Origin of the sequence: Streptomyces sp. NPDC127190, from assembly GCF_042672505.1 — a bacterium.
Classification (GTDB): Bacteria; Actinomycetota; Actinomycetes; order Streptomycetales; family Streptomycetaceae; genus Streptomyces.
Genome location: NZ_JBHXVE010000012.1, coordinates 168,957 through 226,627, shown reverse-complemented (window position 1 = coordinate 226,627; position 57,671 = coordinate 168,957). Strand labels below are relative to the sequence as shown.

The 57,671-nt window shown below is 71.9% G+C and carries 49 protein-coding genes and 1 pseudogene (1 of these 50 only partly in view); 26 read left to right on the top strand and 24 right to left on the bottom strand.

The annotated features are described in order from the left end of the window. Positions 1-322, bottom strand: the 5' portion of a protein-coding gene (locus tag ACFVIU_RS20530) for an NAD(P)/FAD-dependent oxidoreductase (RefSeq protein ID WP_385844097.1). It extends 1,040 nt beyond the left edge of the window; 322 of the gene's 1,362 nt are visible here — the first part of the coding sequence; it begins with the start codon at positions 320-322; its stop codon lies beyond the left edge, outside the window. Between the two features lie 265 nt (positions 323-587). On the opposite strand from ACFVIU_RS20530, the gene ACFVIU_RS20525 reads away from it, so the two are divergent. Next, on the top strand, positions 588-1,076 hold the full coding sequence (locus ACFVIU_RS20525; protein ID WP_385844096.1) for a GNAT family N-acetyltransferase: 489 nt from the start codon (positions 588-590) through the stop codon (positions 1,074-1,076). Positions 1,077-1,107: 31 nt separating this feature from the next. Here the strand turns inward: ACFVIU_RS20525 and ACFVIU_RS20520 are convergent, their stop codons facing one another. After that, positions 1,108-2,298, bottom strand: a complete 1,191-nt coding sequence (locus tag ACFVIU_RS20520; RefSeq protein WP_385844095.1) for a MarP family serine protease — start codon at positions 2,296-2,298, stop codon at positions 1,108-1,110. Positions 2,299-2,355: 57 nt separating this feature from the next. Here ACFVIU_RS20520 and ACFVIU_RS20515 point away from each other — a divergent pair. Continuing rightward, positions 2,356-3,210 (top strand): annotated as a pseudogene (locus ACFVIU_RS20515) (peptidoglycan recognition protein); the annotation flags it as partial. A gap of 446 nt (positions 3,211-3,656) precedes the next feature. After that, a complete protein-coding gene (locus tag ACFVIU_RS20510; protein ID WP_385844094.1) occupies positions 3,657-3,884 on the top strand; it encodes a DUF397 domain-containing protein in 228 nt (75 codons plus the stop codon). A 362-nt stretch (positions 3,885-4,246) separates the two neighbouring features. On the opposite strand, the gene ACFVIU_RS20505 is transcribed toward ACFVIU_RS20510, so the two are convergent. The 8 genes from ACFVIU_RS20505 to ACFVIU_RS20470 all read right to left on the bottom strand — a co-directional run bounded on the left by ACFVIU_RS20505 (position 4,247) and on the right by ACFVIU_RS20470 (position 15,537). Further along, a complete protein-coding gene (locus tag ACFVIU_RS20505; RefSeq protein WP_385844092.1) occupies positions 4,247-4,825 on the bottom strand; it encodes a hypothetical protein in 579 nt (192 codons plus the stop codon). Positions 4,826-4,874: 49 nt separating this feature from the next. Then, positions 4,875-5,729, bottom strand: coding sequence for a helix-turn-helix domain-containing protein (locus tag ACFVIU_RS20500; protein WP_385844091.1), 855 nt, complete (start codon positions 5,727-5,729; stop codon positions 4,875-4,877). 304 nt (positions 5,730-6,033) lie between these two features. After that, the gene (locus ACFVIU_RS20495) at positions 6,034-6,552 is read right to left on the bottom strand and encodes a DUF4240 domain-containing protein (RefSeq protein ID WP_385844110.1); all 519 of its coding nucleotides are present in this window, start codon (positions 6,550-6,552) and stop codon (positions 6,034-6,036) included. Between the two features lie 115 nt (positions 6,553-6,667). Continuing rightward, positions 6,668-9,370, bottom strand: a complete 2,703-nt coding sequence (gene aceE, locus ACFVIU_RS20490) for a pyruvate dehydrogenase (acetyl-transferring), homodimeric type (RefSeq protein WP_385844089.1) — start codon at positions 9,368-9,370, stop codon at positions 6,668-6,670. Between the two features lie 250 nt (positions 9,371-9,620). After that, positions 9,621-10,244: a GntR family transcriptional regulator gene (locus ACFVIU_RS20485; protein ID WP_385844088.1), complete on the bottom strand. Its 624-nt coding sequence runs from the start codon at positions 10,242-10,244 to the stop codon at positions 9,621-9,623. A gap of 182 nt (positions 10,245-10,426) precedes the next feature. Then, positions 10,427-12,229 (bottom strand): 2-oxoglutarate dehydrogenase, E2 component, dihydrolipoamide succinyltransferase, encoded by a 1,803-nt coding sequence (sucB, locus tag ACFVIU_RS20480; RefSeq protein ID WP_385844087.1) that lies wholly within the window; start codon positions 12,227-12,229, stop codon positions 10,427-10,429. Between the two features lie 62 nt (positions 12,230-12,291). Next, positions 12,292-13,680 (bottom strand): dihydrolipoyl dehydrogenase, encoded by a 1,389-nt coding sequence (gene lpdA, locus ACFVIU_RS20475; RefSeq protein ID WP_385844085.1) that lies wholly within the window; start codon positions 13,678-13,680, stop codon positions 12,292-12,294. A gap of 294 nt (positions 13,681-13,974) precedes the next feature. Then, complete coding sequence (locus tag ACFVIU_RS20470; RefSeq protein WP_385844084.1) at positions 13,975-15,537, bottom strand: leucyl aminopeptidase; 1,563 nt, start codon at positions 15,535-15,537, stop codon at positions 13,975-13,977. A gap of 351 nt (positions 15,538-15,888) precedes the next feature. On the opposite strand from ACFVIU_RS20470, the gene ACFVIU_RS20465 reads away from it, so the two are divergent. The 4 genes from ACFVIU_RS20465 (at position 15,889) to ACFVIU_RS20450 (ending at position 21,516) form a co-directional block, all read left to right on the top strand. After that, positions 15,889-17,934: a hypothetical protein gene (locus ACFVIU_RS20465; RefSeq protein WP_385844082.1), complete on the top strand. Its 2,046-nt coding sequence runs from the start codon at positions 15,889-15,891 to the stop codon at positions 17,932-17,934. A gap of 80 nt (positions 17,935-18,014) precedes the next feature. Next, positions 18,015-19,508 (top strand): GT4 family glycosyltransferase PelF, encoded by a 1,494-nt coding sequence (gene pelF, locus ACFVIU_RS20460; protein ID WP_385844081.1) that lies wholly within the window; start codon positions 18,015-18,017, stop codon positions 19,506-19,508. Further along, positions 19,505-20,869 carry a hypothetical protein gene (locus ACFVIU_RS20455; protein WP_385844080.1) on the top strand — a complete coding sequence of 455 codons (1,365 nt, stop codon included), beginning with the start codon at positions 19,505-19,507 and terminating at the stop codon, positions 20,867-20,869. The genes pelF and ACFVIU_RS20455 overlap by 4 nt, the downstream gene beginning before the upstream one ends. Beyond that, positions 20,866-21,516, top strand: a complete 651-nt coding sequence (locus ACFVIU_RS20450; protein WP_385844078.1) for a spherulation-specific family 4 protein — start codon at positions 20,866-20,868, stop codon at positions 21,514-21,516. Before ACFVIU_RS20455 ends, ACFVIU_RS20450 begins: the two co-directional genes overlap by 4 nt. On the opposite strand, the gene ACFVIU_RS20445 is transcribed toward ACFVIU_RS20450, so the two are convergent. Together ACFVIU_RS20445 and ACFVIU_RS20440 are read right to left on the bottom strand one after the other, a co-directional pair. Next, entirely contained in the window at positions 21,471-22,079 is a 609-nt protein-coding gene (locus tag ACFVIU_RS20445) for an RDD family protein (RefSeq protein ID WP_385844077.1), read from the bottom strand. The genes ACFVIU_RS20450 and ACFVIU_RS20445 overlap by 46 nt on opposite strands. Before the next feature lie 46 nt (positions 22,080-22,125). After that, positions 22,126-22,911 (bottom strand): adenosylcobinamide-GDP ribazoletransferase, encoded by a 786-nt coding sequence (locus ACFVIU_RS20440; RefSeq protein WP_385844076.1) that lies wholly within the window; start codon positions 22,909-22,911, stop codon positions 22,126-22,128. Positions 22,912-22,971: 60 nt separating this feature from the next. Here ACFVIU_RS20440 and ACFVIU_RS20435 point away from each other — a divergent pair, with 60 nt between their 5' ends. Then, entirely contained in the window at positions 22,972-23,736 is a 765-nt protein-coding gene (locus ACFVIU_RS20435; protein WP_385844075.1) for a hypothetical protein, read from the top strand. Here the strand turns inward: ACFVIU_RS20435 and ACFVIU_RS20430 are convergent. The 3 genes from ACFVIU_RS20430 to cobT form a co-directional block, all read right to left on the bottom strand. Then, positions 23,676-24,488: a hypothetical protein gene (locus ACFVIU_RS20430; RefSeq protein WP_385844073.1), complete on the bottom strand. Its 813-nt coding sequence runs from the start codon at positions 24,486-24,488 to the stop codon at positions 23,676-23,678. The two genes, ACFVIU_RS20435 and ACFVIU_RS20430, sit on opposite strands and share 61 nt — an antisense overlap. A 24-nt stretch (positions 24,489-24,512) precedes the next feature. After that, positions 24,513-26,309, bottom strand: coding sequence for a phosphatidylglycerol lysyltransferase domain-containing protein (locus ACFVIU_RS20425; RefSeq protein WP_385844071.1), 1,797 nt, complete (start codon positions 26,307-26,309; stop codon positions 24,513-24,515). A 110-nt stretch (positions 26,310-26,419) separates the two neighbouring features. Continuing rightward, on the bottom strand, positions 26,420-27,523 hold the full coding sequence (gene cobT, locus ACFVIU_RS20420) for a nicotinate-nucleotide--dimethylbenzimidazole phosphoribosyltransferase (RefSeq protein WP_385844070.1): 1,104 nt from the start codon (positions 27,521-27,523) through the stop codon (positions 26,420-26,422). 133 nt (positions 27,524-27,656) lie between these two features. On the opposite strand from cobT, the gene ACFVIU_RS20415 reads away from it, so the two are divergent. Beyond that, positions 27,657-28,664 (top strand): class I SAM-dependent methyltransferase, encoded by a 1,008-nt coding sequence (locus ACFVIU_RS20415; protein ID WP_385844069.1) that lies wholly within the window; start codon positions 27,657-27,659, stop codon positions 28,662-28,664. A gap of 26 nt (positions 28,665-28,690) precedes the next feature. On the opposite strand, the gene ACFVIU_RS20410 is transcribed toward ACFVIU_RS20415, so the two are convergent. Next, positions 28,691-29,893: a bifunctional adenosylcobinamide kinase/adenosylcobinamide-phosphate guanylyltransferase gene (locus tag ACFVIU_RS20410; RefSeq protein WP_385844067.1), complete on the bottom strand. Its 1,203-nt coding sequence runs from the start codon at positions 29,891-29,893 to the stop codon at positions 28,691-28,693. 77 nt (positions 29,894-29,970) lie between these two features. On the opposite strand from ACFVIU_RS20410, the gene ACFVIU_RS20405 reads away from it, so the two are divergent. Next, positions 29,971-30,180: a hypothetical protein gene (locus tag ACFVIU_RS20405; protein ID WP_385844065.1), complete on the top strand. Its 210-nt coding sequence runs from the start codon at positions 29,971-29,973 to the stop codon at positions 30,178-30,180. A gap of 56 nt (positions 30,181-30,236) precedes the next feature. Here ACFVIU_RS20405 and ACFVIU_RS20400 read toward each other — a convergent pair whose 3' ends face one another. The 3 genes from ACFVIU_RS20400 to ACFVIU_RS20390 form a co-directional block, all read right to left on the bottom strand. Continuing rightward, positions 30,237-31,301 (bottom strand): S1C family serine protease, encoded by a 1,065-nt coding sequence (locus ACFVIU_RS20400; protein ID WP_385844064.1) that lies wholly within the window; start codon positions 31,299-31,301, stop codon positions 30,237-30,239. 56 nt (positions 31,302-31,357) lie between these two features. Further along, entirely contained in the window at positions 31,358-32,059 is a 702-nt protein-coding gene (locus ACFVIU_RS20395) for a class I SAM-dependent methyltransferase (RefSeq protein ID WP_385844063.1), read from the bottom strand. An 83-nt stretch (positions 32,060-32,142) separates the two neighbouring features. After that, positions 32,143-32,769, bottom strand: coding sequence for a DUF3043 domain-containing protein (locus tag ACFVIU_RS20390; RefSeq protein ID WP_385844062.1), 627 nt, complete (start codon positions 32,767-32,769; stop codon positions 32,143-32,145). A gap of 303 nt (positions 32,770-33,072) precedes the next feature. Between ACFVIU_RS20390 and ACFVIU_RS20385 the strand changes: the two genes are divergently transcribed. The 6 genes from ACFVIU_RS20385 (at position 33,073) to ACFVIU_RS20360 (ending at position 41,717) form a co-directional block, all read left to right on the top strand. After that, complete coding sequence (locus tag ACFVIU_RS20385; protein WP_385844060.1) at positions 33,073-33,864, top strand: PspA/IM30 family protein; 792 nt, start codon at positions 33,073-33,075, stop codon at positions 33,862-33,864. 22 nt (positions 33,865-33,886) lie between these two features. Beyond that, positions 33,887-34,165: a hypothetical protein gene (locus ACFVIU_RS20380; protein WP_385844059.1), complete on the top strand. Its 279-nt coding sequence runs from the start codon at positions 33,887-33,889 to the stop codon at positions 34,163-34,165. A gap of 64 nt (positions 34,166-34,229) precedes the next feature. Continuing rightward, entirely contained in the window at positions 34,230-35,471 is a 1,242-nt protein-coding gene (locus ACFVIU_RS20375) for a sensor histidine kinase (RefSeq protein ID WP_385844058.1), read from the top strand. Continuing rightward, positions 35,468-36,142, top strand: a complete 675-nt coding sequence (locus tag ACFVIU_RS20370; RefSeq protein ID WP_385844057.1) for a response regulator — start codon at positions 35,468-35,470, stop codon at positions 36,140-36,142. The genes ACFVIU_RS20375 and ACFVIU_RS20370 overlap by 4 nt, the downstream gene beginning before the upstream one ends. 158 nt (positions 36,143-36,300) lie before the next feature. Further along, positions 36,301-39,417, top strand: a complete 3,117-nt coding sequence (locus ACFVIU_RS20365; protein ID WP_385844056.1) for an efflux RND transporter permease subunit — start codon at positions 36,301-36,303, stop codon at positions 39,415-39,417. 86 nt (positions 39,418-39,503) lie between these two features. Then, positions 39,504-41,717 carry a protein kinase gene (locus tag ACFVIU_RS20360; RefSeq protein ID WP_385844054.1) on the top strand — a complete coding sequence of 738 codons (2,214 nt, stop codon included), beginning with the start codon at positions 39,504-39,506 and terminating at the stop codon, positions 41,715-41,717. A gap of 36 nt (positions 41,718-41,753) precedes the next feature. Here the strand turns inward: ACFVIU_RS20360 and nadA are convergent, their stop codons facing one another. After that, positions 41,754-42,938: a quinolinate synthase NadA gene (gene nadA, locus ACFVIU_RS20355; protein ID WP_385844053.1), complete on the bottom strand. Its 1,185-nt coding sequence runs from the start codon at positions 42,936-42,938 to the stop codon at positions 41,754-41,756. Positions 42,939-43,202: 264 nt separating this feature from the next. On the opposite strand from nadA, the gene ACFVIU_RS20350 reads away from it, so the two are divergent. Further along, complete coding sequence (locus ACFVIU_RS20350; protein WP_385844052.1) at positions 43,203-43,559, top strand: iron-sulfur cluster assembly accessory protein; 357 nt, start codon at positions 43,203-43,205, stop codon at positions 43,557-43,559. A 74-nt stretch (positions 43,560-43,633) separates the two neighbouring features. On the opposite strand, the gene ACFVIU_RS20345 is transcribed toward ACFVIU_RS20350, so the two are convergent. Both ACFVIU_RS20345 and ACFVIU_RS20340 read right to left on the bottom strand, forming a co-directional pair. After that, entirely contained in the window at positions 43,634-45,127 is a 1,494-nt protein-coding gene (locus ACFVIU_RS20345) for a hypothetical protein (RefSeq protein ID WP_385844050.1), read from the bottom strand. 100 nt (positions 45,128-45,227) lie between these two features. Continuing rightward, positions 45,228-45,440, bottom strand: coding sequence for a hypothetical protein (locus tag ACFVIU_RS20340; protein WP_385844048.1), 213 nt, complete (start codon positions 45,438-45,440; stop codon positions 45,228-45,230). Positions 45,441-45,569: 129 nt separating this feature from the next. On the opposite strand from ACFVIU_RS20340, the gene ACFVIU_RS20335 reads away from it, so the two are divergent. Next, positions 45,570-46,544, top strand: a complete 975-nt coding sequence (locus ACFVIU_RS20335) for a carbohydrate kinase family protein (protein WP_385844047.1) — start codon at positions 45,570-45,572, stop codon at positions 46,542-46,544. A gap of 19 nt (positions 46,545-46,563) precedes the next feature. On the opposite strand, the gene ACFVIU_RS20330 is transcribed toward ACFVIU_RS20335, so the two are convergent. Continuing rightward, positions 46,564-47,946: a cysteine desulfurase/sulfurtransferase TusA family protein gene (locus ACFVIU_RS20330; RefSeq protein ID WP_385844046.1), complete on the bottom strand. Its 1,383-nt coding sequence runs from the start codon at positions 47,944-47,946 to the stop codon at positions 46,564-46,566. Between the two features lie 258 nt (positions 47,947-48,204). Here ACFVIU_RS20330 and coxB point away from each other — a divergent pair, with 258 nt between their 5' ends. The 4 genes from coxB (at position 48,205) to ACFVIU_RS20310 (ending at position 52,702) form a co-directional block, all read left to right on the top strand. Next, positions 48,205-49,164 (top strand): cytochrome c oxidase subunit II, encoded by a 960-nt coding sequence (coxB, locus tag ACFVIU_RS20325; protein ID WP_385844044.1) that lies wholly within the window; start codon positions 48,205-48,207, stop codon positions 49,162-49,164. Beyond that, positions 49,161-50,897 carry a cytochrome c oxidase subunit I gene (gene ctaD / locus ACFVIU_RS20320; protein WP_385844043.1) on the top strand — a complete coding sequence of 579 codons (1,737 nt, stop codon included), beginning with the start codon at positions 49,161-49,163 and terminating at the stop codon, positions 50,895-50,897. Before coxB ends, ctaD begins: the two co-directional genes overlap by 4 nt. Next, entirely contained in the window at positions 50,894-51,292 is a 399-nt protein-coding gene (locus ACFVIU_RS20315) for a cytochrome c oxidase subunit 4 (RefSeq protein ID WP_385844042.1), read from the top strand. The genes ctaD and ACFVIU_RS20315 overlap by 4 nt, the downstream gene beginning before the upstream one ends. 147 nt (positions 51,293-51,439) lie before the next feature. Continuing rightward, positions 51,440-52,702, top strand: a complete 1,263-nt coding sequence (locus ACFVIU_RS20310; protein ID WP_385844041.1) for an Ig-like domain-containing protein — start codon at positions 51,440-51,442, stop codon at positions 52,700-52,702. Positions 52,703-52,785: 83 nt separating this feature from the next. On the opposite strand, the gene ACFVIU_RS20305 is transcribed toward ACFVIU_RS20310, so the two are convergent. Then, positions 52,786-53,187, bottom strand: a complete 402-nt coding sequence (locus tag ACFVIU_RS20305; protein WP_385844039.1) for a hypothetical protein — start codon at positions 53,185-53,187, stop codon at positions 52,786-52,788. Positions 53,188-53,353: 166 nt separating this feature from the next. Here ACFVIU_RS20305 and ACFVIU_RS20300 point away from each other — a divergent pair, with 166 nt between their 5' ends. From ACFVIU_RS20300 to ACFVIU_RS20285, 4 genes are all read left to right on the top strand, one after another. After that, positions 53,354-53,974 carry a heme-copper oxidase subunit III gene (locus ACFVIU_RS20300; RefSeq protein WP_385844038.1) on the top strand — a complete coding sequence of 207 codons (621 nt, stop codon included), beginning with the start codon at positions 53,354-53,356 and terminating at the stop codon, positions 53,972-53,974. A gap of 61 nt (positions 53,975-54,035) precedes the next feature. After that, on the top strand, positions 54,036-54,851 hold the full coding sequence (locus tag ACFVIU_RS20295) for a c-type cytochrome (protein ID WP_385844036.1): 816 nt from the start codon (positions 54,036-54,038) through the stop codon (positions 54,849-54,851). Next, positions 54,848-55,906: a Rieske 2Fe-2S domain-containing protein gene (locus ACFVIU_RS20290; RefSeq protein ID WP_385844035.1), complete on the top strand. Its 1,059-nt coding sequence runs from the start codon at positions 54,848-54,850 to the stop codon at positions 55,904-55,906. The genes ACFVIU_RS20295 and ACFVIU_RS20290 overlap by 4 nt, the downstream gene beginning before the upstream one ends. Beyond that, positions 55,903-57,540: a cytochrome bc complex cytochrome b subunit gene (locus tag ACFVIU_RS20285; protein ID WP_385844034.1), complete on the top strand. Its 1,638-nt coding sequence runs from the start codon at positions 55,903-55,905 to the stop codon at positions 57,538-57,540. Before ACFVIU_RS20290 ends, ACFVIU_RS20285 begins: the two co-directional genes overlap by 4 nt. Positions 57,541-57,671: the final 131 nt, after the last annotated feature.

Here is a 57,671-nt window from a genome sequence, read left to right as displayed (position 1 = left end):
CGCTCCCCGTGCTCGCCGGCGCGCCCGCGCGGTGCCGGCGGCCGTCGCGGTGCAGCAGGACGCCCGGCGCGAAGCGGCGCAGGGTGAGGGCGTCGAGGCCGGGGGTGAGGCGGAGTTCGGGGTAGGACGTGGACAGCAGCTGTCCCATGCGGTCCAGCCGGAAGCCGTCGACCTTCTCGGTCGACATACGGCCGCCGACGTACGGGGCGGCCTCCAGGACCGCGGTGGTGACTCCTGCACTGGTCAGCCGGTGAGCCGCCGAGAGTCCGGCGATTCCGGCTCCGACGATGACGACGTCCACCTGGTACGCGGGCTCAAGCACGAGGCCCCTCCTGTGGTTGCGCGGCCGGTGGAGACGTCATGCCCCCAACAGGCTCCGGGGATACCCGAGTTCGGGTCGAGGTTAGGGTGCCGACCGGTCAACGGCAGTCGCGCATCGACAGGGCACGGTCGCATAGAGGTCGCATGTGGTCACGCCGGTTCTCCGCTGCCGCGCTGGCCTCGCCAGGTCGCATCCGGTCGACCGCCTTTTTCCGGGCCCGGAAACCCCTTGGGGGCCCCGCGCGGCGCGCCGTAGGGTGAGCGCCATGCCCCGACCCTCCCTCCGGCCCGCCGTGCTCGCCGACGAGGAGCAGCTGGCGCTCCTCGACCGGATCACCTGGTCCCCCCTGCACGCGGTCTCCCCCGAGCCGAAGCCGCCGTACCAGCCCTTCTTCGACGAGCGGCACGACCCGCGCGACCATCTGGTCGCCGAGCTGGAGGGGCGCGTCGCCGGCTACATCCGGCTCGGCCGGCCGACCCCGCTCGCCGTCAACGCGCACGTCCTCCAGATCCAGGGCCTGGCCGTCGCCCCGGAGGCGCGCGGGCTGGGGCTCGCCCGCGCACTCCTGCGGGCCGCCGCCGAGGAAGCGCGCAGGCGCGGCGCACGCCGGCTGACCCTGCGCGTGCTCGGGCACAACACCCCGGCGCGACGGCTCTACGCGTCCGAGGGGTTCGCCGTGGAGGGCGTACTGCCGGAGGAGTTCCTCATAGACGGGACGTACGTGGACGACGTGTTCATGGGCCGCAGCCTGTGAGCCGTGCCGTATGAGCCGTACGGCGTGAGTGCTAGGAGTCGACCAGGGCGCCCGTGTCCACCGGGGCCGTCGCCGTCGCCGCGCGGGCGGCGTCGCCCGCCACCTCGGCCGCCGTCAGCGCGTACCCCGTCTCGGCGTCCGAGGTGGAGCGCGCGAAGACCACCCCGAAGACCTTGCCGCCGGTGGTGAGCAGCGGGCCGCCGGAGTTGCCCGGCCGGACCGTCGAGCGGACCTGGTAGATCTCCCGGGTGACCACGCGGTCGTTGTAGATGTTCTGGCCGTTCGCCCGCAGCCGGCCCGCCACCGTCGCCGCCTGGAGGTTCAGCCCGCCGTCCTGCGGATAGCCGGCCACCACCGCCGAGTCCCCGCGCCCCGCGCCGCCGTCGAAGCGCAGCACCGGGGCGCGCAGCCGGGGCACGTACAGCACCGCCACGTCCCGGTCGGGGTCGAAGAGCACCACCCGGGCCGGATACGAGGGCCCCACCCCGCCGATCCGCACGCTCGGCCGGTCGATGCCCGCCACCACGTGCGCGTTGGTCATCACATGCCGCGCCGCGTACACGAAACCGCTGCCCTCCCGGCCCTCGTTGCCCGCGGCGCCCTCGATCTTCACCGTGCTCGCCTTGGCGGCGTTCGCCGCGGCCGGGGTGACGCTGTCCCCGGTGGGCCGGGGCACCTGGGCCGTCGACTCGTTCTCGAACGGGTTGAAGACCTGCGGGAAGCCCGCCTCCGTCAGCGCGGAGGTGGCCCGGGAGAACCACGCGGGGGTGGTGTCCGGCATCGTCCGCTGCACCGCGCCGAGCAGCGTCGAGTTCCGGATCTGCGTCGTCAGGGTCTGCGAGGGGGCCGCGGCCAGCACGCTCGCCGCCACCCAGGCCACGATCAGCACCGCCGCCGAGTTGGCCGCCGCGCCCCCGACGCCGTCCGCCACCCGCAGCGCCCCCGGTCCCCGGTCCAGCTCCCCGCGCAGCCGCAGCGCCAGCCGGCCCGCCAGCTCGTGCCCCAGCACCGCCGGCCCCAGCACCGTCAGCACCGCGACCACCGTCGCCTGCGGCGTCCCCCGCGCCACCAGGCCGGTCACCCAGGGCAGCAGCCACACGCCGACGGCCGCGCCGCCGACGAACCCGGCCAGCGAGACACAGCCGGCCACCAGTCCGCGCCGGTAACCGGAGGCCGCGTAGAGCAGGACCACCAGCACGAGCAGCAGATCGAGCAGGTCCACGGAGCCGCCTTTCTCTGTCCCTGTGCCTGTATCACCAAAACGTCCTGTACAGGGACGATGGTTCCACCAGGTGGCACAGCGCACATCGCGGGCGCGGCGCTCCGGCCCGAGAGTGGGACCATGCGTGTCCCGAGAAGATCGCCGCGAGCCGGCCGGATACCCGGTGCCGTCCTGGTGCTGCTGGGCTGTCTGCCCGGAGTGCTCGCCGTGCTGGCACTGGTGCTGTGCGCGCGCGGCGCCGACCGCCCCGTCGCCGTCCGCCTGGACCCGCCCGCCGCGGGCCGGCCGCAGAACCTGCGGCGGGTCGCCCGGCCGGCCATCGTGCCCCGCTCCGTCTGGCTGACCGGCCCCACCGCGGCGCACCGACAGCCGCCGCCGCGCTACGACGACCAGGTGATCGCCGTCTTCGTGCACCACACCGACTCGCCGAACGGCTACCGCTGCGCCGACGCGCCCCGCATCATCCGGCATCTCTACGCCGGCCAGACCGGAGCCCGGCGCTGGGACGACATCGGCTACAACTTCCTCGTCGACCGCTGCGGCACCATCTACGAAGGGCGCGCCGGCGGCGTCGACCGGCCCGTCACCGGCGCCCACACCCAGGGCTTCAACCACCGCACCGCCGGCATCGCCGCCCTCGGCACCTTCACCGCCGGGGTCCCCGTGCCCCGGGCCATGACCGAGGCGATCGCCGCCCTCGCCGCCTGGAAGCTGGGCCCGGCCGGGGTCGACCCGCGCGAGCACGTCCGGCTCGTCTCCAGCAACGGCGGCAGCCGCTATCCGGCCGGCACCGTCGCCACCCTGCCCGCCCTGGCCGGTCACGACGCCGGCTATATGACCAGCTGTCCCGGCGCCGCCCTGACCGCCCGCCTGCCCGAGATCAGGGAGCGCGCCGCCCGGCTCCAGGGCCGCCCGCCCGCACCCGTGCCGCCCGCCACCACGCCGTCCACCGGCCCGCCACAGGCCGCGCGCAGCCCGCTGCCCACTGTGCACCCCACCGTCGTGCCGCACAGCAGCCGACCGGCGGGTCAACACCCGGCCCAGGCTGCCCACTTGGGGGCACGCAACCGTGAAGTCCCTTACGGCACAAGGAAATAGGGCCTGATTGCAACTTGGCGCAGCGGGTTCGGAGAGCCTACCCTTTCAGGGTAAAAGTGGGGCAGGAGTGTGTGACCGGCGGTCGGGTCGTGCCGCGCACCGGCCACTCCCGCCGTCCTCCTGCGGGCGTCCACGCGCGTGCGATACGGTGCGTGCGGACCGTCGCACGTGGGAAACACGGGGGGTTTCCGGCACGGGGGTGTCCAGCGCGGGGCCTCGCCCGATCGGTCTTCCGACCGCGGGGTGAGAGGTAGTCAGGGGTGAGCGAGGGTGGTCTGCTCGGGCTCGACTGGCACCGAAGCAGTGCGTGCGACCCGTATGAATGCGTGGAGGTCGCGGTGACGGACGGGGGAGTCCGAGTGCGTGAATCCCATCGTCCGCGTACCCATGTCGTCGCCTTCGGGGGGCCGGCCTGGCAGGCATTTCTGGCCGCGTTATGCGGTACAACCACTGAAGAGCCCCAATGGACCGGAATGGAACCCGTATGAGGGGTGACTTCCGGCCAGGGGACGGGGTGGACACGAGGGACGGGGGGTGGCTGTGATTCGATTGGGCCCAGCAGTGAGAGGGCATCCGCATCACCGCCAGAGTCCAATTCAGCTGTCTGGGGGCGAGATGGGGGAATCCGCTGAGACGCGGCTTGCCGTCGGTGACGCCGAACGGCAGCGCGGCAGACCCCTGTTACCGCTGATCGTCCTGCTCGTCCTCGGCTTCGTGCTCGCGGGCAGCACCGGGACACTGGCGGGCGTCCTCCTCTCCCTGCCGGTGACACCGGAACTGCGGCCCTGGGTGTGGGGGGTGGTGGGCACGGTCACGGCGGCCGCCACCGGAGTCCTGCTGGACCGGGGGGCTACGGCTGCCGTACGTCGCTTTCCGCAGCTGGCGGGTCGGGCTGCGGAGGTACGGCGGTTCCGGGCGCCGGACTAGGCGCGGTGCCGCCGGACGGTTCCTGGGCACGGCCCGCGCGCCGGGCGCGTATTCGGCGGTAGCCGACGGTGAGCGCGCCGACGCCGCCGAGCCATAGCCAGCTCGCCCGGACGGCGTGCAGGGCCGGACCGGAGACCGGGGCGAGCAGATGGCTCAGCGCGTGGATGTCGGCCGGCATGTTCCGCCATGCCAGCACCGCGCCGATGACCACGAGCACCGCGAGAAACCTGAACAGGGCGCGGGTCGAGCCGAGGATCGAGTGCAGCAGGAACAGCGCCAGGTCGTTCAGGGTCGGCGGCCGGTCCGGGAGCACGTCCCGGGGCGAGGCCAGCTCGAAGGAGGCCGGCGCCGGGGCCGGCTCCGCAGCCGGGGCCGGAGGGTCCGACGGGCCGGCGGAGCCGCCCTGGCCCTCCGGTGAAGCGGGTTCCGGCACAGCGGTGCCGGGGCGGGAGGCGCCGTCGCCTGTCCACCACCGCCGTATCCAGGTGAGCACACCCGCCACGGGCCCTCTCCGATCTCTGCCCGACTGTCTCCAGTCCGGTGGGAACCTGCTAGGACGGGTACTGGGCCAGCACCTCGTCGATGAACGCGATCGCCTCGGCGCCGCACAGAGCCTGCTCGCGGGATTCCTCGAACCTCGCCAGGTACTCCGCGACCGCCTGCTGGTCGTCCCGCGTCGTCAGCGCGCCGTTCGGGCCCTCCACGAACAGGACGTCGTCGTCGTTGCGGAAGACCAGCGCGATCGACCCCTGGCGCAGCACCGGGTGCGCCCCCCGGGTGAAGGGCACCACGCCCAGGTCCACATGGGCCGCGGCGGCGTCCGCCGTCAGCCGGGCCAGCTGCTCGCGCATCGTGTCCGCACCGCCGACCCAGCGGCGCAGCGCCGCCTCGTCCACCAGGAACCGCAGCCGTGGCCCCATCGCCTCGCGCAGCAGCCGCCGCTGCCGCTCGGCCCGCAGCCGGACGATCGCGTCGATCCGCTGGGGCGGCAGCTCGCTGTGGGCCAGCAGGGCGCGCGTGTAGCCCTCGGTCTGGAGCAGGCCGGGGACGAGGGTCGGGTCGTAGGCGGAGAGTTCGTCCGCCGCGCTCTCCAGGCCGAGGTACGCCTTGAACGGCGGGCTCACCACATCCCGGAACGCGTGCCACCACGGCGGCCGCCGGCTCTCCCGGGTGGCCTGCTCCAGGTCGCGGCGGATCGTGTCGTCCGTGACGCCGTACAGATCGAGGAGCGCGCGCAGGTCCGTCACGGAGACCCCCACCGAGCCGCCCTCGATCCGGATGACCTTGGAGGGCGACCACGCGAGGCGTTCGGCCACCTCGGGCTGGCTGATGTGCGCGTCATTGCGGAAGCTGCGCAGCGCCAGACGCACCCTGCGCTTTTCCAGAGCCGGATCTTTCGATGTCATCTCCTCGCGGTCCCGATTCTTTGTCGAGGGTGACTTCGAGCCGCCACCTGGCAGTCGGGCTGGTGGCAGACTGCCAGGTGGCAACCTGCTTCCGGGCCGCCTGCTACCTGGCTGCCCTGCGGATTGCGCTCAGCCTACCTCCGGCGCACGCCGAACCCGGAACACACCCGCTGCGCATACTTTCTGATGGTGTGTCCAGTGGGGCGAGAGATGCCGAGGAAACGGTTGAAGCCCCAGCTCAGGGGGGCTGGAGGGCACTCGACGGGCCCCGATGGAACGTTTTCGGTCGAATTCCGCGAGGGAATCAGCCCTTGAAACGACCCCAAAGTTTGGGATAAAGGTCTGCGAGGACCGCCTCGTTCTCGAAGTCGATCGGGGTGCCCTCGGGCTCCGCCGGTGCCGGGGCGATCCCCAGCTCCGGGGCCACGGTGCCGGTGAGCTGCTCGTACGCCTCGTCCGCCGCGTACCCCAGCTCCTCGCCGTCCCCGTCGACCTCCTCGTCGAAGTCCTCCAGCAGCTCGGCCAGCTCGTCCGGTGCGTGCAGCGCCCCCTCGAACACTTCTCGCCCCTGGCCGATGAGCCAGCACCGGAAGAAGTCGAACGCGTCGTCGCTGCACCCGTCCAGCAGCACCCAGGCGGCGCCCCACAGATCCCAGCGGTAGGCGCGGTTGTACCGGGCCTCGAAGTGCCGGGCGAAGTCCAGGACCTGATCGGGATCCCGCTGGAGCAGCCGCTCCACGAGCAGGTCGGCCTGCTCCTCGGGGTCGCCCTCGGCGGCCGCACGGCTGCTGTCGACCAGCTCCCAGAACTCCGTCTCGTCCATCACGGCACCAGCATCCAGCCTCGGCCGCCCAGCCGCACGCGGAAAAAGCACAGCGGCGGGCAGCGGGGCGTGTGCCCTGCTGCCCGCCGCGGCGGTACCCGGTGTGTGCCGGGGCCTACAGACCGTACTTCTCGCGCGCTTCCTTCACGGCCGTCGCCTTGACCTCGCCGCGCCGGGCGAGCTGGGCCAGGGCCGCGGCGACGATCGACTCCGCGTCGACGCCGAAGTGGCGGCGGGCGGCCTCACGGGTGTCGGAGAGGCCGAAGCCGTCCGCACCGAGCGAGGAGTAGTCCTGCTCCACCCACTGCGCGATCTGGTCGGGCACCTGGCGCATGTAGTCGGACACGGCCAGCACCGGACCCTCGGCGCCCTGGAGGGCCTGCCGGATGTACGGGACGCGCTCCTCGCCGCGCAGCAGCGCCGCGTCCGCCTCCAGCGCGTCCCGGCGCAGCTCGCCCCAGGAGGTCGCGGACCACACGTCGGCGGCCACACCCCACTCCTCGGCCAGCAGCTGCTGCGCCTTGAGGGCCCAGTGGATCGCCGTACCGGAACCCAGCAGCTGGATGCGCGGCGCGTTGGCCGGCACGGTCACGCCCGCCGACTCCGCCGTGTTGAAGCGGTACAGACCCTTGACGATGCCCTCGTCGATGCCGAGGCCCTGCGGCTTCGCGGGCTGCGGCAGCGGCTCGTTGTAGACCGTCAGGTAGTAGAAGACGTTCTGGTCCTCGCCCGGCTTGGCCTCGCCGTACATCCGGCGCAGACCCTCACGGACGATCACCGCGATCTCGTAGGCGAACGCGGGGTCGTAGGAGAGCGCGGCCGGGTTGGTGGCGGCGATGACCGGGGAGTGGCCGTCGGCGTGCTGGAGGCCCTCACCGGTCAGGGTGGTACGGCCCGCCGTGGCACCGATGAGGAAGCCGCGGCCGAGCTGGTCGCCGAGCTGCCACATCTGGTCGGCGGTGCGCTGCCAGCCGAACATCGAGTAGAAGATGTAGAACGGGATCATCGCCTCGCCGTGCGTCGCGTACGACGTCGAAGCGGCGATGAAGTCGGCCATCGAACCGGCCTCGGTGATCCCCTCGTTGAGGATCTGGCCGTTCGTGGCCTCCTTGTAGTACATCAGCTGGTCCCGGTCGACCGGCTCGTACGTCTGGCCCTTCGGGGAGTAGATGCCGAGGGACGGGAAGAGCGACTCCATGCCGAAGGTGCGCGCCTCGTCGGGGACGATCGGCACCCAGCGCCTGCCCGTCTCCTTGTCGCGGACCAGGTCCTTGATCAGGCGGACGAAGGCCATGGTGGTGGCCACGTTCTGCGAGCCGGAGCCCTTGTCGAAGGAGGCGAAGGCCTTCTCCGCCGGGGCCGGCAGCGGGGCCAGCGCGTGCGTCCGGCGGGCCGGGGCGGGACCGCCCAGGGCCGCGCGGCGCTCCTGGAGGTAGCGGACCTCGGGGGAGTCGGCACCCGGGTGGCCGTAGGGCACCACGCCGTCCACGAAGTCGCTGTCCTTGATCGGCAGCTCGAGCAGGTCGCGCATCGCCTTGAACTCGTCCACCGTCAGCTTCTTCATCTGGTGGTTGGCGTTCTTCGACGCGAAGCCCTCGCCCAGGGTGTGGCCCTTGACCGTCTGGGCCAGGATCACCGTCGGCGCGCCCTTGTGCTCGACGGCGGCCTTGTACGCGGCGTACACCTTGCGGGCCTCGTGACCACCGCGCGAGAGGTGGAAGCACTCGAGGATCTTGTCGTCGCTCAGCAGCTTCGCCATCTCCACCAGCGCCGGGTCGGCACCGAAGAAGCCCTGGCGGATGTAGGCCGCGTCACGGGTCTGGTACGTCTGGATCTGCGCGTCCGGTACCTGGCGCAGCCGGCGTACCAGCGCGCCCGTGGTGTCCAGCGCGAACAGCTCGTCCCAGGCGGAGCCCCACAGCGTCTTGACGACGTTCCAGCCGGCGCCGCGGAACTGGGCCTCCAGCTCCTGCACGATCTTGAAGTTGGCGCGGACCGGGCCGTCCAGGCGCTGGAGGTTGCAGTTGATGACGAAGGTGAGGTTGTCCAGCTCCTCACGGGCGGCGAGCGCGAGGGCCGCCGTCGACTCCGGCTCGTCCATCTCGCCGTCGCCGAGGAACGCCCACACGTGCGAGGACGAGACGTCCTTGATGCCGCGGTTGGTGAGGTAGCGGTTGAAGCGCGCCTGGTAGATGGCGGAGAGCGGGCCGAGGCCCATCGACACCGTCGGGAACTCCCACAGCCAGGGCAGCCGGCGCGGGTGCGGGTAGGACGGCAGGCCGTTGCCGCCGGCCTCCTGGCGGAAGTTGTCCAGGTGGGCCTCGGTCAGCCGGCCGTCCAGGAAGGCGCGGGCGTAGATGCCGGGGGAGGCGTGGCCCTGGATGTACAGCTGGTCGCCGGAGCCGTCGCCCTCCTTGCCCTTGAAGAAGTGGTTGAAGCCGGTCTCGTACAGCCAGGCGGCCGAGGCGAAGGTGGCGATGTGGCCGCCGACGCCGTACTTGCTGCCCCGGGTCACCATCGCGGCCGCGTTCCAGCGGTTCCAGGCGGTGATCCGGGCCTCCATCTCCGGGTCACCGGGCTGGGCCGGCTCCGCGGAGGTGGGGATGGTGTTGACGTAGTCCGTCTCCAGCAGCTTCGGCAGCGCGATGCCGCCCGCCTCGGCGCGCTCCAGCGTGCGGCGCATCAGGTACGCGGCGCGGTGCGGCCCGGCCTCCCTGGCGACGGCGTCGAGGGAGGCCTGCCATTCGGCGGTCTCCTCCGGGTCGCGGTCCGGGAGCTGGTCGAGCGCGCTCGGCTGGATGGCGTTGGGGTCGGTCATGTCGCCGCCTTCCTCAGTCGAAGGGGGTTCCCTCACAGGCAAGGGTTCGGGGGTGCCCTAGGTCTTTGGCAGGACAGGGCAGCGGACTTCGGTGGAAGTCCGTCGGCGACTGTAACTCCCTGATCGATGATCGATCAAAGGGTTGAGCCGGAAAACCTCTCGATTTGGAGAAAGTCGGCACCCGGTGCCTTCGGTACTGGCACCGGGTGACGCGAAAATGCCTTGTTTTCGCAGGTGAGCGACGGTGTGCTCAGGCTCGCGGGGCGCAGCCGAGGACGTGCGCCTTCACCAGTTCGGCGATCCGCGGGTCGCGCCTGCGGAAGGCCTGCACCAGCTCCTCGTGCTCCTCCGCGTACGACTGCTGCACCGTGCCCAGCCAGCGGATGGACAGCGCCGTGAACACCTCGATGCCGAGCCCCTCCCACGTGTGCAGCAGCACCGAGTTGTCCGCCGCGCGGACCAGCTCGCGGTGGAAGCCGACGGTGTGCCGGACCTGGGCCGTGCCGTCGGCGTTGCGGTCGGCCTCGTACAGGGCCGCGACATGCGGCTCCAGGGCCGAGCAGTCCTCGGCGAGGCGGTCGGCCGCCAGCTCCGCGGCGATGGCCTCCAGGCCGGCCCGGACCGGGTAGCTCTCCTCCAGATCGGCCGCCGTCAGGTTCCGGACGCGGACGCCCTTGTTCGGCGCGGACTCGATCAGGCGCAGCGACTCCAGCTCGCGCAGGGCCTCGCGCACCGGGGTCTGGCTGACCTCCAGCTCGGTGGCGATCCGGCGCTCCACGATCCGCTCACCCGGCTGCCAGCGCCCGCTGACGATCCCTTCCACGATGTGCTCGCGGATCTGTTCGCGCAGCGAGTGGACGACGGGCGCGGTCATGAGGGCTCCTTCGGGAGGGCTGACGATTAGACAATACGGCGCGTTCGCTCCGCGGGTAGGAGGGGTGGGGCCGCTTTCGCGCAGGTGAGACGAGCCTTACACGCACCGTGTGCCGGCAAACACGAAACGCCCCGCCCGGAGAAGCTCCGGACGGGGCGTCGTACAGGCACAGGGCCCGGGGACTACAGACCGAGTTCGACCTCGAACTCGCCCGCCTCCAGGATGGCCTTGACCGCCGTCAGGTAGCGGGCCGCGTCGGCGCCGTCGACCAGACGGTGGTCGTAGGAGAGGGTCAGGTAGGTCATGTCGCGGACACCGATGACCGTGCCCTCCTCGGTCTCGATGACCGCCGGGCGCTTGACCGTGGCACCGATGCCGAGGATCGCGACCTGGCCCGGCGGCACGATGATCGTGTCGAACAGCGCGCCGCGCGAACCGGTGTTGGAGATGGTGAAGGTCGCGCCGGACAGCTCGTCCGGGGTGATCTTGTTGGCGCGGACCTTGCCGGCCAGCTCCGCCGTGGCCTTGGCGATGCCCGCGATGTTGAGGTCGCCGGCGTGCTTGATGACCGGGGTCATCAGGCCCTTCTCGGAGTCCACCGCGATACCGACGTGCTCGGTGTCGAAGTAGGTGATCGTGCCCTCGGCCTCGTTGATCTTGGCGTTGATGACCGGGTGGGCCTTCAGCGCCTGCGCGGCGGCCTTGACGAAGAACGGCATCGGGGAGAGCTTGACGCCCTCACGGGCCGCGAAGGAGTCCTTCGCCTTGGCGCGCAGCTTCATCAGGCGCGTGACGTCGACCTCGACGACCGAGGACAGCTGCGCCTGCTCGTGCAGCGCCTTGACCATGTTGTCGCCGATGACCTTGCGGATGCGCGGCATCTTGACGGTCTGGCCACGGAGCGGGGAGGCCTCCAGGGTGGGGGCCTTCTTGGCGGCGGCCGGGGCGGCAGCGGCGGGAGCCGGAGCAGCGGCGGCGGCCTTCGCGGCCTCGGCGGCGGCGAGGACGTCCTGCTTGCGGATACGGCCGCCGACGCCGGTGCCCTTGACGGCGCCCAGGTCGACGCCGTTCTCGGCGGCGAGCTTGCGCACCAGCGGGGTCACGTACGCGCCCTCGTCGGTCGCCTGGGCGGCCGGAGCGGGGGCGGCGGGCGCCGGGGTGACCGGAGCCGGCGCGGGCGCCGGAGCCGGGGCCGGGGCCGGGGCGGCGGGCTGGACCGGCGCCGGAGCGGCGGCGGCCGGAGCCGGAGCCGGGGCGGCGGGCGCGGGAGCCTGGGCGGCCGGAGCCGGAGCGGCGGCCGGGGCAGCAGCGGCCGGAGCCGGGGCGGCCGGGGCCGGAGCGGCGGCCGGGGCGGCACCCGCGGCACCGATGACGGCGAGCTTGGCGCCGACCTCGGCGGTCTCGTCCTCGCCGACCACGATCTCCAGCAGCACGCCGGAGGCGGGCGCCGGGATCTCGGTGTCGACCTTGTCCGTGGAGACCTCGAGCAGCGGCTCGTCGGCCTCGACGGAGTCGCCGACCTGCTTCAGCCAGCGGGTGACGGTGCCCTCGGTGACGGACTCACCGAGCGCGGGCAGGACCACGTCCGTGCCCTGGGCGCCACCGGCCGGGGCGGCCGGAGCGGCCGGGGCCTCGGGGGCCGGAGCGGCGGCGGGGGCCTCGGCCACCGGGGCGGCCGGAGCCTCGGCCGGAGCCGGAGCCGGAGCGGCCTCGGCGGCGGGGGCCGGGGCGGCGGCGGGGGCACCGGTGCCGTCGTCGATGATCGCCAGCTCGGCGCCCACCTCGACCGTCTCGTCCTCGGCGACCTTGATGGAGGCCAGGATGCCGGCGGCCGGGGCCGGGATCTCGGTGTCGACCTTGTCGGTCGAGACCTCGAGCAGCGGCTCGTCGGCCTCGACGCGCTCGCCCTCGGCCTTCAGCCAGCGGGTGACAGTGCCCTCGGTGACGCTCTCGCCGAGCGCCGGAAGGGTTACGGAAACCGCCATGGTTTCGGTTGCTCCTAACGAATTGCGGAAGTCTGTGTCGTCGCGCCCGATGTCGGAAGGCGTCAGTCGTGCATGTGCAGCGGCTTGCCGGCCAGCGCCAGGTGAGCCTCGCCGAGCGCCTCGTTCTGCGTCGGGTGGGCGTGGATGAGCTGGGCCACCTCGGCCGGCAGCGCCTCCCAGTTGTAGATCAGCTGCGCCTCGCCGACCTGCTCGCCCATGCGGTCGCCGACCATGTGGACGCCGACCACGGCACCGTCCTTGACCTGGACCAGCTTGATCTCGCCGGCCGTCTTCAGGATCCGGCTCTTGCCGTTGCCGCCGAGCGGGAACTTGATCGAGACGACCTTGTCCGCGCCGTAGACCTCCTTGGCCTTGGCCTCGGTGAGACCGACCGAGGCGACCTCCGGCTGGCAGTACGTGACCCGCGGGACACCGTCGTAGTCGATCGGGACGACCTTCAGGCCGGCCAGCCGCTCCGCCACCAGGATGCCCTCGGCGAAGCCGACGTGCGCGAGCTGGAGCGTGGGCACGAGGTCACCGACGGCGGAGATGGTCGGCACGTTGGTGCGCATGTACTCGTCGACGAGGACGTAGCCGCGGTCCATCGCGACGCCCTGCTCCTCGTAGCCGATACCGGCGGAGACCGGGCCGCGGCCGACGGCGACGAGCAGCAGCTCCGCCTCGAACTCCTTGCCGTCCGCCAGGGTGACCTTGACACCGTCCTGGGTGTACTCGGCCTTCTGGAAGAAGGTGCCCAGGTTGAACTTGATGCCGCGCTTGCGGAAGGCGCGCTCGAGAAGCTTCGAGGAGTTCTCGTCCTCGACCGGGACGAGGTGCTTCAGGCCCTCGATCACGGTGACGTCGGCACCGAAGGACTTCCACGCCGAGGCGAACTCGACACCGATGACACCGCCGCCCAGGATGATCGCGGACTTCGGCACGCGGTCCAGGACGAGGGCGTGGTCGGAGGAGATGATGCGGTTGCCGTCGATCTCCAGGCCCGGCAGCGACTTCGGCACGGAGCCGGTCGCCAGCAGGATGTGGCGGCCCTGGATGCGCTGGCCGTTCACGTCCACGGAGGTGGGGGAGGACAGGCGGCCCTCACCTTCGATGTACGTCACCTTGCGGGAGGCGATGAGACCCTGGAGGCCCTTGTACAGGCCGGCGATCACATCGTCCTTGTACTTGTGGACGGCCGCCATGTCGATGCCCTCGAAGGTGGCCCGTACGCCGAACTGCTCGCTCTCGCGGGCCTGGTCGGCGATCTCGCCCGCGTGCAGCAGGGCCTTCGTGGGGATGCAACCGTTGTGCAGGCAGGTACCGCCGACCTTGCCCTTCTCGATCAGGGCGACGTCCAGGCCCAGCTGGGCCCCGCGCAGGGCCGCGGCGTAACCACCGCTACCACCGCCGAGGATCACTAGGTCGAAAACGGTGCTGGCGTCGTTCGCCACGTCACGTCCTCCATGCATGTGCGCCGTGCGCCGGTCTCCGATGACCGGCAGGCGGCTGGTGTCCGGCCGCTTGATGCTTCGGCCCTTCGGTGGGGGCCCTGTCCTGCCGGGCTCCATCTTTGCACTTGTCGGAGGGGACCGAGACGCCGGGCCGGTGTGTGAGACGGGCCACTAGAGCGGCTCCGCGGGGGCGCGGGGGGCTGTGCGAGAGTCCCTGGCGCCCCTGCGGAGGCCGTACGAACCGTACGAACCGGGCGAACGGTATGGATCGTACGGCTCGCGGCGTACGGCGGCTCAGCCGAGCTCGCCCGCGGCGGTCAGTTCCGCCAGCCGGACCAGCGTGCGCACCGCCGTGCCCGTACCGCCCTTCGGGGTGTACCCGAACGGGCCGCCCTCGTTGAACGCCGGACCGGCGATGTCGAGGTGCGCCCACGGGATGCCCTCGCCCACGAACTCGCGCAGGAAGAGACCGGCGACCAGGCCGCCGCCCATCCGCTCGCCCATGTTCGACATGTCGGCCACCTGGGACTCCATGCCCTTGCGCAGGTGCTCCGGCAGCGGCATCGGCCAGGCCGGCTCGCCGACCTCCTCGGCGACCTCGTGCACCGTGGTGCGGAACGCCTCGTCGTTGGCCATGACACCGAACGTCCGGCTGCCCAGCGCCAGCATCATCGCGCCGGTCAGCGTCGCGACGTCCACGATCGCGTCCGGGCTCTCCTGCGAGGCGGCCCACAGCGCGTCGGCCAGCACCAGACGCCCCTCGGCGTCGGTGTTGAGGACCTCGACCGTCTTGCCGCTGTACATGCGCAGCACGTCACCCGGGCGCAGGGCGGCACCGGACGGCATGTTCTCGGCCAGCGCCAGCCAGCCGGTGACCTTGACCTCCAGGCCGAGCCGCGCGGCGGCGACGACCGCGGCGAACACGGCGGCGGCACCGCTCATGTCGCACTTCATCGTCTCGTTGTGCCCGGCCGGCTTCAGCGAGATGCCGCCCGAGTCGTAGGTGATGCCCTTGCCGACGAAGGCCAGGTGCTTCTCCGCCCCGGCGGGCGCGTACGTCAGCTTCACCAGGCGCGGAGCCGCCGCCGAGCCGCCGCCCACGCCGAGGATGCCGCCGTAGCCGCCCTTGGCCAGCGCCTTCTCGTCGAGCACCTGCACCTTGATGCCGTGCTCCTTGGCCGCGGTCTGAGCGAGCCCGGCGAAGATCGCGGGGTTCAGCTCGTTCGGCGGCATGTTGATCAGGTCGCGGGCGCGGTTCAGCTCCTCGCAGACCGCGACGGCGCGGGCGACGGCGCCCTTGTGGGCGGCGTCCCGCGGCTTGCCGCCGAGCAGCGCGGCCTCGGCCAGCGGCGCCTTGCCGTTCTTGCCGTTCCTGCCGGCCTTGGCGTCCTTGCCGTTCTCCTTGTAGAGGTCGAAGGAGTACGCGCCGAGCAGCACGCCCTCGCCGATCGCCTCGATGGCGTCGGGGCCGTCCACGGGCAGCGCGAAGGCGGCCTTCCTGGTGCCGGTGAGCGCCCGGGCGGCCACGGCGGCGGCCTTGCGCAGCGCCTCGGGGTCGTAGCCGGCCGCGCCGTCCTCGCCGTCCTCGGCCTCGGTGCCGGGCTCGGCGCCCAGGCCCACCGCCACCACGAGCGGTGCCTTGAAACCGGCCGGGGCGGGCAGCTTCGTCAGCTCGCCCTCGGCACCCGAGGCACCCAGGGTCTCCAGGACGCCGGCCAGCTTGCCGTCGTACGCCTTGTCCACTGCCTCGGCGCCGGGGGCGACGACGGGGCCCTGGGCGCCCTTGGCGACACCGATCACGATCGCGTCGGCCCGCAGGCCGGGCGCCGCTGCGGTGCTGAGAGTCAGAGCAGTCACGGTGGTGAATTCTCGCTTCCGATGTGAAGTTGCTGTGGCCGAAACGGGGTGGGTCGACCGGGCCCGAGAGCCGACCCTAGGCCCAGGCCTGGGGACTGTCGGCACCGGGGCCTTCACCCTGTCGGCGAACACTTGGGACGAGACTACGCGCGTGGGGGCGTTCGATCATGCCTGCGGACGTTCACCCGGACGTGGCGTCATGGCCGCTTCCGCCCCCTCCGCACCCGTGGCGTGAGCCACACTCATCGGGTTCCGACGGGTCCGTGACCCGCGGTTTCACCTGAATTCCACCGATCCCGCGCCGTACCGTCACGGCCCACGGACGGGGATCCTCCGGGGGGAGAACCAGTCATGACTCAGCGTGCGCGCCGCTGGCAGGCGGCGACCGTCACCGCGACGGCCGCGGGAATGCTCGCGCTCGGCACCGCCGTGCCGGGCGCGGCGGCCGCGCCCGAGCCGCGCATCGACCTCAGGGTGCTGGTGGTCGACGACGGCGCCGGCCCGGTCGGTGCCATCACCGCACAGCTGCGGAGCGAGGGCGTGCCGTACACCCGGGTCGATCTGAACGACTCCGCGCGGCCGGCCCTCACCGGCACCTTCCTCGGCGACACCGTCGACGGCCGGCCGCGCGCGAAGTTCCAGGGCGTCGTCCTGCCGAACGAGGCACCCTTCGGCGCGGGCTCGGCCGAGCAGACGGCCCTGGAGGCGTACGAGAGGACGTACGGCATCCCGCAGCTGGACGCCTCCACCTGGGCCCACCCCGAGGTCGGCCTCGACTACACGGACGCCGGCGGCTACGCCGGGCCGCTGGACGGCCGTACCGCCACCGTCACCGCGGCCGGCCGGCTGAGCCCCTTCGGCTATCTGCGGGGCTCCTTCTCCTTCGAGGACAACTCGCCCACCGTGGACGAGAGCTACGGCTTCGTCGCGCGGCCCCGCACCGGCTTCACCAGCTATGTCGACATCCCGGTGCCCGGCGGCACCGGCACCGGCAGCCTGCTCGGCGAGTACGCCCACGACGGCCGCCGCGAGCTGGTCGTGACCTTCGTCTACAACCAGTACCAGCAGCAGTTCCGGGTGCTGGTCCGCGGCATGGTCGAGTGGCTGACCCAAGGGGTGCACCTCGGGCAGGCCCGCAACTACTTCGCCGTCCACGTGGACGACGTCTTCGCCCCGGACGCCCGCTGGGACACCGGGCGCAACTGCACCCCCGGCGACTTCGACTGCGGCGACGGCAGCACAGACACCACCGCACCGATCCGGATGACGGCCGACGACGCCCGGTACGCCGCCTCCTGGGAGCAGGCGCACGGCTTCACCCTGGACCTGGCGTTCAACGCGGGCGCCGGCGAGGAGTGGAAGAGCGAGCACGGCGGCACGGACCCGCTGACCGACCAGCTCCTCGCGGACCGGGCCAGGTACCGCTGGATCAACCACACCTACACCCATCTGTTCCTCGGCTGTGTGCAGGACACCTCGACCGTGCCCTGGAGCTGCGCGAAGAACACCGACGGCTCCACCCAGTGGGTGAGCCGCTCCGCCATCTCCGCCCAGATCTCCGACAACCGCGGCTGGGCGGTGCGGCACGGCCTGTCCGTCGACCGCACCGAACTGGTCACCGGCGAGCACTCGGGCCTGCGGACCCTGCCGCAGCAGCCGCAGGACAACCCCAACCTCGCGCCCGCCCTCGCCGACAACGGCGTGCAGTGGACCGGCTCGGACGACTCCCGCGAGCCCGAGCAGCGCACCGTGACCGGCGGCACCACCCTCACCGTGCCGCGCTACCCGATGAACGTGTACTACAACGTCGGCACCCGGGCCGAGATGGCCGACGAGTACAACTGGATCTACACGTCCAAGGCGGACGGCGGCAGCGGCCTGTGCGAGAACAACCCGACCTCCACCTGCCTGCCCGCGCCGCTGGACACCGCCACCGGCTACACCGACCGCATCGTGCCCGCCGAGGCGCACACCGACCTCGGCCATGTGCTGGCCAACGACCCGCGCCCGCACTACGCCCACCAGTCCAACCTCGCCGAGGACCGCATCCTCTACCCGGTCCTGGACCGCGTCCTCGCCGACTACCAGGCCCTGTTCGCCGACAACACCCCGGTCGTGAACCTCCGCGAGAGCGCGATCGGCACCGAACTGCACGACCGGGCCACCTGGCAGGCCGCCCTGGACTCCGGCCGGGTCACCGCCTACCGCATCGGCACCACCGTCACCGTCACCGCCCCGTCCGGCACCCCGATCCCGGTCACTGCGCCGGAGGGCACCCAGCAGCAGAACCTGCTGACCACGACCGCCTTCGGCACGCCCTACGCGGGCGACCGCCAGGCATGGGCCACGCCGGGCGCCCTCCAGTCGGGGCTCACCCTGCAACTCCCCCAGGGGTGACCGCGCCGGGGGAGCGGCGAGCGGCGAACCGCGGGACACACCACAGGGGGGACACCATCCGTACCGGCCGTCACATAACCATGCTCACCGAAGGCACCTACCCGCATATCCACGGCGGCGTCAGCACCTGGTGCGACCAGCTGATCCGGGGCATGCCCGAGGTCCGCTTCCACGTCGTGTCGCTCACCGGCACCGGCCGCGAACCCGTCACCTGGGAGCTGCCGGCCAACGTCCGCCACCACCACACCGTGCCCACCTGGGGCCCCCGCCCCGGCCACGCCCGGCCGCCGTACGGCCGGGCCCGGCGCCGCTTCACCGACGCCTACGAGCGCCTGCTGCTGTCCTTCCTCGACCCCGAGCCGCAGACCGACTTCGGTGCGGCGCTGTACGATCTCGCCGTCATCGCCCGCGAGGGACGGCTGGCGGCGGCCCTGCGCACCGAGTCCGCGCTGCGCTCGCTGCACTGGATCTGGACCATGCCGCATCTGCCCACGGCGGTCGCCCGGCCCACCGTGCACGACGCGCTCACCGCCCTCGACCTGCTGGAACACGCCCTGCGCCCGCTCGGCGTGCGGATCCCCGAGGACTCCGTCGCACACGCCGTCAGCAACGGCCTCGCCACCCTGCCGGCCCTGGCCGCGCACCGCCTCGACGGGGTGCCCTTCCTGCTCACCGAGCACGGCATCTATCTGCGCGAGCGCTACCTCGGCCACCGGGACCAGCCCTACCGCTGGCCCGTGAAGGCCTTCCTCCTCGGCTTCTACCGTGAACTCAATTCACACGCCTACCGGGCGGCCGACCTGATCACCCCCTGCAACCAGTACAACCGCCGCTGGGAGGAGCGCGGCGGCGCCGACGCCGACCGCATCCGCACCGTCTACAACGGGGTCGACCCGCACGCCTTCCCGCACGCCGGCCCCGAACCCGACGTCCCCACCCTCACCTGGTGCGGCCGCGTCGACCCCATCAAGGACCTGGAGACGCTGCTGCGCGCCTACGCCCTGGTCCGCGCCGAACTCCCGGAGACCCGGCTGCGGCTCTTCGGCCCGGTCCCGCCCGGCGGCGAGGCCTACCGCACCCGCCTGGAGAAGCTCGCCGCCGAACTCGGCGTCACCGACGGCCTCACCTTCGAGGGCCGCATCACCGAGGTGTGGCGCGCCTACGCGGCCGGCCACCTCGTCATGCTCTCCTCCATCTCCGAGGGCTTCCCCTTCTCCCTCATCGAGGCCATGTCCTGCGGCCGTACGACGGTCTCCACGGACGTCGGCGGGGTCCGCGAGGCCGTCGGCGACACCGGCCTGGTCGTCCCGCCGCGCGAACCGGAGAAGATGGCGGCGGCCGCCCTGACCCTCCTGAAGGACCCCGAACGACGCCTCGCCCTCGGCGAGTCGGCGCGCCGGCGGGTCATCGACCGGTTCACCCTGCGCCGTTCGGTCGACAACTTCCGCACCGTCTACCAGGAACTCGCCGGCCTGCCCGAGCGGTACGAACCCACGGTCGAGACGGTCGCCGACTGGACCGCGGAACTGCGCGACCCCTGGTACACCGCGCTCACGGACGGAACCGGCCGATGACCGACACCACCCCCGGGCAGGCCCGCACCCTGCCCGCCCCGCCCGCCCTGCCCCGCCCGCGCGTCCGGCCCGGCTGGGCCCGGCCCGACCCGATCGACCGACTCGCCCGCGAACTGGACGAGTTCGCGGCCGCCGCGGTCCACCCGGACGAGATAGCCGCCCTGCTGGAGTCCGACGGCCTCTCCGACGAGCAGATACGCGAGCGCTACGGCGTACCGGACTCCTTCGCCCTCGCCGAGCGGCTCTACGACCGCACCCCCCGCCGCCACCCCGAACCGGCGGCCCCGCCCCCCGAGCCCTGGCACACCGGCCTCCTCGGCTGCCTGCTGCGCGGCCTCCTCTTCGCGCTGCCGGGCTTCGCCTACGTCCTCGGCGCCCCGTTCCTCTCCGACCCCCGCGCGCTGCTCGCGGGCGCCCTGTGCGGCTGGGCCTGGAACCAGGGCCTCGCCCACCGCGCCTACTCCTGGCTGGGCCTGGGCGACCCGGCAGCGGCCCGCCGCTGCCTCCTTACCGGCACCCCGGCGGGCATGCTCCTCGGCACCCTGACGGCCCTGGCGGTCACCGGCCCCGGCCACCCCGGGACCATCGCCTTCGCGGCCGCCCAGTCCTGCTACCTGGGCGCGTCCAGCGCCCTGCTGGTCATGGGCCGGGAGCGGGTGCTGCTGGCGGCCCTGCTCCCGCTGACGGCCGGCGGCCTGCTCGCTCCGTTCCTGCCGCTCCCGGGGCCCTGGCGGCCGGCGCTGCTGCTGACCTCCCTCGCCGCCGTGGCCGTGCTCGGGCTGCGCGAGGTGCGCCCGAAGGGGCCGCGGCAGCCCGGCGACCGGGCGGCCACGACGGGCCCCCGGCCGGTCGCCTCCCTGCCCTACGCCCTCTTCGGCCTGGCCACCGGCACCCTCGTCCTCCACACCTCGCTGTCCGACCCCCGCACCGCGGTGGCGCTGACGCTCAGCATGGGGCCCGCGGAACACCTGCTCCACCGCTTCCGCACCCGCACCCGCTCCGCCCTGCGCACCACCGACACCCCGCGGGCCTTCCGCCGGAGCACCGCCCGCGCCCTGGCCCGCTGCCTCGCCGCCTACCTGGCGACCCTGCTCGTCCCCGCCCTGTTCCTGCCCCGCCCGCAGGCGGCCGGTCTGCTCGCGCTCGGCGCGGTGCTGTGGACCGGCCTGCTGCTCCAGTCCTTCGGCGCGGTGCTCGGTGCCACGGCCGGGTGCGGCGCGGCCGCCCTCGCCCAGACCCTGGCGCTGCTCGCCCGCACGGGCCACCCGCACACCGTGGCGCTCGCCGTGTACGCGGCGGCGGCCCTGGCCCAGTCCGCGCTGGCGTGCGGCCTGCTCGGAAGGGTGACCGCGCACCGATGAGCACTCTGCTGGTCCCGTACTACGAACACCCCGCGGTCCGTCCCGCCGAGTGGGCGGCCGTCCTCGCCGCCGCACCCCGGCTGTACGGCGTCGTCCTCAACCCCGCGAGCGGCCCGGGCGAGCGCCCCGACGCGGACTTCGCCGACACGGCCGCGCGGCTGCGGGCGGCCGGGGTGACCGTGCTCGGCTATGTGGACACGGGCTACGGCGGGCGGCCGTACGAGGACGTCGTACGCGACCTGACCCGGCACCGGGACTGGTACGGCGTCCAGGGCGCCTTCCTCGACCAGGTGAGCACCGGGATCGGCGAGTTCGCGGCCTGCGAGCGGCTCGCCGCGGCCGCCCGCGCCCTCGGCTGCCGCACGCTCGCCCTGAACCACGGCACGCCCCCGCACCCGGCGTACGCGGCGCTGGCGGAGCTGCTCGTCACCTTCGAGGGCCCCTGGACGGCGTACCGCCGCACACCCGCCCGGCCCGAACCCTCTCCGGCGGGGGCGCGTCACTGCCATCTGGTGTACGGCGTCCCGGCCGGCGTCGACCTGGCCGGCGCCGCGCGGGAGCGGGGCGCCGCCGTGCACTGCGCGGTGCCCGGCACCGGCGCTCACCCCTGGGGCACACTGCCCCACGGGCTGGGCACCGGACGCTGAAACGCGCTGTCCACCGTGGTGCCGGCCAGCCGGTCGGCGAGGGAGCGGCGGGTGGGGAAGAGGACGGTCAGCGCGTTGACGAGGAACAGCAGCACCGCGACCGCCCACACCGCCACCGACAGCAGGAACTGGCCCTCGACCAGCAGCACACAGGCGAGCGCGAAGACGGCGATGTCGGCGGCGGTGGTCACGGCGGCCCGGCGCAGGATGTGCCGGGACAGCCGCGGGGTGACGCACAGGCCGAGCAGGCCCTTGCCGAGAGTGCGGCCGAGCCAGCGCAGACAGGCCCACTGGTAGAGGAAGGTGACGAGGACGAGCGCCCCGAAGGCCTCCTCCACGTCCAGCACCACCTTGTCCCACAGCGACAGCCCCAGGTGCTCGGAGGCGCCGATGACGTCACCGCGCGAGGCCAGCAGGTCCAGGCCGCCCTTGGTGGCCAGCTCCGGCACGTCGGTGACGAGCGCGGTGATCCGGTGGAAGGTGAGCACGGCGAGCAGCGAGGCCGCCGCCAGCACCAGTGCGAAGTCGATGAACCAGGCCGCAACGCGGCGCAGCGTAGGCACGGAGTCCCCCCGATCCTGCTTTCCTGTCCGTGTACGGCCGTCGAGCCTAGCGGCCCAGCGCCAGCACCACGAACGCGGCCGTCGCGGCCGTCTCCGCGAGGGCGCCGAAGACATCCCCGGTCACCCCGCCGAAGCGCCGCACACAACGGCGCAGCAGCAGCTCGGCGACGCCGACGGCGGCCAGGACCGCGAGCGCGGCGCGCAGCCCGTCGTACCCGCCGAGGCAGCCGCCCGCCGCCCCGGCCGCCACGGTCACCACGCCCGCCGCCGCCAGCGCCGCACCACCCGGCACCACCCCGGCCACCGCCGCGCCCAGCCCCTCCGGCCGGGCGGCCGGCACCCCGGCGCGGGCGGCCAGGGTCAGCGCCAGCCGGGCGGCGGTCGCCGACACCACGGCGGCCAGCGCGCCCCGCGCCCACGAGCCGCCGTACAGCTGCGCCAAGACGGCGATCTGGGCGGCCAGCACCAGCACGAGCGTGATGACCCCGAACGGCCCGATGTCCGACTGCTTCATGATCCGCAGGGCGTCCTCGGCGGGCTTGCCGCTGCCCAGCCCGTCGGCGGTGTCGGCGAGCCCGTCGAGGTGCAGACCACGGGTGAGGACGGCCGGTACGGCGACCGAGCCGACGGCCGCGAGCAGCCCGCCGGCGCCCAGGGCGAGCAGCCCCAGCCCCACCCCGGCCGAGCAGCCGCCGACGACCAGCCCGGCCAGCGGAGCGCTCAGCATGCCCCCGCGCGCGGCGGCCCGGTCCCACCGGGTCACCGGAACGGGCAGCACGGTGAGCGTGCCGAAGGCGAACCGAACACCGTCGAACGAAGAGGACTTGAGCACCGGCGCAGGGTACTAGGCGCTTGCGGAGCCTCCGGCAGGCGCTGGGGATAAAGTGCGCACATGGGGCACTGGTGGGTGCGGAACATCGTGGAACCGGGCAAGCTTCCGCTGCTGCTCGCCCTTGCCGCCTTCGTGCTGACCTTTCTGGTCACCCGCATCATCACCCGGCTGATCCGGGCCGGGAAGGGCCCCTTCGGCAATGTCAGCGCGGGCGGGCTGCACATCCACCACGTCGTCCCCGGGGTGCTCCTCACCGTCGTGGGCGGCTTCGGCGCCGTCGCCAGCGACCGGCACGGCGCGGGCGCGGCCGTCGCCGCCGTCGTCTTCGGCATGGGCGTCGGGCTGGTGCTGGACGAGTTCGCGCTGATCGTGCACCTGGACGACGTCTACTGGACCGAGGAGGGCCGCAAGAGCGTCGAGGTCGTCGTCCTCACCGGCGCCCTCGTCGGACTGCTGCTGGCCGGATTCTCCCCCTTCGGCGTCAACGACCTGACACAGCAGGAGCTGACCGACCGCGGCACGGTCATCCTCAACATCGCCGGGAACTTCCTCCTGTCGCTGCTGGCCCTGAGCAAGGGCAAGGCGCGGATGGCGGTGATCGGCGTGATCGTGCCGCTGGTCGCGCTCGTCGGGGCCGTACGGCTGGCCCGCCCCGGCTCCCCGTGGGCCCGCCGCTTCTACGGCCGCCGGCCCCGCGCCCGTGCCAAGGCCGCGCTGCGTGCCTACCACCACGACCGCCGCTGGTCCGGCCCGCGCCGCGCCCTTCAGGACTGGATCGGCGGCAGACCCGACCCGCGCCCGGCCCGGCTGCCCGGCCGCCGCTGAGCCTCCCGGAGCAGGCGCCGGCCGCCCCCGCGCAGCCGGTGCCGCAGCCGCTGCCACCGCCGGTGCCCCTGCCCCGGCCGACGGGCCGGCCGGAACCGGGGCCGCTGCCGGTGCCGCACCGCCGCCACCAGGCAGAGCAGCCCCACGGCCATCAGCGCCGCCAGATGCTCCTTGCCGGCCAGGTTCTCCTTGACCAGCACCTCCACCACCATCGCCGCGGTCACCGCGCCCGTCGTGACATAGGCGCCGTACCGCCAGCCCACGAACACGGCGAGCCCCACCACCGCCGCCGACGGACCGGTGTCCACCACCTCCGCGTCCGTCCAGGGCAGCCCGAACGGGGCGTGCGCGCCGAGCCCGATGCCGATGCGCGCGTACAGCGTCCCGGCGAGCGTGGCGACATAGGCGATGGTCAGCGTCCGCCACCAGCCGATGCACACCTCGGCGATCCCGAACACGAAGAGGATCTGCGCCAGCGCGCCCCACACCGGCAGGTCCAGCGCGGGCACGAACAGGGACAGCGGAGTGCGCAGCAGGGCCAGCCACAGCGGGTCCTCGGCCTGCACGGCCCCGAAGTCCTGCACCGGCTGGTATCCCCACGGCTGGTTCTGCACCCACTGGAGCAAGGCGGTCAGGGCCACCGCCGACAGGGTCATCGGCATCACCCGCAGGCGCCGCTTCACCAGGGGCTCGCGCACGGTGACGTACAGCAGCCCCCACTCGGTACGGGCCCAGCGGGCGAGCGTTCCCATCAAGCGTTCCTCATCCCCGTACGGTCATCTGCGCGACCCCAGATGCCTGCGATGCAGCCACTTGGGCAGCCCCGGCGCCTCCAGGAACCCCTCCGCGCGGGCCGCCGCGAGGCCGATGCGCAGCAGGTCCGCGCTCTTCTCGAAGAGCAGGAACCGCGGTTCCCAGATGGGCCGGTACTTGGCGTTGGCGCGGTACAGCGACTCGATCTGCCACCAGCGGGAGAAGAAGCTGAGCAGCGAGCGCCACAGCCTCAGCACCGGACCGGCACCGAGGCGCGCGCCACGTTCGAAGACCGACCGGAACATCGCGAAGTTGAGTGAGACCTGAGTGATCCCGATCTCGTCGGCCCGCCGCAGCAGTTCGATGACCATGAACTCCATCAGCCCGTTGTCGGAGTCCCGGTCGCGCCGCATCAGGTCCAGGGACAGCCCGTGCGGCCCCCACGGCACGAAGGACAGCAGCGCCCGCAGCCGCCCCTCGGCGTCCGTGCACTCCAGCATCACGCACTGCCCGTCCTCGGGATCGCCGAGCCGGCCCAGCGCCATGCTGAACCCGCGCTCGGTGGCGCCGTCCCGCCAGTCGTCCGCGCGCTCCAGGAGGTACGCCATCTCGTCCGCCGGGATGTCCGCGTGCCGCCGGATGCGCACCCGGTAGCCCACCCGCTTCACCCGGTTGTACGCCTGCCGGACGGTCCGCATCGCCCGCCCCTCCAGGGTGAAGTCGGCGACCTCCACGATCGCCTCGTCACCGAGTTCGAGCGCGTCCAGGCCGTGCCGGGCGTAGACGGTCCCGGCCTCCTCGCTTGCCCCCATCACCGCGGGGATCCAGCCGTGCGCCCGCGCCTGTGCCAGCCACGGGGCGATCGCCCCCGGCCAGGCCTCCGGATCACCGAGCGGATCCCCGGACGCCAGACTGACCCCGCCGACGACGCGGTAGGCGACGGCCGCCTTGCCGGTCGGCGACCACACGACGCTCTTCTCCCGGCGCAGCGCGAAATAGCCCAGCGAGTCCCGCTCGCCGTGCCGGTCCAGCAGGGCCCGCAGCTGCTTCTCGTCGTCCTCGGTGAGCGGGTCGACGGCGCGCCGGGAGCGGAACGCGGCGTAGAACACCGCGAGGACGAGGACCGTACTGAGCACGTTGACGGCGACATTGGCCCAGTTGGGCGGGGCGATGCCGGGGAAGCGGCTCTCGTCGGCGGTGACCGACACCAGGCGCAGGGTGCCGTAGTGCCAGCGCTCCCAGAAGGTCGAACGGCCCGCGTCCGGCGCCCGGTTGGTGACGGTGACGATCAGCCCGGCCAGCAGGCTCGCGGCGAGCCCGCCGCCGACGGCCACGGTCGCGGCGAGCCGCGGGTTGGACCGGTCGCCCTTGGCGTAGAACTCCCGCCGCCCGACGAGCAGCGCCCCGGTGAACGCGGCCGTCAGCGCCAGCGACACCCAGTTCTGCGCGTACCGCCGGATCTCCGGGAACGCCATGGCGAACGCGAACAGGGCCAGAAAGGCCCCGCTGAGCACCAGGTTGAGGATCCACGCGGCCCGCTTGCGGCGCCGCATGGTGATGGCGAGGAACGTGGTGAAGACACCGGAGGCGAAGCCGGCCGTCAGCAGGTAGGGGGTGAAGAAGTCGTCCTGGTTGTGCCGGCGCACGTCCTGGTAGAGCGAGACCCACACCGCGCTGAGGAAGTTGATGAAGGCGACGGTCCGCAGATACCAGACGGCGAGGGCGGCGGCCCGCCGGGAGGCCCCGGTGGACCGCCGCCCCTCCTCACTCGAGCGCCCCGGTTCGGCTCGCTGCGGAACGGCAATTCGGGCATCTCCCATGGGGAAGGATCATATGGGCGTTGCTCCGGTGAACCGCACCTTTTCGGCCCACGGCGACCACAACGGCTCACCGCCGAACCCCGTGTTGCCGAACCGGCTCCGCGACCGGGCTACTCCTCCGCCAACTCGTCCGCCTCCGGCGCCTCCGCGGCCTCGGGCTTCTCGGCGTCCGGCTTCTCGGGCAGCTCCGCGGCCAGCGCCGCGGCGGCCCGCACCAGCGGCAGCGCCAGCAGCCCGCCGACTCCCTCGCCGACCTTCACGCCCTGCTCCAGCAGCGGCTCCAGGGCCATCCGGTCCAGCGCCTTGGCCTGCCCCGGCTCCCCGCTGTCGTGCCCGGCCAGCCACCAGTCCGGCGCCCGGAACGCCACTCGCTGCGCGACCAGCGCGCACGCCGCGGCCACCACCCCGTCCAGCACCACCGGCAGCTTGCGCACCGCGCACTGCAACAGGAACCCGGTCATCGCCGCGAGGTCCGCCCCGCCCACGGTCGCCAGCAGCTGCATCTGGTCCCCGAGCACCGGCCGCGCCCGGCGCAGCGCGTCCCGGATCGCGGCGCACTTGCGCATCCACGCCAGGTCGTCGATCGCGAGCCCGCCGCGCCCGGTCACCACCGACGCGTCGGTCCCGCACAGCGCGGCGATCAGCACCGCCGCGGCCGTGGTGCCGCCCACGCTGACATCGCCGAGCACCACCAGGTCCGTACCCGAGTCGGCCTCCTCGTCGGCGACGGCGACCCCCGCCCGCAGCGCCGCCTCGGCCTCGTCCAGGGTGAGCGCGTCCTCGATGTCGATACGGCCGCTGCCGCGCCGCACCCGGTGCCGTACGACCTCCTCCGGGAAGGCGTCCGGCGCGCAGTCCAGAGCCATGTCCACGACCCGCACCGGCACGTCCTGCCGCCGCGCGAGCACGGACACCGGGCTCGCGCCCTCCAGCACCGCCCGCACCAGCTGCTCGGCGCTGCCCGCCGGCCGCGCCGAGACGCCCAGCCCGGCGATCCCGTGGTCACCGGCGAAGAGCACCACCCGGGGCCGCTCGATGGGCCGTACCGGTACGGCACTCTGCGCGGCGGCCAGCCACTCGCCCAGCTCGTCGAGGCGCCCCAGCGCGCCGGGCGGCACGATCCGGCGCTCCCGCCAGGTCTCGGCGTCACGGCGCACGCCCCCGTCCGGGCGCTCGATCAGATCGGTGAAGTCGTCCAGATTAAGCCTGCTCATTCGCCGAACAGTACCGCCAGAGAACAAACGCTTCCGTGCCACATCGCCACCACACTCCGGCGACGTCGTTGCACCCACCACCGGTATCCCATACGTTCCGGTTTGCAGCGGAATGTCGCTCAGGGAGCCGCCCATGCCGACCGTGCCGTCCGTGCCGTCCGTACCGACGTCGAACACCCCACCGCAGAGCCTGCCCCGGTCCGCCGACCCCTGCCACGCACCGCGCCGCGAGGACTGCCCCTGGTGCGGCTCGCGGTCCCTGCGCACCCGGGTGCGCGCGGCGGCCGAGAGGCGGCACGGCCCGCAGAGCTGCGCCGTGGACGAGTGCCGCGACTGCGGCCACGTCTTCCAGAACCCCCGGCTCACCGCGGAGGGCCTCGCCCTGCACCACCGGGACTTCCACGAGGGCCGGCTGGAGGACTTCGCCGAACGGGTCCTGTCCCCCCGGGCGGTGCGCCGCCGGCACCGGGCCGTGGCCCGCGCGGTGCTGCCGCTGGCCGAGCCGGAGAGCTGGCTGGACGTGGGCACGGGGTACGGCTCCTTCCCCGAGACGGCGAAGGAGGTCTTCCCGTACACCTCCTTCGACGGCCACGACCCGACCCACCGGGTGGCCAAGGCCCTGCTGGAGGAACGCGTAGAGGAGGCGCACCAGGGCGAACTCACCACACCGGAGCTGCTCGCCCGGCTGCGCGCCCGCTACGACGTCGTCAGCATGTTCCACCACCTGGAGCACACCCCGGACCCGCGCGCCGAACTCCGCGCGGCCTTGGGCGCCCTGCGCCCCGGCGGCCATCTGCTCATCGAGGTCCCCGACCCGCGCTGCGCGTTCGCGCCGCTGCTCGGCCGCCGGTGGCTGCCGTACGGCCAGCCCCGCCATCTGCATCTGATCCCGCTCCGCAACCTCTGCGCGGAACTGACCGAGCGGGGCTGCACGGTCCTGTCCACCCACCGCAGCGCACCCCACCTCCCCTACGACCTCGCGGCCGCCGTCTCCCTCTCCCTGGCCCACGCCCACCCCGCACTCCGGGCGACGGCAACCCCCCTCATCGGCCTGGCCTCAATCCTCGACCACACCCTCGCCCCCCTCCTCCGCCACACCCCCTTCGCCAACTCCTACCGCATCCTGGCCCGCAAGAACTGAGCCCGCCACAGCCGCGCGGCGACCTCTCAGCCCCGCAGCACCACAGCCTGCCCGGCGACCACCAGCACGACGTGCTCGCACTCCGCCCCGAACGCCGCGTTCAGCCGCCCCAGTTCGTCCCGGTACCTCCGCCCCGACGCCGTCGCCGGTACGATCCCCGAGCCCACCTCGTTCGACACGGCCACCACCGTCCGCCGCGCCCCCCGCACCGCCGACGCCAACTCCCGCACCCGCTCCCGCAGCGCCTTCTCACCCCCGCCCGCCCACTCCGCGTCGTCCCACGCGCCCACGGAGTCCATGACATCCGTCAGCCACAGCGACAGGCAGTCGATCAGCAGCGGCGGCCCCTCCTCGCCCAGCAGCGGCACCAGATCCGTCGTCTCCGCCGTACGCCACGACCCCGGCCGCCGCTCCCGGTGCGCCGCCACCCGCGCCGCCCACTCGGTGTCCCCGCCCCGCGTCCCACCGGTCGCCACGTACAGCACGTCCGGGAAGGCCTCCAGCCGCCGCTCGGCCTCCACCGACTTCCCCGACCGCGCCCCGCCCAGCACCAGCGTGCGCCGCGGCACGTCCGGCACGTCCTCGTACGCCCCGACCACCAGCGTCGTACCGTCCGGCACCGCCCGCGCCCCGGCCGCCGCCAGCCGCCGCCGCAGCTCCGGGCCGGGCGGCACGTCGTGGCCGACATGCACGGCGAGCACATCCGTCGTCGGGCCCACCGAGCCCACCGCCCGCAGCCGGGCCAGCGCGTCCGGGCGCCCCACCACGTCCGCGAGGACCATCTCGTACGGCTCCGCCCGCGCCTCCTCCAGCCCGGCCGGCGCCCCGCCCGGCGGCAGATACAGCAGCCGCTGCCCGTCCGGCCCGGTCACCGCGTACCCGGTGCCGCCCGCGTCCATCGCCACGGCGCGCACCCGATGCCCCGTCAGCAGCGCCAACTCCCGGCCGTCCGGCACCCGTCCGGGCTGCGGCAGCCCGGCCGGCACCTCGACTGCGGGGCCGTCGTGCGGATGCGACAGCAGCACCTGCCGCACCCCGCCCAGCGAGTGCCCGGCACGCGCCGCCGCGAACGCCGCCCCCGGCGTCAGATCCAGCAGCAGCGCCCCGTCCACCAGCACGGCGGTCGCCGCCCGCGCGTCGGGCCCCAGCGCGCGTGCGCAGGCGGCGCAGGGACAGTCGGGCCGGGGCAGTCCCGCCGGGGCACCAGTACCGAGCAGAGTGATTTCCACGGGACGATTTTCGCTTGTCCTGGCAGGTCTTGCGCTTCCGGCTAGGCTGCCAGGAGTTGGATCACGAGGAGGCCCATATGACGGCATGGACGTGGCGGTTCGAGAAGGCCGACGGGACGGAGGTCCAGCCCGCGGTGCAGCCCGAGGAGTTCACCACCCAGGGGGACGCCGAGTCCTGGATCGGCGAGCACTGGAAGGCGCTCTGCGAGGGCGGCGCGGACCAGGTGCGGCTGTACGAGGAGAACAGCGAGATCTACGGGCCGATGAGCCTGCACGCCGACGCCTAGCAGCCCGGCCGGGCGGCCCGGTGGCGAGCGGTGGGGGGAGAGCGCCGTACCCCTCCTCACTGCTCGCCCAGCGTCACCCGCACCGTCTTCTCGCCGCTGCCCCGCAGATAGGTCACCGTCGTGCGCTGCCCGGGCCGGTCCGCGGCCAGCGCCTCCGACAGGGAGGTGACGGTGGTGACGGGCTGGTCGCCCAGCCTGGTGATGATGTCCCCGGGCCGCAGCCCCGCCCGGTCGGCCGCGTCACCCCTCTTGGCGGTGACCACCGCCACCCCGGCCGGCTGGTAGCGGACGTCCACCACCGTCCGCACGGTGACGCCGAGCGCGGCCCGCCCGGAGTCGACGACCCTGCCCTTGTCGACGATCTGTCCGGCGACCGTCCGCACCATCGACGCCGGGATCGCGAACCCGATGCCGGGCGCCGCGCTGCCGCCCAGCGCCGGGTCGGCCGCGGCGAGCGTGGGAATGCCGATGACCTGCCCGTCCAGGTTCACCAGGGCGCCCCCGCTGTTGCCGGGGTTGATGGCCGCCGAGGTCTGCACCATGTTCGGGATCGTGGCGCCCGTACCCCCGCCGTCGCTGCCCTCGCTGACGGTCCGTCCGGTCGCCGAGACGATGCCCTGGGTCACGCTGGAGGACAGCCCCAGCGGCGAGCCCATGGCCAGCACGATCTGGCCCATCTCGACCTTGTCGGAGTCGCCGAGCACCGCCGGTCTCAGCCCGGCCGGCGCCCGGTCCAGCTTGATCACGGCCAGATCCTGCTCGGGGTAGGAGGAGACCAGGCGCGCGGTGAGCGGCTCCTCGGTGCTGGCCGTGGTCACCGTGAACGCCTTCGCGGAGCCGACCACATGCGCGTTGGTGACGATGTGTCCCCTGCCGTCGTACACCACCCCGGAGCCCAGCCGGTTGCCCGCCCGGATCTGCACGACCGACGGCAGGACCTCCCGGATGACCTTCTGGTACTGGCTCTGGAGATCACCCACGGCCATCGGCACGGCCGCCCGGGTGGCCGCCGGCGGATCCTGGCCCGCCTCGGCCGAGGGGCGCTGGCAGCCGGTGGCGAGGCCCGCGCAGCACGCCAGCACCACCACGGCCCGCAGCACACCGGTACGGAAAGCATCCATGCCCCGAGTCTCACCGCCCGGTGATCACGAAGCCCGCGCTGTTGCCCCGAACGGATCTAGCCCCGTACGCCGCACAGATGCAGCAGTGCCGCCACCCGGCGGTAGGGGTCCGTGCGGCCCGCGCGTTCCTCGACGGCCAGCAGGGTCTCGAGGTCGTCCGGGATCTGTGTGCCGTCCGCGGCCGTGTCCGTGAAGACGCGCACGCCGTACCAGGCGTGCAGCGGGGCCGCGATCCCGGCGAGCGTCGCGGTGAGCGTGGACAGCCGGTCGGCCCGGGCGTCCAGGCCCAGACGGTTGCTGTAGGCGGTGGTGTCGAAGGCGGCCAGCGCCCCCGCCCAGTCGCCGGACAGGCCCGGGCGCATCGCCAGCGCGTCGCCGTTGCGGACCAGCAGGGAGAGGAGCCCGCCGGGGGCCAGCATCCGCGCCAGCCCCGCCACCAGCGGGTCGGGCTCCTCGACGTACATCAGTACGCCGTGGCAGAGCACCACGTCGAAGCTGCCTGGCAGGAAGTGCACACCGGTGTCCCGCCCGTCGCCCTGCACCAGCCGGACCCGCGCCCGGATGCCCTCCGGCTCGGCGGCCAGCGCCTCGCGCGCGGCGGCGATCATCGCCGGCTCCCGCTCGACCCCGGTCACCTGGTGGCCGAGCCGGGCCAGCCGCAGCGCCTGCGTGCCCTGGCCCATCCCGACGTCGAGCACCCGCAGCCGCTGCCCGACCGGGAACCGCCCGGCTATCTGCTCGTCCAGCTGGCGGGCCACCAGCTCCTGCCGTACGACATCGCGCAGGCCGCCCAGCTTGTGCAGCCAGGCCTTGGCCGCGCCCCCGGTGAAAGCCTCTGCGCTCAGGGCCGCTCTCCGCGCTTGACCTGCGGCTTCGGCAGCCGGAGCCGGCGCATCTGGAGGGAGCGGAGCAGGGCGTAGGCGACCGCGCCGCGGGTGTTCTCGTCCGGGAAGCGCTCCTTGAGCCGCTTCTTCAGCCGGAAGCCGCTGAACGCCGCGTCGAGCACGATCAGCACGATCACCACCAGCCACAGCAGCAGTGCCACGGACTGGATCGCGGGCACCTTCACGATGCTCAGCACGAGGATCACCACGGCGAGCGGCAGGAAGAACTCCGCCACGTTGAACCGGGAGTCCACCCAGTTCCGGGCGAACTTGCGGACCGGGCCCTTGTCCCGGACCGGCAGATACCGCTCGTCGCCGCCGGCGAGCGCCTGGCGCTGCCGCTCCAGCGCCTGCCGGCGCTCCTCGCGGTTGCGCTGCGCTGCCTCCTTGCGGGTCGTCGGCGTATGGGCCACGCTTCGGCGCTGGGACTGGGCCTCACTGCGCTTGGGCGTGGGCCGGCCCTTCGGGGCCTGCGGGTCACGGGGCTGCTTGGAGTCGGTCACCACGGCCTTGTCGGCGGGCGCCTTCTCTTCCTTGGCACGGCTACGGAACACAAAACCCAAGGGTACGGGCTTCCCGGGCATGGACCCCAGCCCTTCGGGGAACGATCCGGCAACACCGGACGCGTACCGGCGTGCGCGCGGGCCTCGGGAAGGGACAGAACCGGGACACAACCGGGACCGAACCGGGGTCGGAAGATCCGGGGACCCGGAGGAGGATCTGAGGGGCCACCTACTCCTCAGGCCGGAGCGGTGCCGTCCGCAGTCGTTCTCGGGGATGAGCGCATCAGCCCCCGGACAGTGCGGTAATGGAGGCAGGGCCCGTACTGTGGGTTCTGTCGCTGGATCTGTGAGCTGGAGTCCGTCAGAAGGGGGCGCGCGAAGCCCATGAGCGGTGTCATGAAGCGTATGGGGATGATCTTCCGCGCGAAGGCGAACAAGGCCCTTGACCGGGCCGAGGACCCGCGCGAGACCCTCGATTACTCGTACCAGAAGCAGCTGGAGCTGCTCCAGAAGGTCCGCCGCGGCGTCGCCGACGTGGCGACCTCCCGCAAGCGCCTGGAACTCCAGCTCAACCAGTTGCAGCAGCAGTCCTCCAAGCTGGAGGACCAGGGCCGCAAGGCGCTCGCGCTGGGCCGGGAGGACCTGGCCCGCGAGGCGCTGTCCCGGCGTGCCGCCCTCCAGCAGCAGGTGACGGACCTCCAGACGCAGCACGCGACCCTCCAGGGCGAGGAGGAGAAGCTCACCCTGGCGGCCCAGCGGCTCCAGGCCAAGGTGGACGCCTTCCGTACGAAGAAGGAGACCATCAAGGCCACCTACACCGCCGCCCAGGCGCAGACCCGGATCGGCGAGGCCTTCTCCGGCATCTCCGAGGAGATGGGCGACGTCGGGCTCGCCATCCAGCGCGCCGAGGACAAGACGCAGCAGATGCAGGCCCGGGCCGGCGCCATCGACGAGCTGCTCGCCTCCGGTGCCCTGGACGACCCGACCGGCATGGCCAAGGACGACATCGCCGCCGAGCTGGACCGGATCTCCGGTGGTAGTGATGTAGAGCTGGAACTTCAGCGCATGAAGGCCGAGCTGGCCGGCGGCGCGCCGCAGCAGGCCATCGAGGGCGGCACCGGTCAGGGACAGTCCCAGCAGCAGCCGCAGGACACCCCGCGCTTCGACAAGCAGTAGGGGTCACGCCGAGGAGGCCGACGTGATCGTAAGGATCATGGGGGAGGGCCAGGTGAGCGTGGACGACGCCCACCTGGCCGAGCTGAACCAGCTGGACGACGAGCTGCTGGCCGAGATGGAGAGCGGCGACGAGGCCGGCTTCCGCCGCACCCTCGACGCCCTCCTGTCCGCGGTCCACCGGCTGGGCGTCCCGCTGCCGGACGACGCGCTGGAACCGTCGGACCTCATCCTGCCGTCGGCGGACGCGAGCCTGGAGCAGGTCCGCGACCTGCTGAGCGACGACGGCCTGATCCCCGGCTGACCCCCCGGGTGCCGGGAAAGGTGACGGACAAGGGAGCCTCGACCGCCGCCGTACTGTTCACACCGTGAGCACTCTCGACCGCGCCCGCTGCCGCCTCAGGGCCCACCCCCTGGCCCTGGACGCGGCCCTCGCCGCAGGCGTCCTGGCCTGCATGATCGCGGGCTCCTTCGTGGTGCCCCAGGGACCGCACGGGGTGACCTGGGGCGTCCGCACCCCCGACCCGCTCAGCCTGCTGCTGATGCTGCTCGGCGCCGCGGCCCTGGTCTTCCGCCGCCGCGCCCCCATGCTGGTCCTCGCCCTCACCGGCGCCTTTTCCCTCGTCGAGTTCGTCACCGGCGACCCGCGCGCCCCGGTCGGGATGTCCGCCGTCATCGCCCTGTACACCGTCGCCTCGGCCACCGACCGCACCACCACCCTGCGCATCGGCCTGCTCACCACCACCGTGCTGACGGCCGCCGCCATGCTCGGCGGCCCGCTGCCCTGGTACGCGCAGGAGAACCTGGGCGTCCTCGCCTGGACCGGCATCGGCGCCACCGCCGGGGACGCCGTCCGCAGCCGCCGCGCGGTCGTCCAGGCCATGCGGGAGCGGGCGGAACGCGCCGAGCGCACCCGTGAGGAGGAGGCCCGCCGCCGGGTCGCCGAGGAGCGGCTGCGCATCGCCCGCGATCTGCACGACGTGGTCGCCCATCACATCGCCCTGGTGAATGTGCAGGCCGGTGTCGCCGCCCATGTCATGGACAAGCGGCCCGACCAGGCCAAGGAGGCCCTCGCCCATGTCCGCGAGGCCAGCCGCAGCGCGCTGAACGAGCTGCGGGCGACCGTGGGCCTGCTGCGCCAGTCCGGTGATCCCGAGGCCCCGACCGAGCCCGCCCCCGGCCTCGACCGCCTGGAGGAGCTGGCCGGCACCTTCCGCAGCGCGGGCCTGCCGGTGGAGGTGGCCCTTCCGGACCGGACCGGGGACCTGCCGGCCGCCGTCGACCTGGCCGTCTACCGGATCGTCCAGGAAGCCCTGACGAACGCCCGCAAGCACGCCGGGCCGGGCGCCAGGGCGGAGGTCAGCGTCGTACGCGTCGGGTCGGCCATCGAGGTCAGCGTGTTGGACGACGGAGCCGGGGAGGCGGCCGTACCGCAGGACGGAGGAGGGCACGGGCTGCTCGGGATGCGCGAGCGGGTCGGGGCCCTCGGCGGCAGGCTGACCACCGGGCCCCGCTACGGCGGCGGCTTCCGCGTCCATGCGATCCTGCCCCTCGCAACCGACACGCGCACCGCCGACGCGCGTACGACGGCCCAGGGGGAGCCCGCATGACGATCCGTGTCCTGCTCGCCGACGACCAGGCACTGCTGCGCAGCGCGTTCCGGGTGCTGGTCGACTCCGAGCCCGACATGGAGGTGGTGGGGGAGGCCTGCGAGGGCGCAGAGGCGGTCCGGCTCGCCAAGGAGTACGCCCCCGACGTCGTCCTCATGGACATCCGGATGCCCGGCACCGACGGACTCGCCGCCACCCGGATGATCAGCGCCGACCCCGAGCTGGCCCAGGTCCACGTGGTCATCCTGACCACCTTCGAGGTGGACGACTACGTCGTCCAGGCGCTGCGGGCCGGCGCCTCCGGCTTCCTCGGCAAGGGCAGCGAACCGGAGGAGCTGCTGAACGCCATCCGGGTCGCGGCGGGCGGCGAGGCGCTGCTCTCCCCGGCCGCCACCAAGGGGCTGATCGCCCGCTTCCTGGCCCAGGGCGACGACGACCGCGACCCCGCCCGCTCCGCGCGGCTGGGCGCGCTCACCGGCCGGGAGCGGGAGGTGCTGGTGCAGGTCGCCGGCGGCCACTCCAACGACGAGATCGCCGAGCGGCTCCAGGTCAGCCCGCTGACCGTGAAGACGCACGTCAACCGCGCCATGGCCAAGCTCGGCGCGCGGGACCGGGCGCAGCTCGTGGTGATCGCCTACGAGTCCGGGCTGGTGCGCCCGAGGATGGACTGATCTCCACCCGCGTGTACTGCGCGCGGAGTAGAGATGGCATAAGGAACGGGACCTGGGGCCTACGGAACGGCCCCTGGCCATGGCTCAGGGTGGTGAGGTGGGCGCTCACCCGTGCGCCCCGCCGTGCTTCTGCCGCTCACGGAAGAGGACCCTGACCCATGTCCTGGCTGTCCAGATTCAGCCTCGCCCAACGGGCCCTCATAGGGCTCATGTCGATCGTCGCGCTGGTCTTCGGGCTGATTGCGATACCCCAGATCAAGCAGCAGCTGCTGCCCACCATCAACCTGCCCATGGTGTCGGTCATCGCGCCGTACCACGGCGCCTCGCCCGACGTCGTCGAGAAGCAGGTCGTCGAGCCCATCGAGAACAACCTCCAGGGCGTCTCCGGCATCAAGGGTGTCACCTCCACCGCCAGCGAGGGCAACGCCGTGATCATGGCGTCCTTCGACTACGGCAACGACACCAAGCAGCTCGTCTCCGACGTCCAGCAGGCCGTCAACCGGGCCCGCAACCAGCTTCCCGGCGACGTCGAGCCGCAGGTCATCTCCGGCTCCACGGACGACATGCCGACCGTGGTCCTCGCCGTCACCTCGGACAAGGACCAGCAGTCCCTCGCCGACCAGCTCGACCGGACGGTCGTACCGTCCCTGAAGGACATCGACGGCGTGGGCCGGGTCCAGGTCACCGGCGTCCGTGACGTCCAGGTCACCGTCACCCCCGACGAGGCCGCGCTCGGCCGGGCCGGACTCACCCCGGCCGCCCTCGGCCAGGCGCTCCAGGCGGGCGGCGCGACCGTCCCGGCCGGTTCCTTCGAGGAGAACGGCGCCAACCGCACCGTCCAGGTCGGCGGCGGCTTCACCTCGGTGCAGCAGATCCGGGACCTGATGATCGCCGGCGCGAACGGCGGCAAGCCCGTCCGCCTCGGTGCCGTGGCCACCGTCAAGGAGCAGCCCGCCCCGGCCGACTCCATCACCCGCACCGACGGCCGGCCCAGCCTCGCCGTCAGCGTCACCATGGACCACGACGGCAGCGCGGTGTCCATCTCCGGCGCGGTCAAGGACAAGCTGCCCGACCTGCGCCGTCAGCTCGGCTCCGGCGCCCGGCTCACGGTCGTGAGCGACCAGGGCCCGGCGGTCTCCAAGTCCATCAAGGGCCTCACCACGGAGGGCGCGCTCGGTCTGCTCTTCGCGGTCCTGATCATCCTGCTCTTCCTCGCCTCGCTCCGCTCGACGCTGGTGACGGCGGTCTCCATCCCGCTGTCCGTCGTCCTCGCGCTGATCGTGCTGTGGACCGACGGCCTGTCCCTGAACATGCTCACGCTGGGTGCGCTGACCATCGCCATCGGCCGGGTCGTGGACGACTCGATCGTGGTGCTGGAGAACATCAAGCGGCACCTCGGGTATGGCGAGGAGCGCAAGGAGGCCATCCTCACCGCGGTGCGCGAGGTGGCCGGCGCGGTCACCTCCTCCACCCTCACCACGGTCGCCGTGTTCCTGCCGATCGGCCTGGTCGGCGGCATGGTGGGCGCGCTGTTCGGCTCGTTCAGCATCACGGTGACGGCGGCCCTGCTGGCGTCCCTGCTGGTGTCGCTGACCGTCGTACCGGTCCTGTCGTACTGGTTCCTGCGTGCTCCGAAGGGCACCCCGGAGGACGCCGAGGAGGCGCGCCGGCGGGCCGAGGAGAAGGAGGCGAACAGCCGCCTCCAGCGCGCGTACGTCCCCGTGCTGCGCTTCGCCACCCGGCGCCGGCTGACCAGCGTCCTGATCGCGATCGTGGTCCTGGTCGTCACGTTCGGCATGTCCGGGCTGCTGAAGACCAACTTCTTCGACCAGGGCGAGCAGCAGGTCCTCACCGTCAAGCAGGAGCTGAAGGCCGGCACCGGCCTCGCGGCCACCGACGCCCAGGCGAAGAAGGTGGAGAAGCTCATCGCCGCCACCGACGGCGTCAAGGACTATCAGGTCACCGTCGGCTCCTCCGGCTTCATGGCGGCCTTCGGCGGCGGCACGGACACCAACCAGGCCACCTACCAGGTGATGCTGAAGGACTCGAAGTCCTACGACGAGGTCCAGCAGCGCCTGGAGGACGGGCTGAAGAAGCTCAAGGGCATCGGTACGACCACGGTGGCGGCCGGTGACGGCTTCGGCAACCAGGACCTCAGCGTCGTGGTGAAGGCCTCCGACCCGCAGGCGCTGCGCACGGCGGCCGAGCAGGTCCGCTCCACCGTCGCCGGGCTCGACCACGTCACGGACGTCACCAGCGACCTGGCGACGAGCGTGCCGCGGATCTCGGTCAAGGCCAACGCCAAGGCGGCGGCGGCCGGGTTCGACGACCAGAAGCTCGGCGCGGCGGTCGCCGAGGCGGTGCGCGGCACGACGGCGGCCAAGGCGGTCCTGGACGACACCGAGCGCGATGTCGTGGTGCGGTCGGCCAAGCCCGCGACCACGCTCGCACAGCTGCGGAACCTCCGCCTCGGCCCGGTGAAGCTCGGCGACATCGCCACGGTGAAGCTGGTGGACGGCCCGGTGTCGCTGACCCGGATCGACGGCCAGCGCGCCGCCACCATCACCGCCAAGCCGACCGGTGACAACACGGGTGCGATCAGCACCAAGCTCCAGGCGAAGATCAAGGCCCTGAAGCTGCCCGCGGGCGCCAAGGCGGAGATCGGCGGGGTCAGCTCCGACCAGGACGACGCGTTCAAGAACCTGGGCCTGGCCATGCTGGCGGCGATCGCGATCGTCTTCATGCTGCTGGTCGCGACCTTCCGTTCGCTGGCCCAGCCGCTGATCCTGCTGGTGTCGATCCCCTTCGCGGCCACCGGCGCGATCGGTCTGCTCGTCGCCACCGGCACCCCGATGGGCGTCCCGGCGATGATCGGCATGCTGATGCTCATCGGCATCGTGGTCACCAACGCGATCGTGCTGATCGACCTGATCAACCAGTACCGCGGCCAGGGCTACGGTGTGGTCGAGGCCGTGGTCGAGGGCGGCCGGCACCGGCTCCGCCCGATCCTGATGACGGCGCTGGCGACCATCTTCGCCCTGCTCCCGATGGCCCTGGGCGTCACCGGCGAGGGCGGCTTCATCGCCCAGCCGCTCGCGGTCGTCGTCATCGGCGGTCTGATCACGTCGACCCTGCTGACCCTGCTCCTGGTCCCGACGCTCTACGCGATGCTGGAGCTGCGCAAGGAGCGGCGGGCGAAGAAGCGGGCGGCGAAGAAGGGCGCACCGGCCCCGGCGCAGCCCACCTCCGACGAGCCCGAGCCCGCGGCGGTGTAGCGGTTCGGCACCCGTGGCCCCTTCCCCCCTGAGCTGTCCTTATCCTGTGGACTCCAGCTGCTTCGCGGGGGAAGGGGAACGGGGCGGTGTCACTGCGCATGGAGGAGCCGAGGTCGGTCGGCGGCTATCGGATCGTCGACCGGCTGGGGTCCGGCGGCATGGGGGTCGTCTACCGGGCCCGGGCCCGTTCCGGGCGCGAGGTCGCCGTCAAGATCGTGCATGCCCAGTACGCCGAGGACCCCGTCTTCCGGGCCCGCTTCCGGCAGGAGATCGCCGCCGTAAGGAAGGTGAGCGGCGCCTTCACCGCGCCGGTCGTGGACGCCGACCCGGAGGCCGTACGGCCCTGGATGGCCACCCAGTACGTGCCGGCGCGCTCGCTCGCGGAGTGGATCGAGCAGGTGGGGCCGCTGCGCGCCGCCGAGCTGCGGGGCCTCGCCCTCGGGCTGGTGGAGGCGTTGCGGGACATCCACCGGGCCGGCGTCGTGCACCGGGACCTCAAGCCCGGCAACGTCCTGATGGCCGAGGACGGCCCGCGCGTCATCGACTTCGGCATCTCCCGCGCCGCCGGCGACCGGACCCTCACCGAGACCGGCCACATGATCGGCACTCCGCCGTTCATGTCTCCCGAGCAGCTCACCGACGCCCGTACGGTCGGCCCCGCCTCGGACGTCTTCTCCCTCGGCGCGCTGCTGGTCTACGCGGCGACCGGCCGCGGCCCCTTCGACACCGACAGCCCGTATCTGACGGCCTACCGGGTGGTCCACGAGGAACCGGACCTGGAACCGCTGACTCCGGCCCTGCGCGCCATCCTGACCCGCTGTCTGGCCAAGGACGCCGCCGACCGGCCCGGACTGGACGCGCTGGCGGAGGATTTCGCGACCGGCCTGCCCGCCCCCGCGCCCGGCGACCTGCCCACCGTGACCCTGCGCCGGCCCGACCCGGAGCCGACCCGGCCCACGGCGTCCGGGCGGCGGACCGGGGTGCGTCGTCACCGCGCCCGGCTGCTCGCCCTGGCCGGGGCGTCCGGGGTGCTGGGGATCGCACTCACCGCCTATCTGCTGCTCGGCCCCCCGCAGGGAGGCAGCACCACCGGAGCCGGCGGCACCGTCGGCGCCACGGAGGCCCGCCGCTGGGCGCCGGTGCCGGCCGGCTGGCGCCCCTGGCGGACCACGGTGTTCGCGAACGCCGCGCACGGCGTCACCAAGGCGCCCCACGGCTCCGGCGACGGCTCCCTCTCCTGCGCGCAGGAGTCCGGCTCCCTCTACTGCGCCGGTGACCAGGTCCTGCCGGTCCGGCTCGACGCGCTGACCGGCAAGGTGCTCTGGCGCGCCGACGACGGGCCCGGCACCGGCGCGATCCGGTACGAGAACTACGTCCTCGGCGTGCACGACGGCGTGGTACTGCTGCGCCGGACCCGGTTCCTGGACATGGGCGGCGACAGCGTGCCGTCCGTCGTCGCGCTCGACGCAGGGACCGGGAAGGTGCTGTGGTCCCGGCCGATGACGGACCGGATGGCCGACATGCCGGCCCTGGTGGCGGGCCTGGCCCTGGCGCCCGACGAGAGCGCCGGGCATGCGTTCGTCGCGTACTCCCTGCACGGCGGCGGCCGCCGCTGGTCGATGCCGCTGCCCGCGGACCACTCCTGCGACGTGTACGACCCGGACGGCGGCCTGTACGCCGTGTGCAGCCGGTTCACGGGTGCCCGGCCGGGCGCCCGGCTGCTCTCCGTCGACCCGGCCGACGGCACCACCCGCACGCTGGCCGTGCTACCGACCCGCACCACCTATCTGGGCGCCCTCGGCGGCCGTCTGGTCTTCGCCCAGCAGAGCGGGACGGGGAGTCAGGGCCCGGACGACACGGCCTACGGCCACGCGATCCTGGTGGACCGGGAGACCGGGGCGCAGCGGACGGTGGCGCTGGCGGGCGCGCCCAAGGGGGAGGTGACCCTCGTGGGCGGCATGCTCTGCTTCACCGTCTCCAACGGGCTGGTCACCGCCCACTCCCCGGAGACGGGAAAGCGGCTGTGGCGGACCCGGACGACCCTGGAGCAGCCGGGCCGCCCGGTGGCCGACGGCCCGGACGGCACCGTGTTCCTGGCCAGTGTCAGCGGCCGCGCGGCCGCCCTGGACGCCCGCCGGGGGCACCGGCTGTGGGAGTCGTACCCCCTGGCCGGCGGCGCGCAGAGCGGCTACCCCGCGCTGGCCTTCCTGGACCGGGGTGCGCTGCTGGTCACCGCGCCCGACGGCACCGTCTTCTCACTGGACCCGGCGCACCCGGAACGCACTCCGGCCTCGGCGTGACCGCACGCCGAGGCCGGGAGCGACCGGACGCACCGGTTACGGCAGGGCGAGCATCCGCTCCAGCGCCAGCTTGGCGAACGCCTCCGTCTCCGGGTCGACCTCGATGCGGTTGACCAGGTTGCCCTCGGCGAGGGACTCCAGGGCCCAGACCAGGTGGGGCAGGTCGATGCGGTTCATGGTCGAGCAGAAGCAGACCGTCTTGTCGAGGAAGACGATCTCCTTGCCCTCGGGAGCGAAACGGTTCGCCAGGCGGCGTACCAGGTTCAGCTCGGTGCCGATGGCCCACTTGGAGCCGGCCGGGGCGGCCTCCAGGGCCTTGATGATGTACTCGGTGGAGCCGACGTAGTCCGCCGCGGCCACGACCTCGTGCCGGCACTCGGGGTGCACCAGGACGTTCACCCCGGGGATGCGCTCGCGCACGTCGTTGACCGAGTCCAGGCTGAACCGGCCGTGCACCGAGCAGTGCCCGCGCCACAGGATCATCTTGGCGGCACGCAGTTCCTCCGTCGTCAGCCCGCCGTTCGGCTTGTGCGGGTTGTAGACGACGCAGTCCTCCAGGGACATCCCCATGTCCCGCACGGCGGTGTTGCGGCCCAGGTGCTGGTCCGGCAGGAACAGCACCTTCTCGCCCTGCCGGAAGGCCCACTCCAGGGCCCGCTGGGCGTTGGAGGAGGTGCAGATGGTGCCGCCGTGCTTGCCGGTGAACGCCTTGATGTCGGCCGAGGAGTTCATGTACGAGACGGGGACCACCTGCTCGGCGATCCCGGCCTCGGTCAGCACGTCCCAGCACTCGGCGACCTGCTCGGCCGTCGCCATGTCGGCCATCGAGCAGCCGGCCGCCAGGTCCGGCAGCACGACCTTCTGGGCGTCGGACGTCAGGATGTCCGCGGACTCGGCCATGAAGTGCACACCGCAGAAGACGATGTACTCGGCCTCCGGGCGCGCGGCCGCGTCCCGGGCCAGCTTGAAGGAGTCACCCGTGACGTCGGCGAACTGAATGACCTCGTCACGCTGGTAGTGGTGACCGAGCACGAAGACCTTGTCGCCGAGCTTCTCCTTGGCCGCGCGGGCGCGCATCACCAGGTCGGGGTCGGACGGCGACGGCAGGTCACCGGGGCACTCGACGCCCCGCTCGCTCTTCGGGTCGGCCTCGCGGCCGAGCAGCAACAGGGCGAGCGGAGTCGGCTGCACGTCGAGCTCCGGGGTCTGGGCGGTGGTCACGACACGCACCCTTTCTACTTTTCGTCTAACTGACGCTATCTATCATAACCGCTTCACGTCACTTTGACGATGGCCATAGCGTCGATGTGACGTGAATCCCGTGCGCGCAGCCCCCGGGATCGCTGTCCGCGTCTGCGGGCATGTGCGAGCATGAAGACAGAACCGCCAACGCGACAACGCGACTGCCCGGCCCGGAATGAATCCGCGGAAGCGCCGGTTGCACTCGTCGGCAAGCAGTCTCCGTACAACCCGGGAGAGATGTAGATGTCCGTATCGGACGAGACCAGCACCGTCACCGACGGCATCATCCTGACCGACGCCGCCGCGGCCAAGGTGAAGGCCCTGCTCGACCAGGAAGGCCGCGACGACCTCGCGCTGCGCGTCGCCGTCCAGCCCGGCGGCTGCTCCGGCCTGCGCTACCAGCTCTTCTTCGACGAGCGCTCGCTCGACGGCGACGTGGTGAAGGACTTCGGCGGGGTCAAGGTCGTCACCGACCGCATGAGCGCTCCGTACCTGGGCGGCGCCACCGTCGACTTCGTGGACACCATCGAGAAGCAGGGCTTCACGATCGACAACCCGAACGCGACCGGCTCCTGCGCCTGCGGCGACTCCTTCAGCTGAGCCCAGGGCATGACGAAGGCGGCGGTCCGTGCAGCGGGCCGCCGCCTTCGTCGTACGTCCTCCGTCCGCACCCCTCAGGGGCGCGAGGGCGCCTGCGGCGCGCCGGGCGCGATCCGGCCGCCGTCCGCGCCGACCACCGTCCGCCCGTCCAGCGGCGCGGCCAGCCGTACCGTCTTCACGAACTCCTTGGCGATCATCACGCACACCTTGCCCCGCCAGGGGTGCTCGGTCACGGTCACGGTCACCCGCTCACCGCTCTCCCGCGCCGCCGCCGTGTAGTCGGCGCACACTCCGCCGTAGAAGCGCACGGTCAGCTCCCGGCCCTTCGCCGTATAGCCGGTCACCTTCACCGTCCCCGGTGTCGCGGGCCCGGTGGGCGCCGGGGGAGTGGCCGGCGTCGCCGAGGCCACGTACCGCGGATCGACCGCCGGGTACGTCACCGTGGACGCGCTTCCCGGCTCCGCCCCGCGCACCTCGAACAGCCAGGACGGCACCAGCGTCTGCCGCCCCGCGACGGAGTGCGCGGCCAGCCCGAACACCGCCCTGCCCACGGTCATCGTGTCCCCGGACGCCCCCGCCGACGGCGCCGTCCGGCACGGCTTCTCCAGCCGGTCCTTCAGCGGCATCGAACGGGTGCACCCGCCGATCCCCATCCGGTGCCCGCCCTTCGGCGCCGCGTTCATCAGCTCCAGCGTCCTGCGCGCCCCCAGCACCGGATACACCGCCCCCTTCACCGGCGTCCCCAGCAGCCCGTGCCCGCCGGCCAGCACGCCCTGCTTGTCGACGGTCAGGCCGGTCGTCCAGCCGTACGTCGGCAGCCCGCCGACCACCGGATCCGCGTCGACCACCCGCTGGGCGCCCAGCACCTGGTCCGCCTCGATCCTCGCGCCGCCCAGCCCGGCCGCCTCCAGCACCGGCGCCGCCGCCTTCTCGGCCGCCGCCGCACTCACCGGGGTGCCCGCGGGGGCCATCGGGTCATGCGCGCACAGGACGCCCTTCTTGCAGTCGTCGGTGCCCGGCGCGTACCGGCTGAAGGTCCAGCTGCCCGGCGCGTCCCGGTTCACCTGGAGGCGCGGCCCGGTCCCGTCCTTGCCGCCGACCCGCCAGATCCGGCCCTCGGCCACCGGCGTCCCCGCCACCCCCAGCGCCTTCGCCAGCCGGGCCACCCGGTCCCGGCCGATCTCCGCCCCCGGCCCGTACACCGGCGCCGAGCCGGGCCCGGCCGGCAGCTCGCCGTGCGCCACGTACCGGGCGCCGTACGGATCCTGCTCCCCGGCGCCGTCCAGGACGAGCGGCGGGGGAGTGGCCCCCGCGCCGGCCCCGGCCGACGCGCCGCCCCGGCCGTCCGGGCCACCGCCCGCGGCGAGATACGCCCCGCCGCCGCCGACCAGCAGCACGGCGGCGGCGACGGAGAGGACGGTCCAGGACGACCGGCGCCGTCCGGCCCGCCCGCCGCCGCCCTCTTCGACCGCGGTCACGTCGTCCCCGGTGGTCACGTCGTCCCCGGGTGTCCCGGACGCCCCGGGGGTCTCGGGAGTCTCGGAGTTCTCGGGCCGCTCGCTGTTCACCGCATCGCTCCTCGCTGGGTCGTATCCCGCATCCCCCGCCTGGGGGACGGCGATGGGACGCGGCAGAGGAGCGCACGGTTCCCGGAAAACGCGCCCCGGCTCAGTCGCCGTAGTCGGACATCGCGTCCAGCAGCCGGGCGGAGCGCGCGGGCACGGTCACCCCGTGGATCAGGGACGGCGGCACCGGCCGGGACTTCGGGCGCTCCGGCACCGCCCAGTGCGGAACCATGCGGGCGCAGTCACCGCGCAGCGCGGCCAGACCCTCTTCCAGGTCGGCCGGGGCGGTGGTGGAGTGGACCTTGAGGTTCGTCATAGTCGAACCGTAGGCACACGAAGACTGCGAAGAAAGATCTACTATCGGGTAGTTTTGCCACCTACAGTGGCGACCTCCGACCGGGTAGCGTGAACTGTCAATCCCGCCTCCCGCAGGAGAATCTCCGTCGTGCGCATTGCAGTCACCGGCTCCATCGCCACCGACCACCTCATGACTTTTCCCGGCCGTTTCGCCGACCAGTTCGTCGCGGACCAGCTGCACACGGTCTCGCTCTCCTTCCTGGTCGACAACCTGGACGTGCGCCGCGGCGGTGTCGCCGCCAACATCGCCTTCGGCATGGGCCAGCTCGGCACCCGGCCGATCCTCGTCGGCGCCGCCGGCTTCGACTTCGACGAGTACCGGGCCTGGCTGGAGCGGCACGGTGTGGACACCGACTCGGTCCGGATCTCCGAGACCCTGCACACGGCCCGCTTCGTGTGCACCACCGACGCCGACCACAACCAGATCGGCTCCTTCTACACGGGCGCCATGAGCGAGGCCCGCCTCATCGAGCTGAAGACCGTGGCCGACCGGGTGTCCGGCCTCGACCTGGTCCTCATCGGCGCCGACGACCCCGAGGCGATGCTCCGCCACACCGAGGAGTGCCGCTCCCGGGGGATCCCCTTCGCCGCCGACTTCTCCCAGCAGATCGCCCGGATGGAGGGCGAGGAGATCCGCATCCTGCTGGACGGGGCGACGTACCTCTTCTCCAACGAGTACGAGAAGGGCCTCATCGAGGCCAAGACCGGCTGGAGCGACGCCGAGATCCTCTCCCGGGTCGGCCACCGCGTCACCACGCTCGGCTCCCGGGGCGTGCGGATCGAGCGGACCGGCGAGGACCCGATCGAGGTCGGCTGCCCGGAGGAGGAGCGCAAGGCCGACCCCACGGGCGTCGGCGACGCCTTCCGCGCCGGGTTCCTGTCCGCCCTCGCCTGGGGCGTCTCGCACGAGCGCGCCGCCCAGGTCGGCTGCATGCTGGCCACGCTCGTCATCGAGACGGTGGGCACCCAGGAGTACCGCCTCCAGCGCGGCCACTTCATGGAGCGCTTCACCAAGGCGTACGGCGAGGAGGCCGCGGACGAGGTCCGCGCCCACCTGAGCTGACCGGGCCGGGGCACCCGCCTCAGGCGACCCTGCGCACCACGTAGGCCGTACCCCGCTGAGCCGGTTCCTCTCCGACGTACTCCTGGCCCCGCATCTCGCACCACGCGGGGATGTCCAGCCGCGCCGCCTCGTCGTCGGAGAGGACCCGTACGGTGCCGCCCACCGGCACCTGCCCGAACACCTTCGCCAGCTCGATCACCGGGATCGGGCAGCGCTTGCCGAGCGAGTCGACGACCAGCTCCCCGGGGCCCGGCTGCCCGGCCGGCGCCGCCGCCGGAGCCCCCAGCTGCTCGCGCACCCCCGCCACCGCCCCCGGCAGCACCTCCAGGAACCGCCGCACATCCGCCTCGGCCACACCCAACGGCAGCGACACCCGGACGTTGCCCTCGCTGAGCACCCCCATGGCCCTCAGCACATGGCTCGGGGTCAGCGTGCTGCTGGTGCAGGAGGACCCGGAGGACACGGAGAAGCCCGCCCGGTCCAGCTCGTGCAGCAGCGTCTCGCCGGAGACATAGAGGCAGGAGAAGGTGACGATGCCCGGCAGCCGCCGCTCCGGATCGCCCACCACCTCCGCGTCCGGCACCAGCTGTGGCACCCGGTCCCGGATTCGCGCCGTCAGTTCCCGCAGCCGTACCGACTCCTGGGCCGCCTCCGCCCGCACGGCGCGCAGCGAGGCGACGGCCGCCACGATCCCCGGGATGTTCTCGAACCCCGGCGCCCGCCCCGACTCCCGTTCGTCCACCGCCTCTTGGGCGGCGAACCGCACCCCCTTGCGCACGACGAGCAGCCCGACCCCCGAGGGCCCGCCCCACTTGTGCGCACTGGCCGCGAGCAGCGACCAGCCGCCCTCGACGGGCCCCCAGCCCAGCGACTGTGCCGCGTCCACCAGCAGCGGCACCCCGGCCGCCCGGCACACCTCGGCCACCTCCGCCACCGGCTGTACGGTGCCCACCTCGTGGTTGGCCGACTGCAAGCAGGCCAGCGCGGTGTCCGGCCGGAGCGCGGCGGCGTACTCCCCGGGGTCGACGGCTCCCGTCCGGCTGACGGCCACCTGGGTGACGGTGCCGCCCTCCGAGGTGTGCCGGTCGGCGGAGTGCAGGACCGAAGAGTGTTCGACGGCGGACACGATCAGGTGACGCCCCACCCGCCGCCGCCCGGCCAACGCCCCGGCCACACCCGTGTGTACGGCCCGGGTCCCGGACGAGGTGAACACGACCTCGTCGGCCCGGCACCCGATCGCCTCGGCAGCCGCCTCCCGGGAGGCATCGAGCAGCATCCGGGCCTTTCGCCCCTCCCGGTACAGCCGCGCGGGATCGGCCCACCCCTCATCCAAAGAGGCCAACAACGCCTGACGGGCCACAGGGTGGAGAGGAGCGGCGGAAGCAGCATCAAAGTAGGCCATACGGCAACGCTAAACCGCCGGTCAGGGGGACGCCCCAAAGGGGCGCGAGGAACGGCGCGACCAGCCACAACAGGCCCGCAGCCGCCAATCAAGCGAACCACCCGAGTTAGTAGGCACCCCTCCTCGCGAACCCTCGGAGAGGGTGGGCTAGGGTTTGGTCCGCATAAACATCCAAACCCCTGCCCGACGCAGGGCGGCGACCGACCAGCGAGAAGGCCGCAGCCGACCGCGCGGGCGAGACTCTCGGGAAGGCGCTACGTGAGTCCCAACGGCTCCGACCGCTCGCCGCGGCGCCCGATGCGGCGGAAGCTGCTGCAGGCACTGACCGCGGGCCTGGTCCTGGCGACCGCAACCGGTTGCACATACAAGGACTTCCCCCGCCTTGGCATGCCCACCCCGACCACGGAAGAGGCTCCGCGGATCCTCTCCCTGTGGCAGGGCTCCTGGGCTGCCGCGCTGGCCACCGGCGTGCTGGTGTGGGGCCTGATCCTGTGGAGTGCTTTCTTCCACCGGCGCAGCCGCACCAAGGTCGAGGTACCTCCGCAGACCCGGTACAACATGCCGATCGAGGCCCTGTACACGGTGGTCCCGATCATCATCATCTCGGTGCTCTTCTACTTCACGGCCCGGGACGAGTCGAAGCTCCTGGACCTCTCCAAGAAGCCCGACGTCACGGTCAACGTGGTCGGCTTCCAGTGGAGCTGGGGCTTCAACTACGTCGAGAACGTCCCGGGTGTCTCCGGTGACGCGAAGACCGACAAGAACCTGGACGCCATTCCGGACCGGTTCAAGAAGGACTTCCCGGCGAACGCCGGCGGTGTCTACGACGTCGGCACGCCCGGTACCCGGAACCCGCAGACGAACAACCCCGGTCCGACCCTCTGGCTCCCCAAGGGCAAGACGGTCCGGTTCGTCCTGACCTCCCGGGACGTCATCCACTCCTTCTGGGTGGTGCCGTTCCTGATGAAGCAGGACGTCATCCCGGGCCACACCAACGCCTTCCAGGTGACCCCCAACAAGGAGGGCACCTTCCTCGGCAAGTGTGCTGAGCTCTGCGGCGTCGACCACTCCCGGATGCTGTTCAACGTGAAGGTCGTCTCCCCGGCAGCGTACGAGCAGCACCTCAAGGACCTCGCCAAGAAGGGGCAGACCGGTTACATTCCCGCCGGCATCGCGCAGACGAGCCACGAGAAGAACCGGGAGACGAACAACCTGTGAGCATCCTCAACGAACCCCAGGGTGCCGCGGCAGCTGACGGCTCGTACTCCGACGAGCTGCCCGTCAGGCGCAAGCAGCCCGGCAATGTCGTGGTGAAGTGGCTGACGACCACCGACCACAAGACGATCGGGACGATGTACCTCGCTACGTCGTTCGCGTTCTTCCTGATCGGCGGCGTGATGGCGCTGCTCATGCGCGCCGAGCTGGCCCGTCCGGGCCTGCAGATCATGACGAACGAGCAGTTCAACCAGGCGTTCACGATGCACGGCACGATCATGCTGCTGATGTTCGCGACGCCGCTGTTCGCCGGCTTCGCGAACTGGATCATGCCGCTTCAGATCGGCGCGCCGGACGTGGCGTTCCCGCGGCTGAACATGTTCGCCTACTGGCTGTACCTGTTCGGCTCGCTCATCGCCGTGGGCGGCTTCCTCACCCCGCAGGGTGCGGCCGACTTCGGCTGGTTCGCCTACTCCCCGCTGTCGGACGCGGTCCGCAGCCCGGGTGCCGGCGCCGACATGTGGATCATGGGTCTGGCCCTCTCCGGCTTCGGCACCATCCTCGGCTCGGTCAACTTCATCACCACGATCATCTGCATGCGTGCCCCGGGCATGACCATGTTCCGCATGCCGATCTTCGTGTGGAACGTGCTGCTGACCGGTGTGCTGGTCCTGCTCGCCTTCCCGGTGCTGGCCGCCGCGCTGTTCGCCCTGGAGGCGGACCGCAAATTCGGTGCCCATGTGTTCGACGCGACCAACGGCGGAGCCCTGCTCTGGCAACACCTCTTCTGGTTCTTCGGCCATCCAGAGGTGTACATCATCGCGCTGCCGTTCTTCGGCATCATCTCCGAGGTCATCCCGGTCTTCTCCCGTAAGCCGATGTTCGGCTACATGGGTCTGGTCGCCGCCACCATCGCGATCGCCGGTCTGTCCGTGACGGTGTGGGCCCACCACATGTACGTCACCGGTGGTGTGCTGCTGCCGTTCTTCTCCTTCATGACCTTCCTGATCGCCGTCCCGACCGGTGTGAAGTTCTTCAACTGGATCGGCACGATGTGGAAGGGCTCGCTGTCCTTCGAGACGCCGATGCTCTGGGCCGCCGGCTTCCTGATCACCTTCACGTTCGGTGGTCTGACCGGTGTCATCCTGGCCTCGCCCCCGATGGACTTCCACGTGTCCGACTCGTACTTCGTGGTGGCCCACTTCCACTACGTGGTCTTCGGTACGGTCGTCTTCGCGATGTTCTCCGGCTTCCACTTCTGGTGGCCGAAGTTCACCGGCAAGATGCTGGACGAGCGCCTCGGCAAGATCACCTTCTGGACGCTGTTCATCGGCTTCCACGGCACCTTCCTGGTCCAGCACTGGCTGGGCGCCGAGGGCATGCCGCGCCGGTACGCCGACTACCTGGCGGCCGACGGCTTCACCGCGCTGAACACGGTCTCGACCATCTGCTCGTTCCTGCTCGGCCTGTCGATCCTGCCGTTCCTCTACAACGTCTGGAAGACGGCCAAGTACGGCAAGAAGATCGAGGTCGACGACCCGTGGGGCTACGGCCGTTCGCTCGAGTGGGCGACCTCCTGCCCGCCGCCGCGGCACAACTTCACCACCCTGCCGCGGATCCGCAGCGAATCCCCGGCGTTCGACCTGCACCACCCCGAGATCGCCGCGCTCGAGCAGCTTGAGTACGCCGGTCACGGCGCCAGCGCCGTCGAGGGCAGCAAGGAGGCCGGCAAGTGAAGATCCAGGGCCGGATGTTCATCTGGCTGAGCTTCTTCATCCTGATCATGGCCGTCGTGTACGGCGTGTGGTCGAAGGAGCCGGCCGGTACCACGGCGCTGTTCATGGCCTTCGGCCTGAGCATCATGATCGGCTTCTACCTGGGCTTCACCGCCCGGCGGGTCGACGCGGGTGCGCAGGACGACAAGGAGGCCGACGTCGCGGACGACGCGGGCGAGCTGGGCTTCTTCAGCCCGCACAGCTGGCAGCCGCTCATGCTGGGCGTCGGCGGCGCGATCGCCTTCCTCAGCATCGCGGTCGGCTGGTGGCTGATCTACTTCTCCGCGCCGTTCATCCTGATCGGTCTGTTCGGCTGGGTGTTCGAGTACTACCACGGTGAGAACCGCACCCAGTAGCACGCGCGTACCCATCCGGGAGCCCGGATCCTCCGCCAGGGGGGTCCGGGCTCCCGGCTTTTGCGTATCCGTCGTTCGCAGCAGTGTCGTTCGCTCGTACGGGTTACGTGCCGCGCCGGTAGGGTCTCCTCCTCATAGCGTGATCGTATGAACCACACTCCGCGGACCCGCACCGTCGTCAGCTGCACCTTGCTGGTGACCGCCCTCGGCGCGGGCGTCACCGCCTGCGGTTCGGACGGCAACCCCCTGTCGGCCAAGCCGTACGACGCAGCGGGCCTGATCGACTTCAACGGCCCCGTCGGTGAGGGGAAGCGGGCCGATCCGGACAAGCCCCTGGAGGTCACCGCCAGGAGCGGCGACGGACGGATCACCGACGTCACCGCCCAGGACTCCACAGGACGCTATGTGGCGGGCGAACTCGCCGCCGACGGCAGCCGCTGGCACAGCACCTCCCCGCTGGCCGCCAACGCCCACTACACGGTCACGGTGAGCACCGAGGACGAGGACGGCGCGCCCGGCCGCAAGGTCATCGCCTTCGACACCACCAAGCCCACCAGCAAGAAGCGGCTGACCGTCACCTTCGGGCCGGACTCGGGCCAGTACGGCGTCGGGCAGCCCATCACCGCCCAGCTCGACCAGGAGATCAAGGACCGGACCCAGCGGGCCGTCGTGGAGCGCGCCCTGCGGGTGGAGTCGACACCGGCCGTGCAGGGCTCCTGGTACTGGGTGAGCGACAAGGAACTCCACTACCGGCCCAAGGAGTACTGGCCCACCCACACCACCATCCAGGTGCACAGCAACCTGGAAGGCATCAGGATCGGCGACCGGCTGTGGGGCGGCCGGAGCAAGCCGTTGAAGCTCACCATCGGGGAACGCATCGAGGCCGTCACCGACGCCGCGGCGCACCAGCTGACGTTCTACAAGAACGGCGAGGAGATCAACCAGATCCCCGTCACCACCGGCAAGCCCGGCTTCGAGACCCGCAACGGCGTCAAGGTGGTCCTCGCCAAGCAGTACTTCGTGCGGATGCGCGGCACCACGGTCGGCATCGCCGCGGGCAGCTCGGACTCGTACGACCTGCCGGTCTACTACGCCACCCGGGTCACCTGGTCCGGCGAGTACGTGCACGCCGCGCCCTGGTCCGTCGGCTCACAGGGCTACGCCAACGTCAGCCACGGCTGCACCGGGATGAGCACGTCCAACGCCGAGTGGTTCTTCGACCACATCCACGAGGGCGACATCGTCAGGGTCGTCAACTCCAACGGCGACCCCATGGAGCCGTTCGGCAACGGCTTCGGCGACTGGAACGTCGACTGGCGGAAATGGCGCGAGGGCAGCGCCCTGTCCAGTGGCTCGCCGGACGGCCCGGCGGCGCAGGACGCGGTACGCCTGCGGCCCACGGCGGTGTGAACACCCGCAGGGGGCGCGCGGAACCGCGCGGCGGCCCGGCCCCGGCCGGCACCCGCACCGGCTCCTCGCGCCCCGTCGTCCCGCTACGCGCTCAGCAGCCGCTTCTGCCGCAGCAGGGAGGCCAGCTGGGAGGCGAACTCCACCGGGTCCACCGGCAGCGTGACCGCCGCGTCCGCCCGGCTCCACGTGGCCAGCCAGGCGTCCTGCGGCCGGCCCATCAGCAGCAGCACCGGCGGGCAGCCGAACACCTCGTCCTTGATCTGCCGGCACATCCCCATGCCCCCCATGGGCACGGCCTCGCCGTCCAGGACGCACACGTCGATGCCGCCCTTGTCCAGCTCGCGCAGCACCGCCTCCGGCGTCGCGCACTCGACGAACTCCACGACAGGGACGTCCGGAGCGGGCCGGTGGCCGGCTGCCAGCCGGACCTGTTCCCGCGTGTTGGAGTCGTCGCTGTAGACCAGCACCGTGGCGGTCGGCTGCATTGTTCCTCCGGGACGTCAGCGTCGTACGGACAGCACGGACAGGGCCGTTCGGGCGGATGTTACTCCCGTCGAAGTCCCCATGAACACCACGTCAACACCGGTCCGGCGGGTGGCAACACTCCGAACGGCACCCCCCGGAGTGAGCGCGAGATAAGCGACCGACATAATGTCGGTCGTGGCGACAGCAACGACAGTAGAAACCGGGCACGCGCACCCGTCGGTCAACCGGCCGAACCTCACCAGCGTCGGAACCATCATCTGGTTGAGTTCCGAGCTGATGTTCTTCGCGGCCCTCTTCGCGATGTACTTCACCCTCCGGTCCGTCACCGGTCCGGATCACTGGAAGCACATGGCCGACGCGCTCAATGTGCCTTTCTCCGCGACGAACACCACGATCCTGGTGCTCTCCTCGCTCACCTGTCAGCTCGGCGTGTTCGCTGCCGAGCGGGGCGACGTGAAGAAGCTCCGTGGGTGGTTCATCCTCACCTTCATCATGGGCGCGATCTTCATCGGCGGTCAGATCTACGAGTACACCAGCCTGGTGAGGGACGAGGGCATCTCCCTGTCCTCCGACCCGTACGGCTCGGTGTTCTACCTGACCACCGGCTTCCACGGCCTGCACGTGACGGGCGGTCTCATCGCCTTCCTGCTGGTCCTCGGCCGTACCTACATGGCCAAGAGGTTCACTCACGAGCAGGCGACCGCCGCCATCGTCGTGTCCTACTACTGGCACTTCGTCGATGTGGTCTGGATCGGCCTCTTCGCCACGATCTACCTGATCAAGTAGCGGGACCGACTCCCGCACATCCAGAAGCACGACGCAGAAGATCCTGACACCGGGGTAATCCGTGAAAAAGCTCTCCGCACGACGACGCCATCCGCTGGCGGCGGTCGTCGTCCTACTTCTCGCGCTGGCGGCCACTGGGGGGCTCTACGCCGCGTTCGCGCCCGCGGGCAAGGCGCAGGCCGATGAGACCTCCCAGTCCCTGACCACCATCTCGGAGGGCAAGAAGCTCTACGAGGTCGGCTGCGCCAGCTGCCACGGCACCGGTGGCCAGGGCTCCTCCGACGGCCCCAGCCTGGTGGGCGTCGGCGCCGCCGCCGTCGACTTCCAGGTCGGCACCGGCCGGATGCCGGCCGCCACCTCGCAGGGCGCCCAGGCCGTGCGCAAGAAGCCTGTCTACAACCAGGCCCAGATCGACCAGCTCGCCGCCTACATCGCCTCGCTGGGCGCCGGCCCGAGCGTGCCGACCAAGCAGCAGTACGGTCCGGACGGCGCGGACGTCGGCAAGGGTGGCGAGCTGTTCCGCACCAACTGCGCGCAGTGCCACAACTTCGCCGGCAAGGGCGGCGCCCTGTCGATGGGCAAGTTCGCGCCGAGCCTTGAGGGCGTCGCGCCCAAGCACATCTACGAGGCCATGCTGACCGGCCCGCAGAACATGCCGTCGTTCCCGAACACGACGATGTCCGAGAAGAACAAGAAGGACATCATCGCGTACCTCAACGCGGTCGACGGTGACAAGACGGTGAACCCCGGCGGTCTCGCGCTGGGCGGGCTCGGCCCGGTCACCGAGGGCCTCTTCAGCTGGATCGCCGGCCTCGGTGCCCTGATCGTCGTCGCCGTGTGGGTCGCCGCTCGGACCGCAAAGGCCAAGAAGTCATGAGTAGCCAAGACATTCCAGAAGAGAACCTGCCCGCTGCGCAGGAGGCCGGCCACGGCGCCGTAGGCGTCGCGGACGAGGAGAACCCGTTCGCCGACCCCGGCCTGCCGCCCCACGAGCACCGGATCCAGGACATCGACGAGCGTGCCGCCAAGCGGTCCGAGCGCGTCGTCGCCCTGCTGTTCACGGTCTCGATGCTGGCCACCGTCGCCTTCATCGCGTCGTACGTGACGATCCCGGTCGACAAGTCGATCTTCGTCTTCCCGATCGGGCACATCAGCGCGCTGAACTTCGCGCTCGGTCTGACCCTCGGCGTGGCGCTGTTCTGCATCGGCGCGGGCGCGGTCCACTGGGCCCGCACCCTGATGTCCGACGTGGAGGTCGCCGACGAGCGTCACCCCATCGAGGCGTCCCCCGAGACCCGCGCGAAGGTCATGGCGGACTTCCGCCAGGGCGCCGCGGAGTCCGCGCTCGGCCGTCGCAAGCTGATCCGCAACACGATGCTCGGCGCGCTCACCCTGGTGCCGCTCTCCGGCGTCGTGCTGCTGCGTGACCTGGGCCCGCTGCCCGGCACCTCGCTGCGTCACACGCTGTGGGCCAAGGGCAAGCTGCTGGTCAACGTGAACACCAACCAGCCGCTGCGTCCCGAGGACGTCGCGGTCGGTTCGCTCACCTTCGCGAAGCCCGAGGGCCTGGAAGAGACCCAGGAGGACTTCCAGAACGAGATCGCCAAGGCGGCCCTGATGATCGTCCGGCTCCAGCCGGAGAACATCAAGGACAAGCGCGAGCTCGACTGGTCGCACGAGGGCATCGTCGCCTTCTCCAAGATCTGCACCCATGTCGGTTGCCCGATCTCCCTGTACGAGCAGCAGACGCACCACGTCCTCTGCCCGTGCCACCAGTCCACCTTCGACCTCTCCGACGGTGCCCGAGTGATCTTCGGCCCGGCCGGCCACGCCCTGCCGCAGCTGCGGATCGGGGTCAACTCGGACGGTTACCTCGAGGCCCTCGGCGACTTCGAAGAGCCCGTCGGTCCTGCTTTCTGGGAGCGCGGATGAGCACTAACTCCAACGACGAGTCCCGCCCCCGCGGGAAGGCACCGGCCGGCGAGCGCGTCGCCGACTGGGCCGACGGCCGGCTCGGGATCTACTCCCTGGCCAAGGCCAACATGCGCAAGATCTTCCCCGACCACTGGTCGTTCATGTTGGGCGAAGTGTGCATGTACAGCTTCATCATCATCATCCTCACGGGTGTGTATCTGACGCTGTTCTTCCACCCGTCGATGAACGAGGTGGTGTACCACGGCAGCTACGTCCCGTTGCAGGGCATCCAGATGTCCGAGGCGTACTCCTCCACCGTGCACATCAGCTTCGACGTCCGTGGCGGTCTGCTGATCCGGCAGATCCACCACTGGGCCGCGCTGATCTTCCTGGGCGGCATGCTCGTCCACATGATGCGCGTGTTCTTCACCGGCGCGTTCCGCAAGCCGCGTGAGATCAACTGGCTCTTCGGCTTCCTGCTGTTCTTCCTGGGTCTGATCACCGGCTTCACCGGTTACTCGCTCCCGGACGACCTGCTGTCGGGTACGGGTATCCGCTTCATCGAGGGCGCGATCCTGTCCATCCCGATCGTCGGCACGTACATCTCGTTCTTCGCCTTCGGCGGCCAGTTCCCCGGCCACGACATCGTGGCCCGGTTCTACTCGGTGCACATCCTGCTGCTGCCGGGCATCATGCTGGGCCTGATGGTGGCCCACCTGATCCTGGTCTTCTACCACAAGCACACGCAGTTCGCGGGTCCCGGCAAGTCCGAGAAGAACGTCGTCGGCATGCCGCTGCTGCCGGTCTACATGGCCAAGGCCGGAGGCTTCTTCTTCCTGGTCTTCGGTGTCATCGCGGCCATCGCGGCGATCGCGCAGATCAACCCGATCTGGGCCATGGGTCCCTACCGTCCGGACCAGGTGTCCACCGGCGCCCAGCCCGACTGGTACATGGGCTTCGCCGAGGGTCTGATCCGCTTCATGCCGGGCTGGGAGATCAACGTCTGGGGCCACACGTTCGTCCTGGGCGTGTTCATCCCGCTGATGCTCTTCCCGATCCTCCTGTTCGCGATCGGTGTCTACCCGTTCATCGAGACCTGGATCACCGGCGACAAGCGCGAGCACCACATCCTGGACCGTCCGCGCAACGCGCCGACCCGTACCGCTCTCGGCGTCGCCTGGCTCACGCTCTACGGCGTGACCCTGATCGGCGGTGGCAACGACCTGTGGGCCACCCACTTCAGCCTGTCGATCAACGCGGTCACCTGGTTCGTGCGGATCAGCTTCTTCGCCGGACCGGTCATCGCCTTCATCGTGACCAAGCGGATCTGCCTCGGCCTCCAGCGCCGCGACCGCGACAAGGTGCTGCACGGCCGGGAGACCGGCATCATCAAGCGCCTGCCGCACGGTGAGTTCATCGAGGTGCACGAGCCGCTCAGCCAGGAGCAGCTGCACACGCTCACGGCTCACGAGCAGCTCAAGCCGGCCGAGATCGGCCCGACGGTCGACGAGAACGGCGTCGAGCGCAAGGTGAAGGGCTCGGAGAAGCTGCGCGCCAAGCTCAGCAACGCCTACTACGGCGAGGACTCCCAGATCCCGAAGCCGACGGTCGAGGAGTACAAGGAGATCACGGCCGGTCACGGCCACCACTGATCCCACCCGTTGCTGCAAGGCCACATGGGCGGGCCCCCCGGAGACCGGGGGGCCGCCCCCGCGTTTTTTTGTTGAGGTTTTATTATTTGGGGTCGGGGGGTCGGCGTGTCGAGGGGAGTCTAAAAAACAAA

Coding starts and splice junctions, on each gene's coding strand:
- ACFVIU_RS20365 (WP_385844056.1), top strand. CDS start 36,301: ATGTCCTGGCTGTCCAGATTCAGCCTCGCCCAACGGGCCCTCATAGGG.
- ACFVIU_RS20350 (WP_385844052.1), top strand. CDS start 43,203: ATGTCCGTATCGGACGAGACCAGCACCGTCACCGACGGCATCATCCTG.
- ACFVIU_RS20415 (WP_385844069.1), top strand. CDS start 27,657: ATGCCGACCGTGCCGTCCGTGCCGTCCGTACCGACGTCGAACACCCCA.
- aceE (WP_385844089.1), bottom strand. CDS start 9,370: ATGACCGACCCCAACGCCATCCAGCCGAGCGCGCTCGACCAGCTCCCG.
- ACFVIU_RS20400 (WP_385844064.1), bottom strand. CDS start 31,301: ATGGATGCTTTCCGTACCGGTGTGCTGCGGGCCGTGGTGGTGCTGGCG.
- ACFVIU_RS20340 (WP_385844048.1), bottom strand. CDS start 45,440: ATGACGAACCTCAAGGTCCACTCCACCACCGCCCCGGCCGACCTGGAA.
- ACFVIU_RS20290 (WP_385844035.1), top strand. CDS start 54,848: ATGAGTAGCCAAGACATTCCAGAAGAGAACCTGCCCGCTGCGCAGGAG.
- ACFVIU_RS20330 (WP_385844046.1), bottom strand. CDS start 47,946: ATGGCCTACTTTGATGCTGCTTCCGCCGCTCCTCTCCACCCTGTGGCC.
- ACFVIU_RS20385 (WP_385844060.1), top strand. CDS start 33,073: ATGAGCGGTGTCATGAAGCGTATGGGGATGATCTTCCGCGCGAAGGCG.
- pelF (WP_385844081.1), top strand. CDS start 18,015: ATGCTCACCGAAGGCACCTACCCGCATATCCACGGCGGCGTCAGCACC.
- ACFVIU_RS20455 (WP_385844080.1), top strand. CDS start 19,505: ATGACCGACACCACCCCCGGGCAGGCCCGCACCCTGCCCGCCCCGCCC.
- ACFVIU_RS20465 (WP_385844082.1), top strand. CDS start 15,889: ATGACTCAGCGTGCGCGCCGCTGGCAGGCGGCGACCGTCACCGCGACG.
- ACFVIU_RS20285 (WP_385844034.1), top strand. CDS start 55,903: ATGAGCACTAACTCCAACGACGAGTCCCGCCCCCGCGGGAAGGCACCG.
- ACFVIU_RS20390 (WP_385844062.1), bottom strand. CDS start 32,769: ATGCCCGGGAAGCCCGTACCCTTGGGTTTTGTGTTCCGTAGCCGTGCC.
- ACFVIU_RS20525 (WP_385844096.1), top strand. CDS start 588: ATGCCCCGACCCTCCCTCCGGCCCGCCGTGCTCGCCGACGAGGAGCAG.
- ACFVIU_RS20485 (WP_385844088.1), bottom strand. CDS start 10,244: ATGACCGCGCCCGTCGTCCACTCGCTGCGCGAACAGATCCGCGAGCAC.
- sucB (WP_385844087.1), bottom strand. CDS start 12,229: ATGGCGGTTTCCGTAACCCTTCCGGCGCTCGGCGAGAGCGTCACCGAG.
- ACFVIU_RS20300 (WP_385844038.1), top strand. CDS start 53,354: ATGTCGGTCGTGGCGACAGCAACGACAGTAGAAACCGGGCACGCGCAC.
- ACFVIU_RS20425 (WP_385844071.1), bottom strand. CDS start 26,309: ATGGGAGATGCCCGAATTGCCGTTCCGCAGCGAGCCGAACCGGGGCGC.
- cobT (WP_385844070.1), bottom strand. CDS start 27,523: ATGAGCAGGCTTAATCTGGACGACTTCACCGATCTGATCGAGCGCCCG.
- ACFVIU_RS20500 (WP_385844091.1), bottom strand. CDS start 5,729: ATGACATCGAAAGATCCGGCTCTGGAAAAGCGCAGGGTGCGTCTGGCG.
- ACFVIU_RS20495 (WP_385844110.1), bottom strand. CDS start 6,552: ATGGACGAGACGGAGTTCTGGGAGCTGGTCGACAGCAGCCGTGCGGCC.
- ACFVIU_RS20305 (WP_385844039.1), bottom strand. CDS start 53,187: ATGCAGCCGACCGCCACGGTGCTGGTCTACAGCGACGACTCCAACACG.
- ACFVIU_RS20430 (WP_385844073.1), bottom strand. CDS start 24,488: ATGGGAACGCTCGCCCGCTGGGCCCGTACCGAGTGGGGGCTGCTGTAC.
- ACFVIU_RS20370 (WP_385844057.1), top strand. CDS start 35,468: ATGACGATCCGTGTCCTGCTCGCCGACGACCAGGCACTGCTGCGCAGC.
- ACFVIU_RS20405 (WP_385844065.1), top strand. CDS start 29,971: ATGACGGCATGGACGTGGCGGTTCGAGAAGGCCGACGGGACGGAGGTC.
- ACFVIU_RS20310 (WP_385844041.1), top strand. CDS start 51,440: ATGAACCACACTCCGCGGACCCGCACCGTCGTCAGCTGCACCTTGCTG.
- ACFVIU_RS20450 (WP_385844078.1), top strand. CDS start 20,866: ATGAGCACTCTGCTGGTCCCGTACTACGAACACCCCGCGGTCCGTCCC.
- ACFVIU_RS20435 (WP_385844075.1), top strand. CDS start 22,972: ATGGGGCACTGGTGGGTGCGGAACATCGTGGAACCGGGCAAGCTTCCG.